This window comes from Cupriavidus sp. 96C5-1, assembly GCF_057798855.1.
In genome coordinates this window covers 3,174-59,360 of record NZ_JBYOJU010000047.1, presented here as the reverse complement: position 1 = coordinate 59,360, position 56,187 = coordinate 3,174, and the positions used below count along the sequence as shown (strand labels likewise).

The following is a 56,187-nucleotide window of genomic DNA, read 5'->3' as shown; positions in this document are numbered from 1 at the left end:
CCCACGCCGGATATCAACGATTGCTGCGGCAATGGCTGCGATCCCTGCATTTTCGACCTGCATGCGGAGGCGATGGCGCGTTATCGCGCCGAACTGAAGGCCTGGCAGGCGCTCGCCGGCGAGACGGCGGATGCTGGCACGGGCAATCCCAGCTTCTGAGCCGCCCTGGCGGTCCCCCCCGGCCACGACGTTATCCGCATCGCACAAGGAGCCCCCAGTGCCCGTCACCGACCAGCCGATCCTGGCCGATCTGCACGCCTTCGTGCAACGCTGTCCCAGCCTGCTGGTGCTGACCGGCGCCGGCATCAGCACCGATTCCGGCATCCCCGGCTACCGCGACGCTCACGGCAACTGGCAGCGCACGCCGCCGGTGCAGGCCCAGGATTTCTTCCGTTCCCACGCGGTGCGCCAGCGCTACTGGGCGCGCAGCATGCTGGGCTGGCCCGTGCTGGCGAATGCCACGCCCAATGCCGCGCATTTCGCGCTGGCGCAGCTGCAGGCGGCCGGCTATGTGCGCCGGCTCGTCACGCAGAACGTGGACGGCCTGCACCAGCGCGCCGGCAGCACCGGCGTGATCGAGTTGCATGGGCATGTCGGCAGCGTGATCTGCCTGCAATGCGGCACGCGCCGCCCGCGCGCCTCGCTGCAGGCGCAGCTCGAGACGGACAATCCGGAACTTGCCGAACTGCGCGCCTTGCCGGCCTCCGATGGCGACGCGCATCTGGAACTGGCCAGTTTCGAAGCGGTGCGCATTCCTGCCTGTGGCCACTGTGGCGGTGTGCTGAAACCCGATGTGGTGTTCTTCGGTGAATCGGTGCCGCGAGAGCGGGTCGATGCTGCCATGCAGGCGCTGGAGTCGTCCGATGCGCTGCTGGTGATCGGGTCGTCGCTGACGGTGTTTTCCGGTTATCGCTTCTGCCTCGCGGCGGGCAAGCTGGGCAAGCCGGTTGCTGCGATCAATCTTGGGCAGACGCGGGCGGATGGGTTGCTGGCGTTGAAGGTGGATGTGTCTTGCGCGGCGGCGCTGGTGGATCTGGCCGGGCGGTTGGGGGTGGGGTGAGCGTCTTGCGTTGTTGATGTCAAAGGCAAAGGCTTTAAAGTCAAAAGCCGTTTCACCTCCCCTTCGGGAGGTGGCCTATTTTCTTGTCTCGCCAACAAAGCAGGCAAAGACGGCGATCCGCATTGCCCCTCAGGCTTGCGTCTCCGTCTTACGCACGATCAGGCGAGGCGCGCTCCTCCCGGCATGGTCGTGATCCTGCCGCATCGGATCCCCCGCCGTGCCGGCAGCCGCCGCGCAGGCGCAGATGCGCGGCGGCCTGCCGGCCGCTATCGCGCCGCCTTCCTTACGGCTTGAGATGCTGCGCGAACCAGTCTTGCGCGGCCTGGCTGGTGGTCTCGAAATGCTCCAGGTAGGGCGTGAAGTGCCCGCCTGGAATCATCAGCAGCTGCTTGGGTTCCAGGGCTTGTGCATAGGCCGCCAGGCACAGGTCGGTGGCGGTCAGCAGGTCGCGGTCGGCCACGATCATCAGCAGCGGCGTGGGGCTGATGCGGGCAATGTGGATGCCTGGCTCGTTCTCGCGCGCGAGTTCGGCGCTGCGCAGCGTTACCTCGTTGCGCCAGTTCGGCGCGAAGGGCGCGGTGTCCGTGAAGAACTTGCAGCTGTCGGCGCCCCCCATGGCGCAGGCGACGGCCGGATCCGCGCTGACGGCCGGCAGCATGGCCGGCGGTTCGCCCCGGAAGCGTGCCAGCCGGTCGGCCTCGAAGCGCGCGAGCGCGGCCGGCACCAGGTCGGCGCGGGTGCGGCGCAGGGCCGAGGCGTACCCGCTGATCTGCGGCACCTGCGACACTACGCAACGCACGCGCCGGTCGAGCGCGGCGACTTCGATCACATGGCCGCCGCTGTAGCTGGTGCCCCAGATGCCGATGCGTTCGTGCGCGATGTCGTCGCGGCTGCACAGGTAGGTGATGGCATCGCGGTAGCCGCGCCTTTGCAGCACCGGGTCCACTTCCTGCCGGGGCGTGCCGTCGCTGTCGCCGAAGTTGCGATGGTCGTAGACCAGCACGGCAAAGCCCGCCGCGGCGAACACCTCCGCGTAGCGGTCCAGGTACTGTTCCTTGACCGCGGAAAAGCCGTGGGCCATCACGATGGCGGGGTGGGGCCCCGCGTGCGTGCCCCGGGGGGCATACAGCCACCCGCGCAGGGCCACGCCTTCGGAGATGAATTCGATGTTGGAACGTGTCATGTCCAGATCCTAGTTGTCGTGTGGTGCCCGCCGCTTGCTGCTGTTCGCCGCTTGCCTGCCGCGAAGGGCCATGCACGCAACGATACGCCCGGCCCGGCGGCGCGTCTGCGCCGGCCAGGCCACTCTTTACGCCGGATCGGACATCCTGAAGTACTGGCTTGGCGTGGTGCCCGTATAGCGGCGGAACATGGCGGCGAAGGCGCCGGGCGTGTCATAGCCCAGCTCCGCCGCGATGGTGGCAACGGGCTCTCCCGCGGCCAGTCGCGGCAGCGCGTACAGCAGGCGTGCCTGCTGGCGCCAGTGCACGAAGGAGACCCCCGTATGCGCCTGGAACAGGCGTGCCAGCGTGCGGCTCGAGGCGCCGGCCTCCAGCGCCCATTCGGCCAGTGTGCGCGGGTCGGCGGGATTGTCGCGCAGGGCGTCGCAGATGCGCGCCAGGCGCCGGTCCTGGCTGGCCGGCAGCGGCAAAGCCTGTTCCGGCGACCATTCGAGCTCGTCCAGCAACACGCGCATCAGCCGGTCCTCGCGGCCGCCCGGTGCGTGGTCCAGCGGCAGCGATGCCGCGCGCAGAACCAGTTCGCGCAGCAACGGCGAAACATTGACCAGGCGGGGCTGCGCGGGCGTGGCGGCGGGGCAGGTTTCGGGCCGGATATAAAGCGTGCGCAGCGACACGGCGCCGCGGGCGCGCATGCCGTGCTCCAGGCCGGGCGGCATCCAGAGCGCGCGCTGCGTCGGCAGCAGCCACAGGGCGTGGCCCGCCGTGACCTCGATCACGCCGGCCACCGCATAGATCAGTTGCGCGCGTTCGTGCCGGTGCGCGGCCACCACGAAGCCGTCGGGGAATTCCTTGGGCATGACCGCCGCGGGGCGGGCGGCGTGCTGGTAGTCGAGCGGGTTGGTGCTCTTGGGCGCCGGCTTGCCGGCAGGCATGCTGCTTCCGGCCGGGATGGCTTGTTTGCGCGCTCGGGGCATGGCGTACGCTGCGGGGAAACGTGAGATGGACTGCCGCGCATTGTACGCAGCGCAGGTGCTGCGCCTGCACCACCCCGGCAAAAAACGCGTCGGCGTCGCCGTCGACGCTGGCGGCGCGGTAAGTCCGGCCGGGCATGCCTGTCCTAGGGAATGCCACTAGAGCACTGGCGTGGAATTTGCATAAAAATCCATCTGAGGATGTTGTGAAATTTCACTGACTGGAAAAATATGCTGATATCGTCACTATTTCAACCTTGCCAGAGGCGGCATTGACGCGGCTGCCGCACCGCAACGGTGCGCTCGAGCGGCAAAACCTGGGGCGCGGGCTGCCGCCCGGTGCGCGGGAGCGCGGTAATGCCGGGAGCCTGGGGCCATGAATACCCGCTTTGTCGAAGCCTTCATGTGGGTGGCCAGGCTCGGCAGCTTTCGCGCCGCGGCCGAGAAGCTGCACATCACCCAGGCCGCGATGTCCAACCGGATCGCTTCGCTGGAGCAGGAGATCGGCGCGCGCGTGTTCGAGCGCGAGGCGCGCGACCTGCGGCTGACGCCGGTGGGCCTGCGGCTGCTTGGCTATGGCGAACGCCTGCTGGAACTGCAGCGGGAAATCATGGTGCTCGGGCGCTCCGGCAACGAATTGCTCGGGCTGGTCCGCATCGGTGCCATCGAGAGCGTGGTGCATACCTGGCTGGTGGATTTCCTGCGCCATCTGCAATCGTCCTATCCCGGCATCGAAGTACAGATCACCTCCGAGACCACCGCGGGCCTGCACAAGACCTTGCGCGCCGGTGGCATCGATATCGCCTTGCAGACCGATTCCGCGGTCGGAGAGGACATTGTCAGCACGCCCTGCCTGCCGATGGCCATCGGCTGGGTCGGCCCGCCGGGGCCAGCGCTGCCGGGCGAAGGGAAGCTGCTGACGCTGCTGCAGCGCCCGACCATCACCATGAGCCCGGGATCGCAGCCGCACGTGGCGCTCAAGGAGTTGTACCGCAAGGCCGGGTTGCCGGTGGGCAAGGTGCATTGCGTCAGTTCGATCGCGGCCATCGTACGGCTGGTGAAAGGCGGCTTCGGCAATGCGCTGATGCCGCTGGCGCCGGTGCGCGAAGAAGTGGAGCGCGGCGAGCTGCGGGTGATTGCCTGCGACATGCCGCTGCCGCATCAGCGGCTTGTGGTCAGCCATCTCGATCATGCCGCATCGGAAGCGATACGCCTGGTGGCGGAGCTTGCCTGCCGCGAATCGGATCGCTTCGTACGTTCGCTGCCTGCACCATTTGCGCCGGAGTGAAGGGCTGCCGCGCGCTACGCTGGTGCGCGCGCAGTGGGGTTGAACAGCGGGATCGAACAGAAAAACTGATCGAAAACACGAAGAAAAACCCGTTTGTCGCGCGCGCCGATCGCGCCGATCATCGAATCACTTCCAGAGATTGGCATGGTAACCGGAGAGTTTGATGAGCGAGCGTATTGCAACCGAGGCAACCGAGAATTTTGCGACCGAGAGCACGGCGAGGATGTCCCCGCACGGCATGCTGTTCGTCGCGTCGAATGTGGATGCGGCCGACGAGGCCGATTTCAATCAATGGTACGACCGCGAACACGTGGAAGAGCGCGCCCGCATCGAAGGCTTTATCTCGGCCGCGCGCTATGAAGCGGTGCAGGGCGGGCCCAAGTATCTCGGGCTCTACCGCACCGGGTCGCTCTCGGCCTTCACGTCCGCGGCATACAAGGCGGCCTTTCGCCGGCAGACGCCCTGGTCCGTCGCCAACCTCGACCGCATGCGCCAGCCGATGCGCCGCGTGAGCGAAGTCACCGCGTCGGTGGGGCAGGGCAGCGGCAGCTGGCTGGCCGTGCTGCCGCTGGCGCAGCCGGAGGATCCGCTGGCGCTGGTCGACCAGATTGCCGAGGTGGGCGGCGAGCTTTCCGCGCAGGCCGGTTTCGTGCAGTCGTACCTGCTGATGCCCGATGCGGAACTGAGCCAGCCCCTGCCCAGGGAAAGCCTGGCGGACCGGCAACTCCTCCCCATCCTGGTGATCGAGAGCAGCGCCGAAACCGCAAGCGCCCTGGCGCTGCGGGAAGCGGCAAAACGCCTCGACGCCCTGCCGCAGCAAGCCGCCCGCTACATCCTCAAATGGAAGCTCTTCGCCAAGGAACTGGTGTGATGAACAGCACGATCTCCCCCGCACAAAGCCCGGCCGGCGCGCTCGATGCCGCCGCCGGCGCCGCCAAGCCGAAGATGGGCCGCCTGGCCGCGGCCAGCACCATCGGCACCACGCTGGAATGGTACGACTTCACCGTCTACAACCTGATGGCCGCGCTGGTCTTCAACGTGGTCTTCTTTCCCTCGTTCGATCCGCTGACCGGCACCATCCTGGCGTTCTCCACCTACGCGGTGGGCTATGTGTCCCGCCCGCTCGGCGGCGTGCTGTTCGGGCATCTCGGCGACAAGCTGGGCCGGCGCTTCGTGCTGGTCGCCACGCTGATCCTGATGGGCGTGGCCACCGGCCTGATGGGGGTATTGCCCACGTACCAGGTGCTGGGCATCTGGAGCCCGGTCCTGCTGGTGGCGCTGCGTTTCCTGCAAGGCGCGGCCATTGGCGGCGAATGGGCCGGGGCGGTGCTGCTGTCGATGGAGCATGGCGCGCAGCACGAGCGCGGGCGCAACGCGTCCTTCACCCAGGTCGGTCCGTCGTGCGGCACGCTGCTGGGCACCGGCTTTATCGCCATCGTGTCGCTGTGGCTCAGCCCCGAGGATTTCCAGTCGTGGGGCTGGCGCATTCCCTTCCTGTCCAGCGTGCTGCTGGTCCTGTTCGGGCTGTGGCTGCGCAAGGGCGTCGAGGAAACGCCGCTGTTCAAGGAGATGGAAGCGCGAAAGAACACGGCCAGGACGCCCATCAAGGACGTGTTCGTGGATCACTGGCGGCGCCTGTTGGTGGCCGGCGGCGTGCGCATCGGCTCGGACGTGCTCTATGCGCTGGTGGTGGTGTTTACACTGACCTACGTGACCAGCGTGCTGCACCTGTCCCGGCCGCTGGCGCTGAGCGCGACCATGATCGGCGCGGCGTGCAATGCCATCGCGGTGCCGCTGTTCGGCAGCCTGTCGGACAAGCTCGGCCGGCGTCCGGTGTATATCGCCGGGGCCTTGCTGGGGGTGGTGTGGGCCTTCGTGTTCTTCCGCCTGATGGACACGGCGCAGCCCTTGCAGATCTGCGCGGCGGTGGTGGTCGGCCTGATCATCCACGCCATGATGTACGGCCCGCAGGCGGCCTTCGTGACCGAGCAGTTTCCCACGCGGGTGCGTTACGCCGGTTCATCGCTGGCCTATACGCTGGCGGGCATCCTGGGCGGCGGCTTCGCGCCGCTGATCATCGCCAGCCTGTACAAGTCGTACGCCTCGACGCTGGCGATTTCGCTCTATGTCAGCGCCGCGCTGGCGGTCACGCTGGGCGCGCTGCTGATCGCCCGCGAAACCGCGAAAAAGCCGCTCGAAAGCTAACTCGCGTCCGCCGCCTCGAAGACCGTTTCGCGGCGGCCCTGCAGCAGGGATTGGCGGAAGGACAGCACGTGCGCCGTGACCGCGCTGGCCGCCGCCGTGGCATCGCCGTCGCGCAGCGCCTGCAGGATGGCGCGGTGCTCGCCGCTGACCTCCGCCAGGTGCCCCTCCGACGACAGTGAAATGGCCCAGAAGCGCTGGGAGCGCGCATGCAGCACCTTGAGGATTTCGATCAGGATCGGATTGCCCGACGCCTGCGCGATCTGCTCATGGAACACGCGGTCCAGGTTGGTGACCTGCTGCAGGTTGCGCGCGGCAACGGCCGTGTCCAGCTCCCGCAGGATGCTTTCGAGCGCCTGCAGGCCAGCGGGGGTGATGTGCTCGGCGGCCAGCCTGGCGCATAGCGTTTCATTGGCCAGCCGGACATCGATCAGGTGCAGCGCGTCGTCGATGGACAGCGGCGACACCACCACGCCCTTGCGCGGCAGGATCTGCACCAGCCCTTCGTTGGCGAGCCGGTGCAGCGCCTGGTTGATGGGGGTACGGCCGATATCGAGATCGTCGACCAGGTTGGAGATATTGAGGTGCTCGCCAGGACGGTAGACCAGCGCGGTCAGCCGGTCCCGCAGGCCGTTATAGGCCAGCTCGTTCTGCGATGGTTCCTCGGTCCTGGTCCGGGCGCGCGATGAGCCGGCGCTACGGCGATCCACTGATGGCAAAGCTCTCTCCCGACTACGCGGCGATGCGTCAAGGGCGTAATCGTACTACCAAAAGCGGATGAGAACCCTGAGCGGAAAGACCAGGCATGGTCTTTCCGGTGCGGCTACGGCGTCCTGCCGAGCGCCGCCGGGTTTGAGGCGCAACGCTGGCGGTGGGCCTGACGGCGTGCCGTCCTTATTCGAGCCTGATGTCGGCCGCGGTGATCACGGTCTTCCACTTGGCGACCTCCGCCGCGGTGTGCTGGGTCAGCGACGCGGACTTGTAGGCGGCGTCCGGCAGCAGCTGGATGCCCTGTTCGGCGAGCTTCTTCGAGAACTCCGGGTCCGCGATGGCCTTCGAGAAGGCCGCATAATTGCGGGCAATCACGTCCCTGGGCGTGCCCTTGGGCGCGTACAGTCCGTACCAGGTGGAGGCCTCGAAGTTCGGCACCACGCTCTCCGCCACCGTGGGCACATTGGCGAACTGCGGCACCCGCTGCCTGGCCGTTTGCGCAATGGCGGCGACCTTGCCGCCCTTGACCTGGGGCAGGGCGGTGTTGGTCTGGTCGAACATGCCGTCCACCTGCCCGCCCATGACATCGGTCAGCGCCGGGCCAGCGCCTTTGTACGAGATGAAGGTCACCTTGATCTTCGCCTGCTGGGCGAACATCGCGGCCACCAGATGGGAAGTGGAGCCCACGCCCGCGTTGCCGAAGTTCAGCTTGCCCGGATTGGCGCTGGCGAAGGCAACCAGTTCCTGCACGGTCTTGAATTTCGAGTTGGCGCCCACCAGCAGGACCAGCGGCGTGTCGGGGAAGCGGAACACGCCATCGAAGTCCTTGACGGGGTCGTAGGGCAGCTTTTTGTACAGCGACGGCGCGGCGGCCATATAGCCCATGTGCCCGACCAGGAAGGTATAGCCATCGGGCGTGGCCTTGGCTGCCTTGCCGGCGCCGATGGTGCCGCCGGCGCCAGCCACGTTCTCGATCAATACCGGCTGGCCGAGGTCGCGCCCGACGCGCTCCGCGATGTTGCGGGCAAGCGCGTCGGTGGGGCCGCCGGCCGCGAACGGCACGATCCACGTAATGGGGCGGGCGGGGTAGCCTTGCGCCAGGGCGCCGGTGGATAGTGCCAGCAGCGCCAGCATGGCGCCCGGTTTCTTGTTCATGATTGTCTCCATCACCAGGGTTGATTCGCTTTTCGGCGGGGCGCGATGCTTCCAGGCTCCCACGCCTGCTCGACAGACTTGTTTCTTCAACGAACCGCAGACTCGGGACGCTGTCTAGCGGCCCGCGAGCACGGTGTCCTTCACCACCGCCAGCGCCATCCGCTCCGCCGCGCCCAGGTAGTTGGCGGGATCGGTCAGGTAGCGGATCTGCGGCTCGCCGAGCCGGGCCACGATGTCCTGGTTCTCGCACAGCACCGCGTACAGGCTGCGCTTGTGCTCGATGGCATGGCGGCAGGCGTCGTACACCACATCGTGGGCCTGCTGGCGGCCGATGGCGGGAGCCAGGCCCATCATCACGGCCTCGGCCACGATCAGCCCGCCGGTGAGGTCGAGGTTGTCGCGCATGCGGGTGACATCCACCGACAAGCCCTTGAGCATGAAGGCCGCCTGGCCCAGCGCGCTCGATGCCAGCAGGAAGCTCTCCGGTACCGCGCTCCATTCCAGGTGCCACGGACCGGTGGCTCGTTCGAAGTCCTGGATCATGGCGTCGAGCATCAGCGCGGCGCGCTCGCGCAGCAGCTTGGCGGCGGCCAGCATCAGTTCGCTGGAGATCGGGTTGCGCTTTTGCGGCATGGTGGAACTGGCGCCGCGGCCTTCCACGAAGGGTTCGGCCACCTCGCCGAACTCCGACGAGGCCATGGTCATCACGTCGAAGGCGATCTTGCCGAGCGAGCCGCCGATGGCGGCCAGCAGGCTGACCAGTTCAGTCAGGCCGTCGCGCGCCACGTGCCAGGTAATGCTCGGGTCGCGCAGGCCAAGCTCGGCAGCCAGGTTGGCGCGCACCGTCAGGCCGATATCGGAACCGCCCAGCGAGGCGAGCGTGCCGGCGGCACCGCCGAACTCGACCAGCAGCGCGCGCTCCCTGGCCTGGGCCAGGCGCTCGGCATGGCGGTTCAGCGACGACAGCCAGACGGCGGCGCGGAAACCGAAGGTGACCGGCAGCGCATGCTGCAGATGCGTGCGCCCGGCCGTGACGGTGCGCGCATGCCTTGCCGCCAGATCCTTCAGTGCGCTGCGCACCTCGTCCAGCTGGGTTTGGATGATGGCCACCGCGGCCTTGCACTGGAGCATGGTCGCCGTATCCATGATGTCCTGCGTGGTGGCGCCCCAGTGCACATAGCGGCCAGCCTCGCCGCACATCTCGCTCAACTGGCGCACCAGCGGCAGGATGGGATAGCCGACGATCTCCGTCTCGGCGCGCATGGCGTCGAGATCGATCCTGTCCAGGCGGGCGCACTCCGTGATGGCGTGGGCCGCCTCGGGCGGAATCAGGCCGGCCTTGGCCTGCGCCCGGGCCAGCGCGGTCTCGGCGTCGATGCAGCGCGCGACATAGGCGCGATCGTCGAAGACGGCGCGCATCTGCGGTGTGCCGAACATGTCGCGGAAAAGGACGGAGTCGAAGACGGTAGTAGCCATGAATGAAATATCCGGAAAAAAAGAGCCTGAAAATCAAGTTGGTTCAGTCGGTTCAGCCGGCGCGGGATGGGCTTCGATGAGCACGGCCATCGCGGTCTCCTGTATATGTCTAGTAATTTAATATGTTTAAACATATTTTAGGAAGACGGAGATAGCCCGTCAAGCCGGACTGGCATCTGGTTTACCCTTTACGCTTGGCTTGTACGCCGCCAGGCGCTAGCATTTGCTGCGCCTTATGCACAAAAGCACATTGACCGATCATTCAGGGAATCCATGGAGCCACGCCACGCCGAGTTGACCAAGGCGCTTATTCACGACATCACGAGCGGGGTTTATCCGGTCGGGTCGAGCTTGCCGGGTGAGCTCGAACTTGCCGAGAAACACGGCGTCAGCCGCGGCACCGTACGGGTGGCGCTGATGCGAATCCAGGAGCTGGGGCTGGTTTCGCGCAAGAAACGCGCCGGCACGCGGGTCGAAGCCGCCACCCCGCGCAGCAGCGAATACACGCCCAAGCTGTCCACCATCGACGAGCTGGTGCAATACGGCGCGGCCACCCAGCGGGTCATCCACGGCGCGCACGAGATCGTGATGGACATCGAGCTGGCGAGCCGCCTGGGTTGCCAGCCCGGCACGCGCTGGCTGCATATCGAGACTTCCCGTACCAACCCCGAGGTGCCGGCCCATCCGCTGTCATGGTCGGATGTCTATGTCACTGCGGCCGACGGCGCGAAGATCCGCAGGCAGCTCAAGACGGATACAAGGCTGATCTCCGATCTGGTTGGCGAATCGACTGGCAGGCTGGTCAAGGAAGTGCGCCAGACGGTACGCGCCGTCGGCGTACCCGCGGCGCTGGCCGAGGTGCTCGGCACTGCGCCGGATGCCCATGCGCTGGAATTCGTGCGGCAGTATTTCGACCAGTCCGATCGTTTGTTCGAGGTGGTGGTGAGCGTTCATCCGGCCGACCGGTTCACGTATTCGACGGTGCTGCAACGGCAGGGCGGAGCGGGCTAGGACGCCGCGCGGCAGGTTTTTGCGTTTGCCCATGGCAGGCTGGCTGTGTCATTATGTATAAACATATTGACCCGCACCGGGACCTGCCTCCGCTCCGCCTTCCGCCGCCATGACCGTGATCTTCCAGGAAGACGTCGTCGATACCATTGCCGACGCGCTCCAGTACATCAGCTACTACCATCCCGCCGATTTCGTCGAGGCGCTCAAGCGCGCATTCGCGGCCGAGCCTGCGGGCGCGGCGCGCGACGCCATCGAGCAACTGCTGGTCAACAGCCGCATGAGCGCCGAGGGTCACCGGCCGATCTGCCAGGACACCGGCGTGGCGCAGGTCTTCATGACGGTGGGCATGAACGTGCAGTTTGCCGCGCGCGACGGCGCCGCCTTGCTGTCCGTGCAGCAGATGGTCGACGCGGCGGTGCGCCAGGGCTACACGCATGGCGCCAACCCCCTGCGCGCCACCATGGTCGGCTCGGCCTTGGGCGAGCGGCGCAACACCGGCGACAACACGCCGGGTTTCCTGCAGCTGGAACTGGTGCCGGGCGATACCGTGAAAATGACCGTGGTGGCGAAGGGTGGTGGCGGCGACGTCAAGGCGAAGTTCGCCACGCTCAACCCCAGTGACTCGCTGCTTGACTGGATCCTTGCCGCCATCCCGCAGATGGGCGCTGGCTGGTGCCCGCCTGGCGTGCTGGGCGTAGGCGTGGGCGGCACGCCCGAGCAGGCCATGCTCGCCGCCAAGCGCGCCTTGTTCAGCCCGATCGATATCCACGAGTTGCGGGCGCGAGGGGCGGGGAATGAAGCCGAGCGCCTTCGGCTGGCATTGTTCGATCGCATCAATGGCCTCGGCATCGGCGCGCAAGGGCTGGGCGGCCTGGCCACGGTGCTCGATGTGAAGGTGGCCGCCTTGCCGTGCCACGCCGCCACCTTGCCGGTGGCGCTGATTCCCAACTGCGCCGCGACGCGCTTTGTCACGGTGACGCTGGACGGCTCGGGCCCCGCGCTATTGAAGCCGCCACCTGCCGATACCTGGGCCGATATTCCGCGCGCGCTCACAGCCAGGCCGGGGCGCGTGGTCGACCTGGATCGTCTTGACGCCGCTGAGGTCGCCCAATGGCAGGTTGGCGAGACGCTGCGGCTGCGTGGCCGGCTGCTGACCGCCCGCGATGCCGCGCACAAACGGCTGGCGGCCATGCTGGACGCCGGCGAGCCGCTGCCGGTGCCGCTGCGCAACCGCGCGATCTACTACGTGGGCCCGGTCGATGCGGTGGGCGACGAGGCGGTCGGGCCGGCCGGGCCCACGACCGCCACGCGCATGGACAAGTTCGTGCCGCAACTGCTGGAACAGACCGGCTTGCTGGTCATGATCGGCAAGGCCGAGCGCGGCCAGCGGGCGATCGAGGCGATTCGCCGCCATGGCGCCGCCTACCTGATCGCGGTGGGCGGGGCGGCCTACCTGATCTCGAAGGCCATCCGCAAGGCGCGCGTGCTGGCTTTCCCGGAGTTGGGCATGGAGGCCATCTATGAGTTCGAAGTGGAGGACATGCCCGCCACGGTGGCGGTGGACGCGCGTGGCCGCACCATTCACAGGATTACGGGAGGATAAGCCGTGCGGCTCGAAGGCACCGGCACCTGGTGGGGGAGCGGGGACGCCAAAGACCGCGCAATCGGCGACGTCCGGCCGCGCGCCGATACCGGTTGCCCGCTAACGCCCGCGCAGCGGGTCCAGCAGTCCGGTCAGGCCGTTGTGGTCAAGCTCGTGCATCAGCGCCAGCAACTGGCCGATCTCGCCGGGCGGAAAGCCTTCGCGCGCGAACCAGTTCAGGTAGTTGCCCGGCAGGTCCGCGATCGGGCGGCCCTTGTATTTGCCGTAGGGCATGGTGCGGGTGAGCAGGCGTTGCAGGTGTTCGGGATTCATGGTGCTGCCTTGGGCGGGGGTCGGAAGTCGCCGGCACGTGGATGGTACCAGCGCGCGGCGAAGCGTTGCCTGCACGAGCGCGTCCTCGTTGCACGCCGCATGGCCCCAGGGCCCCAGGGCCGCCGGGCGGACTCCGGTTTGCCGGCGTCCGCCGCGCCGGGGTAGGATTCTCACATTATCGTTGATGAGGACTGGCCAAATGGCAAAGCATGGCTCAGGCGCCGGCCTGAAGAGCATCGCCCTGTTCGAGGCGGCCAAGGGCGCGGTGGTGATCCTTGCCGGATTGGGACTGATTGCGCTACTGCATCGGGATGCGCAGGCGTTGGCCGAGGCGATTGTCGCCCGCCTGCACCTGAATCCGGCGAGCCACTACCCGACCATTTTCCTTTCGCTGATGGCCCATCCGAGCGACGCGCGGCTGTGGGCCATTGGCGGCTCGGCCATGGCCTATGCGGCCATGCGCTTTACCGAGGCCTATGGCCTCTGGCGCCAGCGAATATGGGCGAACTGGCTCGGCGTCTGGTCGGGGGGGATCTATATCCCCGTGGAATTGTACGAGGCCATTGCCCATCCGAGCGCTATCCACATCGGGCTGGCGATTGCCAATGTGCTGATCGTGGCCTATCTGGTGAACGGCATCAGGCGCAATGCGGCTGGCGGCTAGATGCTAGATACTCGCAAGCCATGCCAGGGTGGCCGGGCGTGGCTCAGCGCTGCAGGAAGCGGCGCGCGAACCGGTGCCATGCCGCCATGGCCACGGCGCCGGCCGTGGCCAGCAGCAGCCAGGGGTCCATGGCTCCGGCGCCGGTGACGGTTTTCTCGTTATTCTCGCTGCCGTTGCCGGTACCACCGAGCTTGCTCCCGCTCCCGTCACTTCCGCCTGCCGCCGTGCCATCGCCCGGCACGGTGGCGTTGTCGCGCATGGCCAGATCGACCACCAGCGGGTCGTGGTCGGATGAGCGATAGGCATCCGGCGCGTAGAAGGACTGCTGCTGGGGCACGCTCTTGTGGGCCAGCGGATAGGCCAGCGAAACCGGTTCGTCGGCATTGATGTGCCAGTGGCGCGCTGCGCGCACGCGGCCGGCCGCGCCGGCATCGGCAAGCGCGTGGTCGATATAGCCCGCTTCGCCGCCAAAGACATAGCTATAGGCATGGGTGCCGGCACCGGCGAAGTGGGCGATCATGTCGGCGTAGCCCCGGTCCGCCAGGGTGCGGATGGGGTCTTCCAGCGCGTAGCTGTTGAGGTCGCCGATCACCAGCCTGCCATCGTCGGGCACGCCGGTGGGCGAGGTGGCCAGCCAGTCGGCAAGGCGGGCGGCCGCGGCCACGCGGGTGGGATTCCAGCAGCCCTGGCCATCGTGCTGGTCCGCATTGTTGCCGCGCGCTTCGTTGCATCGCTTGGACTTGAAGTGGTTCACCACCACGGTGAGCTTGCGGGCGTGGCCGGGCAGGCGGAAGGTGGCAGCCAGGGGCTGGCGGGTCCTCGCGCCCATGGCAAGGGTTGCGGCCGTGCCTACCGGCTCCACTGTGCCGGCCCTGTAGATCAGGGCGACCTGGATCGCATCGCGGCCGAGCTTTTCCGTACCGGGATCGATGAAGCGCCAGTCGGGGCCGAGCTTGCCTGTCAGCCGGCGGATGGCGCTCAGTTCGCCGTAGCCGTTGTTTTCAATCTCCATCAGGCCGATCACGTCGGCATTCAGTGCTTGCAGCGCGCTCAGGATCTTGGCTTCCTGCCGGGCGAACTCGGCTGGCGTACGGGCCCCGCGGCTATCGGCATCGTCGAAACCCGCGCCCTTGCCGTCGCCGTTGAAGTAGTTCTCGACGTTGAAGGCGGCCACGCGAAGATCGGTGCCGGCGGCGCGGGCCGGTGCGCCCGCCCGTGGGTTGGCGGCTGGCTGGAAGACCGGCAGCGGCGCGCCTGGGATCGGCTGGAGGCGCCAGTTGCCGAAGCGTCTCTCCAGCACGCCCTGCACATTGGTGACGGCGTAGCCGCCGCGCAAGGTATTCGATGCGCTCAGCCCCGGCGCAGGATAGATCACGCGCTCTGGGTTCTGGCGGCTCGATCCGTCGTCCAGCGTCACGCGGTTGAGTGCGTTGGCGGCGGCCTGCGCGGCGGCTCCGGCGCCGGGCAGCGCCACGTTGGTGGGCAGCGGCAGGCGGCCGTTGCTCAGCACTACCGCGCCATACCGGCCCAGTTCGAACGTCTCGCTGACCGTCAGGGTCTGGGGCAGCCGGACCAGCATGCCTTCGTAGGCTGCCAGCGAGCCTGTATGCTCGGCCGGCAGCGTGACCACGGACGGCGTGACCACCTGGCCCGACGCGCATACCGTGGCCCGGCCGGACAGCCTCAGCTGCATCTGGCCGAAGCGCTCCTCGATCGTGCCGAGCACGCGGACCCGGTCGCCGGCCCGCATGCCGGCGCGCGGCGCATGGACGAACATGCCTTCCGCTATGCCGGGACGGTTCTGGCGCTGGCCGTCCGCCTGCTGGACGAAGAAGCCGCTGAAGCCGTCGGGGCCCGAGTAGTCCGCCGTGACCACCGCTTCGAGCGCCACCCGCCGCCCGACCGACGGCGTGCCTTCGCTGCCGTCGCGCAGGTCGGCGATCAGTGTGGCCGGCGCGCCGCATTGCGCGGAAATGGCCGCCGACGGCGCGCGGGCCGGTTGGTAGCCCACGTCGGCGCGGACGGGCATGGCGAGGCATAGCAATGCCAGGCAGGGTGGGACGAGGCGTGGCGGGATGACACTTGGCGGAAACAGGCGCATGGCATTGTGGCGGGTCGGATTGCGTGGCATGGCGCCAGACGGTATGGGAACGAGATGGGAACGTCGGCACGCGTGACCGGGGCATGGCTTGCCTTGCGTGCGGGCCCAGGGATGCATGGGTTCATGGGCCCGACAGACCGGTGAGTGCAAGCGTAGGGCGCCAGCCTTGCCAGGGCTTTGAGCGGATTCTCATACTTGCTGCCGGCCAGACTCTGCGAGAATGCAGCCTTGCCGTTTTCACCTTTTACCGAGATAGCCAACCAGCTAACGAGCCAAGCAGATACCGTGACCGTCAATGCCGTAGTGTTCGATTTTGGAGGTGTGCTGTTCGACTGGAGCCCGGAATACCTCTACCGCGAGCTGATTCCGGACCCGCTGGAACGCGCCCGCTTCCTGTCGGAGGTTTGCTCCCCGGCCTGGAATATCCGCCAGGATGCGGGCAGGCCGCTGCTTGAGGCCACCGAGCTGCTGGTGGCCGAGCATCCGTCGCACGCGGAACTCATCCGTGCCTTTTATGGCCGTTGGCCGCAGATGCTGCGCGGTCCGCTGCCCGGCGGCGTGGACCTGCTGCGGCGCCTGTATGCCGCCGAAGTGCCGCTGTTCGGCCTGACCAACTGGTCGAGCGAAACCTATCCGCATGCCGAGCGCAGCGCCGATTTCCTGCACATGTTCCGCGATATCCTGGTATCCGGCGAAGTCGGTATCGCCAAGCCCGACCCGGCCATCTACCAGCTGATGCACGCGCGCATCGGTGCCCGGCTGCCTGGCATCGCGCCACAGGAACTGCTGTTCATCGATGACAATGCCGCCAATGTGGCGGCGGCAACGGCGCTTGGATGGCAGGCCGTGCATCATGCCAGCGCCGGCGCAACCGAGGCCGCATTGCGCGCCGCCGGGTTGCGGTTTTAAGCGTGGCTCTTGCGTTCCCTGCCGGTGTTTCGGCGGGGTTCGCTGGTTGCCGGCGCTGCGCGTCCGTGCCGCGCCAGATGAATCAGGAGTTCGCCGATATGGCATCCGCACCAGAACGTCCCAAGCATTTCTCGATGGTCCGCGAGCTGCATCTCGCCGACCTGTTCACCCTCGGCAATGCCGCCTGTGGCATGGCCTCGGTGTTTTTCGCCATGTTCTACGTGGCCACGCAGTCGCTCGACCATTTCCTGGCGGCGGCGGCGCTGGCGCCCGCGGCCTTTGTCTTCGACGTGCTCGACGGCCGCATCGCGCGCTGGCGGCACCAGCATTCCGCGCTGGGGCGCGAGCTGGATTCGCTGGCGGACATCATTTCCTTCGGGGTTGGCCCGGCGGTGCTGGCCTTTGCCGCGGGCATGCGCGGCGGCTGGGACATGGCCGCGCTGGTGTATTTCGTGTGCTGCGGCGTGAGCCGGCTGGCGCGCTTCAACGTGACCGCGGAAACCCTGTCCGAAGGCGGCGACAAAGTGGCGTACTTCGAAGGCACGCCGATTCCCACCAGTGTGCTGCTGACCGGCGTGCTGGCATTCTGTGCATGGCAGGGCCGCCTTGGCGATGCGCTCTATGGCGGCGTGTGGGCGCTCGGACCGGCGGATCTGCATCCGCTCGCCTTGCTGTTCGTGCTGTCCGGCTCGCTGATGATCAGCAAGACCCTGCGCATTCCGAAGCTCTAGGCACTGTCCAGCTCTGGCGCGCCTGGCCTCGGGCCGCCACTGTTGCCCTGCCGGTCCGGCAATCCCTGCTCAGGCGCCGGTTTGCGCCGGCTAGTCCGCGGCGTGGCTGCTGGCGCCGCGCGGAATGTCCTGCCGCCATCCGGCGTCACGCAGCAGGGCGGTCATGGCGGTGTGGAGCTGCTGCGCCACCACCGGCTTGTGCAGCAGGGCGGCGCCACCCGCGTGCACGCTGCGCAGGCGGTCCGGCGCGGTGTCGCCGGTAATGATGACGGTGGGAATGGCGCGCCCCAGGCGGGCACGGATGGCCTCCATGGCTTCCTGGCCGGTGCGCTCGCCGCGCAGGCGGTAGTCGGCCAGCAGCAGGTCGGGCCTGAAGCCGGCCAGCGCGGCCAGGGCGTCCTCTTCGGATTCCACCGGCAGGCAAACGGCTTGCCAGCCCTCCAGCAGTTCCGCCATGGCGATGCGGATTTCCTGGTCGTCGTCGATGACCAGCACGCGTAGCCCGCGCAGGCTGGGCTTGTGCGGCATGGCGGTAGCGGGCGTTTCGGTGGCTTCCTCGGTCAGTGGTAGGGCAAAGCGGAAGACCGAGCCGCGGCCGGGCCTGGAGTTAAGCTGGATCCGGGTCGAAATGGTACGCGCCAGGCCTTCCACGATGGCCAGCCCCAGTCCCAGGCCCTTGCGCTGGTCCCGCTCCGGATTGCCCAACTGGTGGAACTCCTTGAAGATGGCGCGGCGCTGCGTCAGCGGAATGCCCATGCCGGTGTCCCACACCTCGATCACGGCTTGCCCGCGCCGGCAGCGGCATGTCACCAGTACGCCGCCCTGGCTGGTATAGCGGATGGCGTTGGCAATCAGGTTGCGCAGGATCAGTTCCACCAGGGTGGGATCGGCGAACACGGTGGCCGTGGTATCGCGGGTCCGGTAGAACAGGCCACGTGTATCGGCCTGCGGCGCGAACTCGTTCTCCAGCTTGTACAGCATGCCCTGCAGGCGGAAGGCGCGCGGCCTTGGGGTGATCACGCCGGCGTCCACCTTGGAGAAATCGAGCAGCGTGTTGAGCATCTCGCGCGCGGCGCCGGAGGCCGCCTCGATATGCGTGAGCAACTGGCGCTGCTTGTCGCTGAGTTCGGAGCGGCCCAGGGTGACCACGAACAAGCCCAGCGCATGCAGCGGCTGGCGCAAGTCGTGGCTGGCGGAGGCCAGGAACACCGATTTGGCGCGATTGGCCTCCTCGGCCTCGCGCTTGGCGTCTTCCGCCCGTGCTGTCTGCTCCCGCAGCTGCGAGATCAGCTCCACGTTCGCGAAGCGCAGCGCAATCGCATGGCGTGCCACTCGCGCATAGTTGCGGGCGAAGATCATCAGCACCACCAGGTAGAGCGGCGTGCCGAGGAACATCGCCAGGTAGGCGCTGTCGCCAGTGGCGACAAAGACAGCCCAGACCGGCACGATGGCCGGCACGAAGAAGCCCACCGCAACCGGCAGGCATGCCGAAAACACCGCCAGCGCAGCCGCGCTCATGCCGGCGATCAGCGACAGGATGCAGATGACCGTCGCGGGCGAGCCGACATCCATGTAGAGCCACGCCGCCAGTCCCCACAGCGCGCCGATCAGCGTCAGCAGGGCTGTCATGCAGCGGGCGTAGAGGCCGGCATGGGCTTCGCTCAGGCGCTCGGGCAGCAGGCGTCGCCCGAAGTGCCCCGATGCGCAGGCGGCGGCCATGGCCAGGGCCCACGGGATGGCGCCGGGGTTCTTGCCGCCGAGGCTTAGCCCCAGCGCCAGGATAAAGGCCGCCAGCGCACAGCCCAGCATGGCTATGCCGAAGCTCGCGTCGATCAGCTCCATCTCCGCGGCCAGCAGCCGCGGTTCATCGAAGCGGGGAACAAGGACGGACATGGCTCACCTGCCCGTTTGCACCAGGCCGCGGCGCTGGGCCTCGAGTACCGCTTCGACCCGGCTGACCACGCCCAGGTGATTGAGGATGGCGGCCACGTGGACCCGCACGGTGTTCTCGGAGAGCCCGAGATGATGCGCGATGATCTTGTTCGAGCGGCCCAGGCTGAGTTGCGCCAGTACCTCGAGCTGGCGCGGCGTGAGCGAGCTGGCCTGATAGGCCGCGCCGGGCGCGGCGCCGTCACCGCTGCCGTTCCCGCCGGCATCCGGGATGCCAGCGGTATCCCCGGCCGGGTCGAGGCTGAAATACGTATCGCCACGCAGGCAGCTGGCGATGGCGTCTTCGATCTCGGCGCTGTCGGCTGATTTTGGCAGGAAGCCGGCGATTTCCTTGCGTGCGGAAGGCGGGATGGTCTCAAGCCCCGAGGTTCCTGACACGATCAGGATGCACGCCGTCGGAAAGTGACGGCGCAGCACTCTGATGCCTTCGATGCCATTGAGGCCGGGCATCTGGATGTCGAGCAGGATGATGTCCACTTCGGCGCCGCGGTGGTCTTGCACGGCACCCATGACCGAGCCCGACTCGATGATGCCCGCCACACTGGGGCTGTCGGCCAGCACGAGGCGCAGGCCCGTGCGGAACAGGGTGTGGTCGTCGATCAGCAGCAGGCGGGCGTTAAGCATGAATTGGGGTTTGGGCGCCGCCGCTGCACCCGGCCGCGGCGGTTGAAATCGGGGAAGACGAAAAGTGAGGCAATGGGGGCGCCGCCATTTGTCCGGCGCGATCGCCAATGGCGAATTGGACTAGATTCTCGCAGTCTTGTCCATTTACCCCTCTTTAGAGGGGATTCGCAGTGCGATCGGCGCCCCCGTATTGCCGGCATGCCGCGCCAGACGTGCGATTGCGGGGAATAGCCGGGTGCCCGCCGGCCGCTGGGGATGGCATTGCTCTAGTCCGGAAGGATTATTTCCGTTGCTGTCGCGCGATGCCACCATTAGTGGGTGGGCGATTTCCGCGACTTGCCCGCACCACTTTTGTTACCCACTACCACCCGGCAGTGGGTTTTTTTTGCGCTGTCGCAGTCCGCTCAGTCTCCGCTCAGTCGATCAGTTTGCCCGAAGCATCGAAGAAGGGGTGGTCGGCGCCGAATTCGCCAATGACCGCCGCATGGGTCACCAGCCCGTGCGCAGGGTGCCACCAGTGCAGCAGATAGCCGGGCGGTTCCATGCGAAAGCGTGAGGCGGCCTGCGGATCCAGGTCGAGCGTGACCTGGTGCGCCGGTCCCGGCGCCGTCATGGCCAGCGTGCCGCCGAAGCGGCGCACGATGTGCCGGTGCAGGTGGCCGCACAATACGCGCTCTATCTGCGGATGGCGGCGCACCACGGCTTCCAGCAGGGCGGCATCGGCCAGGCCCTGCTGGTCCATATGGCCGATGCCGGTACAGAAGGGCGGATGATGCAGCATCAGCAGCGTCGGCCGCTCCGGCTCGGCGGATAGCGCGGCCTCCAGCCAGGGCAGCGCGGCGGGATCGACCCGGCCGCCAGGCATTCCCGGCACCGTACAGTCGAACGCCACCAGGCGCAGCGGGCCGGCTTCCACGCTGTAATGGATGGGCGCGTCGCCGTCGCCCGCCGCGCACAGGTAGCCGTGATCGGCGAAGACGCGGCGCAGCGTGGCACGATGGTCGTGGTTGCCCGGCAGCAGCCGCACCGGCATTGGCAGGCGCTGCAGGATGCCACGCAGGAAGCGGTACTCCTCCTCGGCGCCAAAGTCGACCAGATCGCCGGTGACGATCACCGCATCGGGCCGCTGCGGCGCGGCGAGCAGGGTATCGACGCAGCGCTGCAGGGCGCCGGCAGTGTCCACCATGCGGTAGGACAGCTTGCCGCCTGCCTTGATATGCAGGTCGGTGATCTGGGCCAGCAGGTAGCTGCCGTCCGGCGCAGCCGGGCCGGCCCCGTCAGGGAAAGGGGTGTTCATGCCGCGAGCGCTTCGGAAAGCGTGATCAGGTGTCCGGTATCGAGGCGCAGGCCGACGCGGTCGCCCGCCTGCCAGCCGTCGCGCCGGGTGGTGTCGACGACGAGCGGCGAGGGGGCGCCTACGTCGACCAGCAAACGCGTGTAGTTGCCCAGGAACAGCGCGGTGACCACCGCGCCGCCCAGGTGCGCTTCCCCGGCTTGCGCCAGGGCGACGTCCTCGGGGCGGAACAGGAGTTCGGCGCTCGCCACACCCGCGTCGCTGGCGTGGCGCGGCACTACCCCGCCCGGCACGCGCCAGGCGCCGGATTCCAGCACCGCCGGCAGCCGGTTCATGGTGCCGATGAAATCCGCCACGAAGGCGTTGGCCGGCGCCCGGTAGATCTGCTGCGGCGTGCCGGACTGGGCGATGCGTCCCTTGTCCATCACGATGATGCGATCTCCCAGCGCCATCGCCTCGGCCTGGTCGTGGGTGACGTAGACGGCGGTGATGCGCAGGCTGCGCAGCAACTGGTTGATGTCGGCGCGCAGCGCATCGCGCAGCTTGGCATCCAGCGCGGTCAGCGGCTCGTCGAGCAGCAGCACGCGCGGCTGCACCGCGATGGCGCGGGCCAGCGCCACGCGCTGGCGCTGGCCGCCGGAGAGCTGGTCGATACGCCGCTCGGCAAAGGGGCCGAGCTGCATCATGGCCAGCATCTCGTCCACCCGGCGGCGGCGCGCGGCGGCGTCGACGCGGCGCACGCGCAGGCCATAGGCGATGTTCTCTGCCACCGTCATATTGGGGAACAGCGCATAGCTCTGGAACACCATGCCCACGCCGCGCTGCTCGATCGGCAGGGCCGTAACGTCGCTGTCGCCAAACCTGACCACGCCGCCCGCGTCGGGGAACTCCAGCCCGGCGATGATGCGCAGCGTGGTGGTCTTGCCGCAGCCGGAGGGGCCTAGCAGGACCACGGTTTCGCCGGCGCCGATGTCGAGGTCGAGCGGTTGCAGCGCCAGCGTGCCGTCGGCGAAGGTCTTGCCGCAATGGCGCAGTGTGATGGGGGTCGGTTCATGCATGGCGAGCCTCGGAGGTGGAAAGCGGATCGGCGCCGGCGCTGCGTTGCGCGCCGGCGTCATCCGCGAGCGGCTGGTGCTTGCGGGCGCGCGCGCCGAGCGCGGACAGCCCCTGCATCAGCACCAGCAGCGGAATGATCATGAAGAAGAACACGATGGTGTAGGCCGAGCCGATCTCCAGCCGCATCGAAGCGTAGCTGTCGGCCAGCCCCACCGGCAGGGTTTGCGTGGTGGGTGTATGCAGCATCCAGGTCAGGTTGAATTCTCCCACCGACAGCGTCACCACCATCAGGGCCCCGGCCAGGATGCCCTGGCGGCAGTTCGGCAGCACCACGGTGAAGAAGCGCTGCAGGCGGCTCGCGCCCAGGCTGGCGGCGGCATCTTCCAGCGTGCGGATATCGATGGCCGACATGATGGCCAGCACCGAGCGCACCATGAACGGCAGCGTGAACAGCACGTGGCCTACCAGGATGAATACCCAGCTCGTGCGGAACGCCTGCCAGCCACCGTAGAGCAGGATCAGGCCAAGCGCGGTGGCCAGTCCCGGCACGGCGACCGGCAGCATCAGCAGCTCTTCGATCAGGCGCGTGACGCGCCCGCGCCGCAGCGCCATGTAATAGGCCGCGGGCACGCCCAGCGCCAGGGTGCAGGCCAGGCAGGCCAGCGCGATGCCCAGCGACAGGAAGATGGTGTTGCGGTAGAGCGACCATACCTCCGCCAGCCAGCGCGTGGTCAGGCCGCTGGCCACGCCGACGAAGATATTGTTGGTCAGGCCGGCCAGCACCGACAGCACCACCGGCACCACCATGAACAGGCAGACCGTGAGCGTCAGGGCAAGCTGCAGCCAGTAGGCGCTGCCGCGGCGGGATGAAGTCATGATGGCGTTCCTCAGGCGGTGGCGGCGACGGCGTCGCCAGAGAACCAGCGCGCCAGCGCCAGCAGGGCCCAGGTGACCATGCCGAGCAGCACGGACAGGGCCGCGGCCATGCCGAAGTTGGCGTAATTGGTGAATTCGTTGTAGATGGTGAGCGGCAGCACATCGAGCTGCGTCGCCAGCGTGAAGGCGGTGCCGAAGGCGCCCATGCTGGTGGCGAAGCAGATGGCGCCGCTGGAGATCATGGCGGGCATCAGCGCCGGCAGCATCACGTCGCGCACCACGCGCCAGCGGCCCGCGCCGAGCGATCTTGCGGCTTCTTCCAGCGAGGCGTCGAGCTTGGCGACTGCCGCCATCACGGTCAGAATCACGCGCGGGATGGAGAAGTACAGGTAGCCGACAAACAGGCCGGCCAGGCCATAGGCGAAGGTCCAGCGGTCGCCGGCGAGCCAGTCGCTCACCATCGCCAGCAGGCCGTTGCGGCCGCCGAGCATGATGACCATGAAGCCGATCACCACGCCGGGGAACGCCAGCGGGAAGGTCAGCATTGCCACCAGCAGCGCCTTGCCGGGAACGGCGTTGCGCTCCAGGAAGGTGCCGGTGATGCCCGCGATGATCAAGGTTGCCAGGGTGACCGTTGCGGAGAGCAATACCGTCACCATCAGGCTGTGGAGGTAGCGTTGGCTGGAGATGACGGTCCAGTAGACGCTTGCGCCTTTTTCGCCGGAGACGCTTACCGCGAGCAGTTTTGCCATCGGGAGGCAGAAGAAGGCGAGGAAGATGATCAGGGCCGGGAGGGCGAAGAGGATCAGGGGAGGGCTTCGTTTTGGCATGATGGGGGATGCTCCCGGGGTTTGAAAATCAACTTCAACTTCAAAGGCTTAAAGTCAACGGCGGTTTCACCTCCCCTGCGGGGAGTCGAACCTCCACGGCTCGCTTCGCATCGCCGTGGGTGTGGCCCGCCTCGCGGGCCACACGGCTACAACGAAAGGTCGGGCTGGCGGCAGCGCCTTATGTTGCGCGTGTTCCGCGTTCGCACTGCCGTTCGTCATGCTCCGGTTTTCTCCTGCGGACAGGGGCAGGGGGGAGGGCGGGCGCTGGCCGAAGCGAGACGTCCCGCGCCTTGCCTCAGCGAACCTCTTTCAAATATTCTTCGCTGAATCCCTTCTGCGCATCGGCCATCTTGCTGAAATCCACCGGCTTGGCTCGCGCGTAATCCGCCGCCGGCAGGAACCGGGCTTGCACTTCCTTCGGGATGGCGGCATTGCGCACCGGCCGCAGGTAGGCATTGGCCCACAGCGCCTGTCCGGCATCCGACAGCACAAAATCCAGCACCTTCTTGCCTTCCGGCTCATGCGGCGCCTTGTTCACCAGGCTCATCACATAGGGCACTACCACCGTGCCTTCCTTGGGGATCACGAAGGCCACATTGGCCTTGTCCTTGTAGCGCGCGCGGTAGGCGTTGAAGTCGTAGTCGAGCAGGATCGGGATCTCGCCGGACAGCACCCGCGCATAAGCGGTCTGCTTGGGCACGATGGGCTGGTTTTTCTGCAGGTCGCGGAAGTACTTGAAGGCGGGACCGAAGTTGTCCATCGAGCCGCCCAAGGCCTGGTTGACGGCGACCGCGCCGACATAGCCGACGAAGGCGCTGGCCGGGTCGAGGTAGCCGATCAGGCCCTTGTACTCGGGCTTGAGCAGGTCCGCCCACGATTGCGGCACGGGCTTGCCGCGCAGGGCATCGACGTTGACCATGAAGCCAAGCGTGCCGGAGTGGATGGCGAACCAGTTGCCTTGCGGGTCTTTCAGGCCGTCGGGGATGTCGTTCCAGTGCGCCGGCTTGTAGGCGGCGGTGACGCCGTCTTTCTTGGCCTGGATGCCGAAGGTCACGCCGTAATACACCACGTCGGCTACCGGGCTGGCCTTCTCGGCCACCAGTTGCGCCAGCGACTGGCCGGAGTTCTTGTTGTCCTGCGGCACGGTGACGCCGGTCTTTTCCTTGATGGCGCGAATCTGCGCGGCCCAGTCGGCCCATTCGGGCGGGCAGTTGTAGCAGATCGCGGTTTGCGCTGCCACGCCCTGGCTGAAGGCGGCGGCGCCGAGCGCGATGGCGATCCAGCGTAGCGGTTTGGGCCAGGAACGGCTTGCTTGCATGGTGAACTCCTTGGGTTGCGGACAGGGGCTGGGGGAAGCGGGTTGGAGCAATGTCATGCCGGCGCGGCGACCGTGCCGCCCAGGCGCAGGGTGTGCGGCAACAGGGTGATGCGTCCGGGCGCTGCGTCATCCGGCGGCTTGGCGCGGGATGGCGCGAAGCGCGCGAGCAGGCGCGCGACGGCGCGCTCGCCGATTTCGGTGTTGGGCTGCACCACCGAGGCCAGCGCGGGCTCCACCAGCGCGCCGAGTGCGATGCCGTCGTAGCCCAGCACGGAGATATCGCGCGGCACGCGCAGGCCGAGCCGTTTCAGGTCGGAAATCACGCCGATCGCCAGCAGGTCGTTGGTGCAGAAGAAGGCCGTGGGCGCGTCCGGCGCGGCGGCCAGTGCGCCGATCAGTCCGGCATGGCTCGCGGTATGGGTGGGCAGGCACAGTGGCTCGGCCGGTGCCAGGCCGTGCGCGCGCATGGCGTCGCGGTAGCCGTCGAAACGCTGGCGGGCACGGTCGGATGCCATGAAGGCGCCGGAGACCACGCGGATGCGGCGGTGCCCGGCGGCAATCAGCGCTTCCACACCTTCGCGCGCGCTGCCGCGGTTGTCGACCGATACCGAATGGCGCCGGCTGGCCGTGGCGGCCTGGTTGTAGGCGAGCACATAAGGCACGCCTTCCTGGTCAAGCTGATCGAGCACGGCGCTATGGGCGGCGTCGGCCACGGTGAGCACCATGCCATCCACGCGGTGGCGCAGCAGGTACTCGATGCGTTCGCGTTCGCGTGCCGGGTCGTAGGCGCTGGTCACCAGCATCAACGAGTACCCGGCGGCCAATGCGGCGTCTTCCATGCCGCGCCAGCATTCGGCGAACACGGCGTTCTCCAGGGTCGGCAGCATCACGCCGATCATGCGGCTCTGCTGGGCGCGCAGTTTGCTGCCAAGCAGGTTGGGGCGGAAACTCAGGTGTCGCGCCGCTTCCAGTACGCGCTGTACGGTGCTCTCCCGCACCAGCGCAGGGCTGTTGAAGGCGCGCGAGGCGGTGGCGAGCGAGACGCCGGCGGCCTGCGCTACGTCCACCAGGGTGGCGGCGCCGGCGGCGTCAGGCATGCTGGGCGAACGGTCCTGGTTGCGCTTCACGTGTGTCGTTCCAGTCTCTGGTTACAGGATGGCGAATGCGCGCCACGCCATCCACGGTCGCGGCACCCGCAAAATGAAAACGTTTTCATTCAAGCCGCAAAAAAATCGGGTAGCAAGCCTTTTTGCTGCTGCGATGCATTGGGAATTCACTGCTGCGGCAAGGCCTAACCCGGTACAGGGCGAATTCTGGGGATGTTGCATGACAGCACGATGACAGGCCACCGTGCCGTTGCGCCAATGCCTCAGGCATGGCGGCTCATTCCGCCGGATCCAGATGGAGCCTGAGGTCCAGCAAGTCTTGCTCGGCCTGCCTGAGGAAATCGGCGCCGACACGCGCTTCGGAGCCGTCAACCCACCACCAGCGATGGTCCGTGTGGACTGAAATTGCCACAACCTCGTAGAAATACCCATATAAAATGCCACTGAAATATCAGAAGCTTCGGGTGCGCCTCATAGTGAAAGGCGCGCAAGACGCAAACTGTCCGGCGGTCGCGTCATGCTGTGTTCAATGGTTCATCACGTTTCAGCGGAGCAGTTGTCATGGATTGGAATGAATCGATTGCTGTGCAGCCGTTGAGCCAGGAGGCATTCGCGCCGTACGGTTGGGTGCTTGGCAAGCCGTTTCCGACGACGCAGGACAGCGTTGCATTCATCAACGCGGTTACGGATTTCCGCAGCGAACATGTATTCGACTGCGGCTCCGGCGGCCAGCCCGAAATCTTGTGGGTGAGCTATCGCAACGCCGCGGCGACAGTCGCGACGCTGGAGGTCCACCATCTGACGCAGCAGGCGATCGTGCCTCTCAATGGCGATATCGTGCACTTCGTGGCAGCCAGCACGGACGATGGGGTGCCCGACCTGCGCACGTTGTCCGCCTTTCGCGTCATCAACGGCGCCGGCATTTGCATGCGCCCGGGATGCTGGCATGCAACGCGCGTCGCTGGCGGCGAAGTGGCCTGTCTGATGCTGACGCGCCGATCCACAACCGCCGATCTGGTGGATCACCTGCACGGCAAACGCACCGCCGTCGAATCTGCGATGTTCGACATTGCGCCAGTCACGTTCGTCTAGACGGAATGGTTTGACCGTGTCAGGTGCTCTGTTTCCTGTTCATGACCGGTTGAATACCGGCGTGTTTGGGCCAGGCCCGGCGGTTCTTCGACGATTGATCACTGCTACGCCATCGCAGGGTCACTGACACCGTGAGCGCCAATTTCCATGCGGCCCGCAAAGCGGCGCACGAATCCCCTCCGATTGTCGCCGGTCACGGTGAGGTCATACCAATTGCCGCTGTCGGTAAGCGAGTATTGCCACTCTTTTTCCATGCCCGGCGCGACTGACAGCGTCCCAGGCCCGTCATTGCGATACGCATTCGGCCGTATCGTCAGCACGCACGCGGCCTGGCCAGTGTTGGTAGCCTTCAGTCGAATAGCGCGGCTGGCGACGTCATACTCAATGTCGACTTCAGGATTGGCGTCCCCGCTGGCCGCATGCACGTTGCCCTTGAATGCCCTGCAGTAGCCGTTTACGCCGCAGATCCACAGGTCATAGGCGCCCGCGTCGAGTAGGCCTGTATCCCAGTGGTCGATCAGCGTCTTGCCTGTCTCGACCGTATATACGCGCGGCACGCGTTCCGGATGCAGTTTGTCGTAGACGTGAAATACCATTGCCGCCTGTCCCGTGTTGCGGAACGTGAGTGATACCGTACCGTTACCGCCATCGACACGTGCGTGAACATGCGCCTCATACGGCAACGCCCGCGAACGGCGCGTACCTGGCTCCTGGAACAGGCGCTCGGGCGTCGCCGGCGCGGCCGGCGGCGGCCGCTTGCCCTGCGTCTTCACGATGGCCGCAGCCTGGCTGGTATCCGGCAGCGATGGAAGCGGCGCGGTATTGGGGCTCGCAAAATCGAAGGCCGATGTCAGGTCGCCGCATACCGCCCGACGCCAGGCGGTGATGTTGGGTTCGATCACACCAAAGCGCTTTTCGAGAAAACGGATGATCGATGTATGGTCGAACACCTGCGAATTCACCCAGCCGCCTCGGCTCCAGGGCGAGATGACATACATCGGCACGCGTACGCCGAGCCCATAGGGAAGCTTGTCCGCGGCGTGAATATCGTCGGTGGTGTCGACAGTGGACAGGCCGGCGCGTGAGCCGTCGGCGTTGTAGGGCGGCGGCGACGGCGGGGCAACGTGATCAAAGAAGCCATCGTTTTCGTCGAACGTCAGGAACAGCACCGTCTTGCTCCATACGTCGGGATTGGCGGTCAGCGCGTCAAGCACCTGCTGCGTGAAGTTCGCGCCTTCGATCGGGCTGGAGCCATTCGGATGCTCAGACTGCATCATCGTCGGGCAGATCCATGTCACCTGCGGCAAAGTGCCGTTCATGACGTCACGTCGTAGGTCTGCGAGCGTCCACCGTGACATGCCTTTTTGGCGCAGCGGCGAATCGCTGGCCGCCGCGTTGTATTGATCAAACGCGACACATGCGTTCATCAGGCCCCAATAGTTGTCCTTCGGGTCCTGATAGATCTTCCACGTGATGCCGGCCTTCTCGAGGCGTTCTGGGTAGGTCGCGTATGTGTACCTTGGACCTTGTCCGTAGTTCTCCATCCCAGGCGGTGCATCGATGACGATGTCGAGCGAGAGGCCCGATGCGTTGTCGATGACTGGGCCGCCCCCGGTGGCGCGCGGGTCGTTTCCGCCGGCCCACAGAAAGATGCGGTTTGGCGCGGTTTGCCCGTGAATCGAGCAGTGATAGCTGTCGCAAATCGTGAATGCGTCGGCCAGCGCGAATTGGAACGGGATGTCTTCACGCCGGTAATGCCCCATCGTGAGGCTGGTCTTGTGAGGCACCCATTGATCCCATCGGCCGTTGTGAGATGCACCTTGCGCGTCCTGCCACGAGTGGGGCAGATAATGTACTTTCTGTGCGCTGGTAGTACGGGTGTCAAAGTGAAACGGCCGCACCGTCCCACCTTTGCCGTCGGGCTGGTTCCAGATTGGCGTCCCACCGGGCAGTGGGACGACGACGCGATCGCGGAAGCCTCTGACCCCTCTGAGCGTGCCGAAGTAATGATCGAAGGAACGGTTTTCCTGCATCAGGATGACGACGTGCTGCACATCATCGATTGTGCCAGTCGCCGAGACAGCGGGAATGGAAAGAGCTTTCCGGATGCTCGGTGGGAACACGGACAGCGCCGCCGCCATACCCGCTGTCTTCGCTGTCATGCGCAGGAATTTGCGGCGATTCTTAGATTTCATGGGGTCTGTTCCTTAGCGAGCGGCACACGAACCCGATTCCGCAGATGCTGGATTCGCGCCGGTAAAGAAAACCGCACTCACGGCAAGCGGGTTGCCAGGGCAGAAGGCGCATGCCAGAGACCTGCGACGTGGTGCGACGAGCAGCCATGATTTCACCGTGGCTGACTACCCGCATCGTCTGAATGAATGATGCTGGTCAAATTCGTCCGCTGGTCCGCTGCAACGAATTTGACACGAACGTTTACGTCACGGTACCGATAGGCCTTTGTCGATGACCCAGGACCGTCCGCGATGGGACGAAGAGCGGTCACCCTGACGTCCCCGTCGTCTATCCGTACGGCCCGGACGCCTGGGGCCGCGTCAAATACAACATCTTCGGGCCGCGTTCGTCGGGCAAGTACGCGCCCAAGGACGAGATGTAAAACCGCAGCTTGTTCCGCACCGTCACCGGCCTGCCGCTGCGCGACCGCGGCACGGTGACGATCGGTTATCGCGTCTGGGAGGAAGCGAACCCCAGCACCAACCGCGCATCCGCGGTGTCGTCCTCGATGACCACGACCCGCTGGCCGGTAGCGATGGCGCGCAGCACGTCGCCGATCGGTGCTGGATTCATGCCGCCTCCCATTCATCGGCAAAGGCGGCGCGCAAGGCTGCCGCAGCCAGGTCGAGCGCCGCGTCGGCTGTCCCCAGCAAGCCCTGCATGCTCATGAAGCCATGGATCTGGCCGGGCCAGCGATGCACGGCGCTGGCCACGCCGGCGCGCTGCATGGCGGCGCCGTAGGCCTCGCCCTGGTCGCGCAGGGGATCGTATTCGGCGGTGATGATGGTGGCCGGCGCCACGCCCGCCAGTTCGCGCTGGCGCAGCGGGCTGGCGCGCACATCGGCCGCGTGGCGCGGGTTGGGGAGATAGTGGCGGGCATACCAGCGCAGCATGTCCTCGGTCAGGAAGCAGCCTTGCGCGAACGTGCGCCAGCTACCGGATTCGTCCGCGCAGTCCAGGTAGGGATACAGCAGCAACTGGTGGCGCAGCGCCACGCTGCCGCGCAATTGCTGGCACGCGACCGCGGCCAGGTTGCCGCCCGCGCTGTCGCCGGCGACAGCCAGCTTGTCCGGCAGCGCGCCCAGTTCGGCGGCGTGCGTCGCACTCCAGCGCAGCGCCGCGCACGCATCGTCGGCGGCAGCGGGAAAGCGTGCCTCCGGCGCCAGCCGGTATCCGACCGACAGCACCAGGGTGCCCGCGCGGTTCGCCAGCGAGCGGCAGATATTGTGGTGGGTTTCGATCCCGCAGGCGACGAAGCCGCCGCCATGGAAGAACACCGTGAGCGGCCAGGGGCCATTGCCATGCGGCCGGTAGAGGCGGGCGGGCAAGGGGCCGGCGGCACCGGCCACGCTCAGCTCTCGTTCTTCCGCGACCGTATCGCCCGATGCTAACGGCGGTTGCGAGGCCAGTAAGGCCCGATAGGCCTCCGGCGTGATGGTGTTGAAATCGAGTGGCGGGAACTGCGCCATGGCGTCGAGCAGGGCGCGGACTTGCGGATCGAATTCGAATGGCATTGGCTTTTCCTTGTGTAGGCGGGAGGAAGTGCAGGGGAGTGGATGCGGCGCGCTTTAGAAGGCGAATGCGGGCGCCTTGCCGCTGGCGATGCCGTTCGCGCGCGCTTGCGCGGCGGCGGCGGCTTCGGCATGCGGCAGGATCCAGAAGTCCCCGGCGGTCACGCCGTCGAGGATGTGCCGTGCCATGGTTGCCGCCGGCATGCCCTGCGCGATGCTCGCCTGTAGCGCCTGGTTCATGTCAGCGACGCCGTTTAGCGCACCGGCCGGCAGGTCGAGCGCAATGCCGGTGGCCACGGGGCCGGGGCAGGCCACCGACACCTTGAGTGGCAGGCCCGCCGCCTGCAACTCCATCGCCAAGCCCTCGCTCAACGCCACCACGCCCTGCTTGGACACGGTGTAGGGCGCAAGCCATGGACCCACGGCAAGCCCCGCCATGGAAGCGATGTTGACGATATGCCCGCTGCCTTGCGCCGCCATGCGGGGCACGAAGACGCGCAGGCTGTGGATCACACTCCACAGGTTGACGTTCAGCACGCGCTCGAACACGGCGGCATCCAGTTCCCAGCAAGCACCGGTCGCCAGCACGCCGGCATTGTTGATGAGCAGGTCGACCCGGCCCAGCAGTTCGAAGCTGCGCGCGCAGAGCTGCTCGATCTGGCCAGCCTGCGCCACATCGCTTGGCAGTATCGCGATCGTTTGCCGGTGGTGCGTCAGTTCTCCGTGCACGCGCAGCAGCGCATCGGCATCCTTGTCCGCCAGCACCAGCGCCACCCCCTGCGCGGCGAGCGCGTGGGCCAGAGCCCGGCCTATGCCGCCGCCGGCGCCTGTGATCACCGCAGTCTTTCCGGTCTCGTTTGCCGCCATGGCAGGTCTCCTCGCGAAGTGGTTGGAATGGATGGGGCGCAGGATCGCGTCCGCCCATTTCTACCGGCCGGGCCGGGCCTTCGCATCGTCTGTTTGAGTGAGGCGTGCGGCTGGAGCGAGGCTCAGGGATTGCCCGGAGAGGGGAGTTGCTTAGTCCGTTTGCAGTATGTGAGCGTGCGCGGGGAGGGTATGGTCTGGCCTATCCGAAAGCGGCGAAGCCGGTACGACAACAAGCGCCGGCAAGGCCGCTTAGCGCGAGTCTTGCGAGACCACGGCGGCATCACATGGCGCGCGGATAGGTGCAAATCATGAGGCACGATCGTGCCGCCGACACAGTGGCGATCCATATAATCGGAAGCCGCCGGGGGGGCACAGCGCCCCTTTCATGGCGAACGCCGGCCGCAGAGCCAGGCGTGGAAGACAGGAGACAAAGAGGTATGTTGATGGAGGCAACCCACAGCCAGGAAGCGGCGCTTTGCCATGCGCCGGTGTCGCTCTCGCTGGCGGACTTCAGTACGCTGCTTGGCAAGATCTACCAGGGGCCCATGGAGCAGGTGCCATGGAGCAAGGCGCTGGAACTCATCCGCACGCACTTGCACGCGAACTTTGTCACGCTGATCCTGCGCTCGCCGGCCAGCGACCGGCCGGGGCTGATGGTGCACGCCAGCAAAGAGGGCGGCACCACCTTGCCCGGCGAGGCCATGTACAACAGCTACTACTACGCGCTCGATCCCTTCGTCGGCCTGCCCGCCGACCGCGTGGTGACCATAGACGAGCAGCTTGGGGCGGGTGCATGGTGCAACAGCACCCTGTACAAGGAGTTTCTGCAGCCGCTCGGCATCCGCTATCTGCTGGGCGCGGACATCCGCACCGACGACGGCGTGGAATGCCGATTCCGTGTCTGCCGCAACGCCGACGCGCCGGACTTCTCGGAGGCGGACAGGGCCATTTGCGCGGTGCTGCTGCCGCACCTGCGGCGCGCGGTCGACCTGCACTCGCGCATGGACGTGGTGGAGTCGGAGCGCGCCCTGTACGCCGGCGCCATCGACCGCATGCTGGTCGGCATGGCGATACTCGACGAGACCGGGGCCATCATGCGGACCAATTCGGCCGCGGACGAGATCCTCGCCGGCAAGGACGGCATCCGTATCACCAAGGGTTCGCTGGATGTCGAGTACGCCCAGGAAAACCGTCAGTTCCAGCGCCTGCTGCGCCAGGCCATCATGGGACATTTCGGCACCGCGCCGGCGGTGATGGAAGCGATGTCGATCACGCGGCCTTCGGGCAACGCGAAGCTGGGCGTGCTGATCCGGACGATTCCACTGAGCGAGTGGTCGGAAGACAACAAGCGCCGGCCTTCGTGCGTGATTTTCATCCGCGATCCGGAGCGCAAGTCGCAGGCCTCGCACGAGGTGGTGCGCAAGCTGTTCGATTTCACGCCGGCGGAGACCCAGCTTGCGCTGCAACTGGCCAACGGCCTCGCGCTGGAAGAAGCGGCCGAGGAACTGGGCATCAGCAAGAATACGGCGCGCGCCCACCTGCGCGCCATCTTCTCCAAGACCGGCGTGACCCGGCAGGCCACGCTGGTGCGCATGCTGCTCAGCAGCGTGGTGGCGCTCGGCTGAACGCGCTAGCCCGCCGTCATGGCGGGCTTGGCGGGCTTGGCGCTGACCACCAGCGGGAATCCCTGTGGCGTGGTCAGCACCGCGCGCAGCTCATGCGGGCCGCTGGCGAGCGGCTGCGCGATCTGCGCGCCGCCCGCCAGCAGTCGCTCGATCGCCGCGGCGATATCCGCGCCGGCTTCCAGCCGGAATGCCAGCGCGGGCTGGGACACAAGCCGCTCCTCGCCGGCCACCAGCGCCACCGTGATGGCGCCGGCATCCAGCGCGCAATAGCGCCCGCCATCGCGAAACTTCACCGCCAGGCCCAGACCCTGCTCGAAGAACGGCAGCGCGGCATCGATATCGTCCACCGGGTAAAGCAAGAGGTTCGATTGCATGCTGGCGCTCCTCGTCAACGGGCCGCCGCCTGGCGGCACACGGTGCCGCTGGCGCCTTCACAGGCCGCCACGAATCCGGACAACCGCTGGTAGACCGCCTCGCCCTGCGCGGCGGGTGCGTCGAGGCGGGCGCCGATCACGCTGATGGTGATGTTGCCGCGCTCCACCTCGCGTCCCTCGGAGTGCGCGGTGCCGCCATCGTACTGGGTCTTCGCATCGCCGAGCACCACCCCCGGGCGCGCCGGCAGCGTCATGCCCGGCAGCGCGTGCGGCGCCATATCGTCGACGAAGATCATGTGGTAGGGCGAGTAGTCGCCATTGACGGTTTGCATGACGCCCCGGATGGCGTCGGTGCGCGGCAGGTTCACGTTCAGCCCCACGCCCGGCGGCAACAGCGCCTCGGCCGGGCTCTTGCGGCTCGCCTGCAATTGCGTCACCAGCGCGGACACGATGCCGGCCACCTTGGCCGGCGCGTCCTCGCTGTGGTCGGCGCTCACCGCCATGGCCGGCACGCCGCGCCGCAGCGCCATTTCCAGCACGCCGATGGTCCCGGACAGGTTGACGAGATAGCCCGCGTTCCAGCCGATGTTCGGCCCGGCGATGACGAGGTCGGGCGCCTTGTCCCGGTACACCCGGTCCAGGCCATACATGGCCGCCACTGCCGGCGTGCTGTCGACGACATGCACGTTGGGATCCTGCGGGTCGCGATGCACGTCGACCGCGGTGAAGTACTCGAATGAAGCCGAAGCGCCGCTGAAGTTGCGCTTCGGCGCCGACATCACCACGCGGTGTCCTTCCTGCTTCAGCCTGGCGTACAGGGCGCGGATATTGGGCGATTGATAGCCGTCGTCGTTGGACAGCAGGATGTCGAGCGCATGGGCGGGCGCGGCGGTGCCGGTCAGCAGGGCGGCCAGCAACAGCGTCTGGCGAAGCGGAGGAATCTTCATGAGGGGCGTATCCATTTCCATGGGGTGAGTGGTCCAGGACATGATAGGGACACGGTGCCGCTGCGCATAATCCAATCAGACGATGCCGCGCTTTCCCCGGCCGCACACACTGCGGTCACGCAGGCCAGCAATGACGGTGCCGGCGATGGCGCCGCCCGCCACGACAAGGCGGCGGCGCTCCCGGCCGATGGCCTGAAAACCTGGCCTGAAAACCAAATGCAAAGGATGGGGACTGCAATGCGATTCTCGCTGATCTACGAAGCGCAGACTGTCGACGCGTCGCGCGCCGGCGACCACAAGGTGTTCGACGAAATCATGGAGCAGGTGGAGCTCGCCGAGGACATGGGTTTCGATGTCGTCTGGGCGGTGGAGCACACGGCGTTGACCAACTACGCGCACATGAGCGCGCCGGAGACGTTCCTTGCCTTCGTGGCCGGGCGCACGCGCCGCATCGGCATCGGCCACGGCGTGGTCTGCCTGCCGCCGGCGATGAACCATCCGGTCAAGGTGGCCGAGCGCGTGGCCACGCTCGACATTCTCTCCGGCGGGCGCGTGCACCTCGGCGTGGGCAAAGGCGGCACGCAGCAGGAAGCGGGCACCTTCGGCTACGACCTCAATACGCTGCACCCGATGATCGACGAGTCGATGTACCTGATTCCGAAGATCCTCACCCAGGACGAGATCGAGCACGACGGCGAGTACATCAAGATCCCGCGCCGCCCGATCCATCCCAAGCCGCGCCAGGACCCGCATCCGCTGATGTACCTGGCATGCACCAACGCCGACACGCTGCAGCGCGCGGGCGCGCGCGGCATGGGCGCGCTGGTGCTTGGCTTCGGCGGCCCGGAGGACGTGGCCAAGAAGAACGCCATCTACCGCGAGGCGTGGGAGACGCGTCAGGCGAAGGACCAGGTCGGCTTTCGTCCGCACCAGCATCTGGCCGCGCTGTGCCCGACCATCGTGCTGGAAGACGGCGTGGCCGCGCGCAAGATCGGCATCAAGGGGCAGCGCTATTTCATGGAGTCGCTGGCGTACTGGTACTCCGGCGGCGAGCGTCCCAACCCCGAGGCATGGGACGCGGAGAACGTCACCGGGGAGGACGCGCAGGGCAAGGCCGTGATCAAGACCAGCTTCGCCTCGGAGAAGGTCACGGTGGACTTCAGCGATCCGTCGATGATGATGCTCAACCCCAACCATGCCTACGGCACGGTGGAGGACTGCATCGGCTATGTGCAGCGCCTGATCGACGCCGGCGCGGACGAGATCCTCTTCATCTGCCAGATGGGCACGGTGCCGCAATGGGCCCAGCTTGAAACCATCCGCAATATCGGCGAGCACGTGATCCCGCACTTCCGCGCCCAGGGCCGCAAGCTGCGCGCGCTCGCCTGAGCGAGCCATCGGACCATCGCTGCTGCGCGACTAGTCTCCTCGGACGATGGCGCGGGGCAGCGGCGATGCCAGCATGAAGGCACGACAAGGCCGGCCCGGTGGCCGGCAAGAGGAGATAGCGGTGCATCGAGACAACTACCCCGAAGGACTGGCCGCCGAGATGATCGGCCGCGCGCACGAGATGATCCCGGTGCTGGCGCGGCGCGCCGGCCAGGCCGAGGCGCAAGCGCGCATCCCGGCCGAAACCGTGGCCGACATGCAGGCTGCGGGCTTCTTCAAGGTCCTGCAGCCGCGCCGCTACGGCGGCCATGAGCTGGACCCGCAGACCTTCTTCGACATCCAGATGGCCCTGGCCAAGGGCTGCATGTCCACCGCCTGGGTCTACGGCGTGGTGGGCGTGCACAACTGGCAGCTTGCCTTGTTCGACGGGCAGGCCCAGCAGGACGTCTGGGGTACGGATACTTCCACCCTGATCGCCTCGACCTATATGCCGGTGGGCAAGGTGGTGCCAGTGGAAGGCGGCTTCCGCTTCTCGGGGCACTGGAAGTTCTCCAGCGGCAGCGAGCTGTGCGACTGGATCTTCCTCGGCGGCATGGTGCCGCCGCGGCAGGCCGGCGCGGCGCCCGAGTACCGCACCTTCCTGCTGCCGCGCAGCGACTACACCATCGTGCGCAACTGGGATGTGCTGGGCCTGCGCGCCACCGGCAGCCACGACATCGTGGTGGACGACGTGTTCGTGCCGGCATACCGCACCCACCGCGCCATCGATGGCGCCATGGGTACCAGCCCGGGCTTGTCCCTCAACAACGCGCCGCTGTACCGGCTGCCGTTCGCCCAGATCTTCGTGCGTGCCGTCTGCACCGCCTGCATCGGCGCGCTGGAAGGCGGGCTGGACGATTTCGTCGCCTATGCCGATGGCCGGGTGAGCGCCAACAGCGGCGGCAGGACGGCCGAGGACGGCGGCGCCCAGCTTGCCTGTGCCAACGCGGCGGCCGGCATCGACGAGATGCGCACTATCCTGCATCGCAATTTCGACGAGCTGATGGCAACGGCGCACCGCGGCGAGCAGCTCGATACCGCGCGCCGCCTGCATTTCCGCTACCAGTCGTCGCAGGTGGCCGAGCGGTGCGCGCAGCTTGCCAACAGCCTGTTGCGCTATGCCGGCGGCAATGGCATCTACGTCACCAATCCGCTTGTGCGGCGCTTCCTCGACCTGCACGCGGCACGTGCCCACTACGCCAACTACCTGGATCGCTTCGGCCAGAACCTGGGCGGCGTGATGATGGGCCGCACCAATACCGATTTCTTTATCTGAGGCCGACGTGGAGCGGATCATAAGCCAGGGCACAGGGCAGGAAGGCGGCACCGGGGCGTTTGATGTGGTGGTGGTCGGCTCCGGAGCGGGCGGCATGCTGGCCGCCTGCCGCGCGGCGGATCGCGGCCTGTCCGTGGTGGTGCTGGAGAAGAGCGGCCAGTACGGCGGCACCTCGGCGGTATCCGGCGGCGGGATCTGGATCCCGCTCAACCACCATATCGAAGAAGCCGGCGGCAGCGACAGCTACGACGCCGCGCTCACCTATCTCGAAGCGTGCACGGAAGGCCGCTCCACGCCCGCCAAGTTGCGCGCCTACCTTGAACACGGCCCGCGCATGCTCGACTACCTGGAGCAGCGCACCGGGGTGCGCTACTACTCGCTGCCGCGTTATGCGGATTACTTCCAGCGCTTGCCGGGCGCGTTGCCGGGGTATCGCTCGCTGGATCCGATGCCGTTCGACGGCACGCTGCTGGGCGAGGAGTTCGCGCGGTTGCGGCCGCCTTCGCCGGGGACGCTGGTCGCGGGCCGAGTGGCGGTGACGTCCGCCGAAGCCCACGCCATGTTCAGCAAGAGCCGTGGCTGGCTCAGCGTGGCAGCCCGGCAGTTCGGGCGCTACTGGCTGGATCTGGGCTGGCGGCGCCGCACCGCGCGTGACCGCCGGCTCACGCTCGGCAACAGCCTGGTGGGCGGCTTGCGCCACGCCATGATGACGCGCGGCATTCCGCTGTGGCTCGATACCGCGCTGGAAGACCTTCTGGTAGCGCAGCAAGACGGCGCGGCGCGCGTCACCGGCGTGCTGGCGCGGCGCAATGGCGCACCCGTGCGCATCGAAGCCCGGCGCGGCGTGATCCTGGCCGCGGGCGGCTTCGAGCGGAACCAGGCCATGCGCGAGCAATACCTGCCGCACCCCAGCCGGGCCGAGTGGAGCGCCACGCCGCCGCACAACACCGGCGACGGCATCCGGGCCGCGCAGCGCGCGGGCGCGGCGCTGGAGCTGATGGCCCATGTATGGGGCGCGCCAACGGTGAAGGTCAGCGGCGAGGAAAAGCAGCGAGCCATCTTTGTCGAGCGCGCCTTGCCGGGCTGCATCGTCGTCAACGGGCAGGGCAGGCGCTTCGTCAACGAGGCCGCGCCGTATTCCGAGTTTGTGCCTGCGATGTACCGCGACCACGAGCAGACCGGCTGCAGTGTGCCGGCGTGGCTGGTGTTCGACGCCACCTTCCGCCGCAAGTATCCCTGCGGGCCGATCCTGCCCGGCTCGATCATGCCGGACCGCCGCATCCCCGCTCCCTTCGCGGACATCCTGCTGCGCGCCGACTCGCTCGACGCGCTTGCCCGCCTCGCCGGCATCGACCCCGCCGGCCTGGCGCAAGCCGTCGCGCGTATGAACGGCTTCGCGGCGAGCGGGGTGGACGAGGACTTCGGCAAGGGCGACAACGTCTTCGATACCTACTACGGCGACTCCCAGGTCCGCCCCAATCCCTGCCTGGCGCCGATCGGCCGCGCGCCGTTCTACGCGGTGCGCATCGACGCGGGCGATATCGGCACCAAGGGCGGCCTGGCGACCGACGCCAGCGCCCGCGTGCTGCGCGAGGACGGCTCGCCCATCGACGGGCTATTCGCCATCGGCAATACCAGCGCCTCGATGATGGGCGCCAGCTATCCGGGCGCGGGTTCCACCATCGGGCCAGCCATGACTTTCGGCCTGATCGCAGCCGATGTACTGGCGGGCGGGGCAGCCGGCCAGGGCAAGGCGGATTAACACCATGACGCAGCGCGATGCGGCTACCGCACCGCGCATTACACAGCAGGAGGCATGATGAACCAGAATATTTCCCCGTCGCTGCGCGACGATATGCTGATGGCAATGCGCCGCATGGCGCGCTCGGTCGCGGTGGTCAGTTGCCGCGAGGGCGAGCGCCGCTACTCGATGTCGGTCACCGCGGTCGATTCGCTGTCCGCCGATCCGCCTTCGCTGCTGATCTGCATCCACCGCAATGCCTCGATCTACCCGGCCCTCAACGCCGGCGTGGACTTCTGCGTCAACCTGCTGGCCGCCGATCACCGCGACATCGCCGTTGACTGCAGCGGCCGGCTCAAGGGCGAGGAGCGCTTCACCACGGGCCAGTGGGAGGCCGACCTGCTGCGCGTGCCCTACCTGCGGGATGCCCAGGCGAACCTGATCTGCGAGCAGGACGGCCGCTTCGACTACGGCACCCACGCCGTCTTTATCGGCCGCCTGCGCGAAGTCCGCCTGGCGGGCGAGGTGGCGCCGCTGGTCTATGTGGATGGCGCCTACTCCACCTCGGCGCCGCTGGCCAGCCTGCGGGCGGCGTGACGTGAGCCAAGCGCTGGAGCCTACGCCATGACCGCCAAAGCCCTGGTTCCCGAGCCCGCTTCCGGCGGGGTCAACGCGGTGTCGCCGCCGCTGGTCGTCGCCGACCCGGGCGCCTACGGCTGGAATGCCCATTGCGACGTGATGGTGGTCGGCTTCGGCGCGGCCGGCGCTTGCGCGGCGCTCGAAGCGGCGCGCGGCGGGCTCGACGTGATCGTGGCCGACCGCTTCGAAGGTGGTGGCGCCAGCGCGAGGAGCGGCGGCGTCGTGTATGCGGGCGGTGGCACGCCATACCAGCAGGCCGCCGGCTACCGCGACACGCCCGAGGCCATGGCGGCCTACCTGCGCCAGGAGGTTGGCGACGTCGTCTCCAATGCCACCCTGCGGGCCTTCTGTGAGCGCAGGACCGGCATGATTGCCTGGCTGGAGCAACTTGGCGCGTGCTTTGCCGCCACCGTGCCGCCACGCAAGACCTCGTATCCCGCGCAGGACTATTACCTGTACTACTCGGGCAACGAGGCGGTGGCGGATTACGCGCGGCATGCCGAGCCGGCGCCGCGCGGCCATCGCTGCAAGGGCAGCGGCATGTCCGGCCACGTGCTGTACGGCGTGCTGCGGCGCGCGGTGCAGGCGCAGGCGAGCGTGGACGTGATACGCCATGCCGCAGCGCGCCGCTTGATTGTCGATGGCAAGGGCGCGGTCATTGGCGTGGAACTCCGGCGCATGCCACCTGGCCCCCTGCAACGCCGGCATGCCCGCCTGGCGCGCTGGGCCGAGCGCCTGCACAACCTTTCCCCGGCCCTGGCCGATGCGCTGCGCCGGCGGGTGACGCAACTGGAAGAGAACCTCGCGCAGCCCTATGCGGTGCGCGTCGGCGCCGTGGTGCTGGCCACCGGCGGCTTCATCTTCAACCCGGCCATGGTGGCCGCGCACGCCCCCAAATACCGCCGCAACTGGCGCCTGGGCACCACCGGCTGCGATGGCAGCGGGATCCGGCTCGGCCTGTCCGTGGGGGCGGCGGCGCGCCACCTGGAGCGCGTTTCGGCATGGCGCTTCATCAATCCGCCATTCGACTGGGCGCGCGGCTGCGTGGTCGACGCGCAGGGCGCGCGCATCGGCAATGAAGAGGTCTACGGCGCGCGGCTGGGCCACGCCATCTGCGAGGAGCATGGCGGCCACGCTTGGCTGATCCTGAACGCCGGACTCGCGCGCGCAGCCCTGCGAGATTGCGTCACCGGACGCCTGTGGGCCTTCCAGCGCGTGCCCGCCATCATGCTGATGCTGTTCGGCGCCACGCGTGCACCGAGCATCGAACGGCTGGCCGGCAAGCTGGGCATGCCGCGTGCGGCATTGCAGGCGACGCTGGCCGCGTACAACGCGGCGGCGCGCGGCGAGCGGCCCGACCTCACGGGGAAACCTGCGGCGATGTGCGCATCGCTCGAGCGCGGGCCTTATCTGGCCATCGATATCTCCGCGCACAGCCGCACCTTTCCCTGTCCCGCCATCACCCTCGGCGGCCTGCGCGTGGACGAGGCGTGCGGCCAGGTGCTGGCGGACGGGGGCAGCGGGCAGGGGGACGTGATCCCGGGACTGTACGCGGTCGGCCGCACCGCGATCGGCATCGCATCGAATCACTACGTAAGCGGCCTTTCGCTCGCCGACTGCATCTGGTCGGGGCGCAATGCCGGGCGCCATCTCGCCGCCATGGCGAGCCAGGCCCGGGCGGACGAGCCGGGCCGCATTGAAGACATCCACGAACACACCAAGGAGACAAGCCATGAGCAACCGGGTTGAAGGAAAGATCGCCATCGTCACCGGCGCCGCCAGCGGCGTCGGCAAGGAAGACGCCTTGCTGCTGGCGCGCGAGGGCGCGCGCGTGGTGCTGACCGACCTGAACGAGGAGGCCGGCCACGCCGTGGCGCGCGAGATCGGCGACGCGGCCATCTTCGTGCCCCACGATATCGCCAGCGAGGCCGGCTGGCAGCAGGTGATGAAGCGCACCCGGGAGCGCTTCGGCACGCCGGGCGTGCTGGTCAACAACGCCGCGGTGCTGGCGCTGGGCTCGGTGGAGGACACCACGCTGGAACAATGGCAGCGCGTGATGCGCATCAATGCCGACGGCTATTTCCTGGGCTGCAAGTACGGCGTGGGCGCGATGAAGGAGAGCGGCGGCGTGATCGTCAATATGTCTTCGGTGGCGGCGCTGGGCGGCATGGGCGTTTTCTGCGCCTACAGCGCCAGCAAGGGCGCGGTCGCCGCGCTCACCCGCAGCGTGGCGGCCTACTGCAAACAGCGTGGCTACAAGATCCGCTGCAACTCCGTCCACCCGGACGGCATCCTGACGCCGATGACGGCCGCGCTGATGCAGGGCGCGGCCGACGCGCCGGCCACACACGAGCAGGCGGGCGGCGATCCGATGCAGCGCATGTGCCTGCCCGGCGACGTGGCAAACCTGGTGCTGTTCCTGGCCTCGGATGAGTCGCGCTTCGTCAACGGCGCCGAGCTGCGCATCGACAACGCGCAGACCATCATGGGCGTAGCCTGATCGCGGACATCATGGTGCAAGCGCAATTCCACCCTCTGCGCATCGCCCAGGTGGTGGCCGAAACCGACGAGGCAAGCTCGCTGGTGTTCGAGCTGCCCGACGGACTGCGCGATACCTTCGCCTACCGGCCGGGCCAGTTCCTGACGCTCAAGGTGCCGCTGGAGGGCGCCGCGCAGCAGCGCTGCTACTCGCTGTCCAGCAGCCCGCAGGTCGACAGCGCGCTGCGGGTGACCATCAAGCGCGTGCGCGGCGGTCGCGTATCCAACTGGATCTGCGACCGGCTCGGTGCCGGCGACACGGTCGACGTCATGCCGCCTGCGGGCGTGTTTACGCCGCGCAGCCTGGATGGCGACCTACTGCTGCTGGCGGGCGGCAGCGGCATCACGCCGGTGCTTTCGATCGCCAAGGCCGTGCTGCGCCAGGGCGGCGGCAGCGTCACGCTGCTCTATGCCAACCGCGACGAGCGCAGCGTGATCTTCCGCGATGCGCTGCGCGAGCTGGCGGCGCGGCATGCGGACAGGCTGTGCGTGATCCACTGGCTGGACAGCGTGCAAGGGCCGCCCTCGCAGGCCCAGCTCGAAGCGCTGGCTTCGCCCTGGCGCCATGCCGAATGCTTTATCTGCGGGCCGGGACCGTTCATGGACGGTGCCCAGGCTGCCTTGCAGGCCCTTGGCGTGGCGCGCGAGCGGATTCACGTGGAGCGCTTCGGCGCGCCCCCGCCCGCCGCAGGGCCGGCCGAAGAAGAGACGAACGGCGAGCAAACACCAAGTTCCGCGCCCGCCGCACTGGAAGTGGAGCTGGATGGCGTACGCCACCGGCTCCACGCGCACGCCGGGGAGACCGTGCTCGACGCCATGCTGCGCGCCGGCATTGCGGCCCCGAACTCCTGCCGTTCCGGCCTGTGCGGCGCCTGCATGTGCCAGGTGACGCGCGGCCAGGCGACGCTGGGCGAGAACCACGTGCTTGACGAAGCCGACCGTGAGGCCGGCTGGACCCTGGCCTGCCAGACCCGCGCGGCCGGCAGCGAACTGCACCTGAAATTTCCCGACTGACATGATGACAACTGACACCATTGAAACCGCCCCGGCGCTGGCCGGCGCCGCCGGGGCGGGACAAGCCGTTCCCGCCACAATCCCGGAGCTGGTACGCACAGCCGCCGCGCGCCACGGCGCGCGCATCGCCATCCAGGAAGACGGGCTGCGGCTCAGCTTCACCGCGCTGGAAGCGCTGCGCGCGCAGGCGGGGCGGGCACTGCTCGCGCTTGGCGTGACACCCGGCGACCGGGTTGCCGTGTGGGCGCCCAACCTGTCGGAATGGATCGCCGCCGCCCTGGCCACGCACAGCATCGGCGCGGCACTGGTGCCCATCAATACCCGCATGAAGGGCATGGAGGCCGGCGCGATCCTGGCCGACAGCGGCGCGCGGGTGCTGTTCTGCATCGACGACTTCCTCGGCGAGAGCTATCCGCAAATGCTGGCGCCGCACCGGCCCGCCACGCTGGAGCGCGTGGTAGTGCTGCGCGGCCGGGCGGGGCGGCAGATGGCGCCGGACGAGCTGGTGTGGGCGGATTTCCTGGCCCTGGCGACGCGCGCCGGCGACGCCGAATTCCGCGCCTGCGAACGCGCGGTCACCGGCGACACCCTGATGGACATCATGTTCACCTCAGGCACCACCGGGCGCCCGAAAGGCGTGATGACCGCGCATGCGCAGAACCTGCAGGCCATCCACGGCTGGGCCTCGATCACAGGCGTGGAAGCCGGCGACCGCTACCTGATCGTCAATCCCTTCTTCCACGCCTTTGGCTACAAGGCCGGATGGCTGGCCGCCCTGATCAGCGGCGCCACCATCCTGCCGCATCTGGTGTTCGATGCCGAAGCAGTGATGACCCGTATCGAGAACGAGCGCATCACGGTGCTGCCCGGCCCGCCGACGCTCTACCAGACGCTGCTGAACAATCCGCGCCTGCGCGAGTTCGACCTATCCTCGCTGCGTGTCGCGGTAACTGGCGCGTCGGCGATTCCGCCCGTGCTGATCCAGCGCATGCGGCGCGAGCTGGGCTTTCGCAACGTCTTCACCGGCTATGGCCTGACCGAGTCATGCGGCTTCGCCACGCTGACCCGCGCCGGGGACGATACCGACATCGTGGCGCTGACCTCGGGCCGCGCCATGCCGGGGATCGAGCTGCGCTGCGTGGATGGTGCCGGCCAGCCGGTGCCTGCGGGCGAACCGGGGGAGGTGACGGTGCGCGGCTACAACGTGATGCGAGGCTACTTCCAGCTACCGGAAGCCAGCGCCGAAGCGATCGATGCGGGCGGCTGGCTGCGCACCGGCGATATCGGCACGCTGGACCTGCGCGGCAACCTGCGCATCACCGATCGCATCAAGGACATGTTTATCGTCGGCGGCTTCAACTGCTATCCGGCCGAGATCGAGAAGCTGCTGGTATCGCATCCGGCGATCGCGCAGGTGGCGGTGGTGGGCGTGCCGCACGACCGCCTCGGCGAGGCGGGCAAGGCCTTCGTGGTGCTGAGGCACGGCAGCAAGCTTGGCGCGGACGAGCTGATCGATTGGGCGCGCCGGCATATGGCCAATTACAAGGTGCCGCGCGAGGTTGTCTTCGTGCAGACGCTGCCGACCAGTGCGGCGGGCAAGATACTCAAGTACCGGTTGCGGGAAGGGTGAGAGGCCGTGGACGCGTTGACGCAATTGCAGTGGCGCCTTGCGCATCTTGAGGCGGGGGAAGCCATCCGGGCGCTCAAGCATCGTTATCTGCGGGCCTGCGATGACAAGGATCCGGTGGCCATGCGGGCGTGTTTTGTCCCGGAGGGGGCACATATCCACTACGACCGCATCGGCAGCTTCAATAGTGGCGAAGCGCTGGCGCAATGCTTCGCCGAGCTGGGCTGCCGGCCGAGCTTGCTGGAGATGCACTTTGCCGGGCATGCGGATATTGTGGTGGAGGACGCTGGTCTTGCACGTGGAACGTGGGATCTGGCTTATCTCGGGTTGGATCAACTGGCTGGGATCAGCACGTCTCTGACTGGGCGCTATGCCGATGAGTACGCATTGGTCGACGGAGTCTGGCTGATTCGTTCGACGGTGTTTACCACAAGAGTGTTGACTCAGGGCTCTGTGCCAGTGGGGTCCCGGGGAGGTAGTTTGGGTGCTTCTAGCGGGGCGGTGACGGAGCGGGTCATGTCGTCGCGCGGCGCGAGCCGCGGGTAGCGCAGACCGCTATGTTGGGTAGTGCGAGCGGGCGTCGGCGCCCGGTGTGCGGCTAGTTGGCTCAGCCGGGAGAGTCGGGGCGCGAGTGGCGTCCACCATAGTAGGGTGCATCCACAGTTTGGCAACTGAATGTGTTGCTTGGCTGCGATTGGCACTCTGTCGCGATATGGTGCAGTAGCGCCTCGCGGTGTTCTGTCAGGTAAAAGTGATCACCAGGAAAACTCCGCGAGCTGTACCTTGCACTGGTATGTATAGCCCATTCGCGCATCTCGCTTGCACACACTTCGGGGTCGGCATCACCCCAGCAAGCCAGTATCGGGCAAGTCAAGATTGGACCTGCCTGGAGGCGATAGCCTTCGATCAGTCGATAGTCAAGGCGCATGGTCGACAACACCAGATGTAGCAGTTCCGGTTGATCGAATACACCGTTTCGGGTTCCGTTCAAGCGTTCCAATTCTGCGCGCAGTTCCGGATCTGGGCGAGTGTGCAACTCGCCCTGCCGTGCATACTGCGGTGCTTCGTGCGCGGAGACGATCAGCCCCGTTGGCGACGGAGCGCGTTGTCGCGCCAGGGCGCGCGCCACCTCGAATGCGATGCAGGCGCCCATGCTGTGACCAAGCAGGATGTATGGCCTGTCAAGCTGCGCTTGCATGGCCCGTGCGATATTAGCGGCGACCTGCGTCAATTGGTCGGGCATGGATTCTGCCAGCCGATCTTCACGTCCGGGGTATTGCACTGCCCAGATTTCCAGCGCGGGATGCCGCCATTGACGAAAAAAACTGGCTGCGCCCGCTGCATGGGGAAAACAGAACAATCGATAGCGGGCATCTTGCCGCCGATGAAAACAACGTGTCCAGAGCATGCGTGTCCTAGGTCTGGGTTGCGGCGGGATGGATTTGCGCCAGCGGGCGCTGCAGCCGACGGAAGATCCACGGGCTGACCAGCATGCCCGCCGCACCGGCGATCAGGAAGGTGGGAGCAAAGCCAATCGACTGCGCCAGCAAGCCGCTTAGCGTCATGGCGAGCAGATTGGCCAGGGCTTCGATGGAGTAACACAGCGTGTAGTCGGTGCCCGCACTGTTTGCGGACGCCAACGACATGAACAGGGCGTACATGGGCACAGTCGCCATCACGATGGCGGCATACGCGAAGCCGTTCATCGCGATGGTAACCGGGATGCTGCCTTTCCCTGCAAGCATGGACAAGCCCAACGCCGCCCAACTGCTGCCGGTCAGGGCCACCAAGGCGCCAATGGTTCGGGGCACGCCGTATGTCGCGCAGGTGCGTGGAGCGGCATGCGCGACGACGGTGGCTATGATCGCCACCAGAGTGGCCGACGTGACAGAAATCAGCCAGAACGGGGCACCTTGCTTAACCAAGAGCGGATTGATGAGGCTGTGCCCGAGCATGGCCGGCAGCTTGTAGGCAAGTACCAGCACGATCAGTGCAGGGGTATAGGGCTGGCGCAGGAAGGTCAAGATGGATGCACCGCCGGCGCTGGCGCTCGTCTGCGCAAAATGCCGCCACACGGTCGCCAATGGAAGGAGTGCGCATAGTGGCAACAGCGCCAGGGCGAGCGTCGTGGCGCGAAAGCCGAGGCCATCAACCAGCACTAGCGCCGTGCTGCCGCCAATCAGCATGCCCAAGCTGAAGCCGGAAGTCTGCACTGCATTGGCACCCAGCCAGCCATGGTCTCGCAGGGTGTTGACAGCGAGAGCGTCGACGGCGATGTCCTGCGTCGCGAACAGCGTGTTGACGACGATCAGCGAGCTCAGCAGCATGGGATACTGGCCGATAGGGTCGAGCCATGCGATCGCGGCGAAGGCGGGTATGCTGACGGCCTGGCAGCAGAAAATCCAGCCGACGCGTCGCCCGCAGCGGGCAAAAAGCGGAGGATTGCGATTGTCAAGCCAAGGTGCCCATAGTCCTTTCAGGACCCAGGGCAGCAGCGTGATGCCGAGCAAGCCCAAGGATGCCAACCCCATGCCCCGGGTGGTAAGTATGGCGGGCAATGCGATCATCGCATAGCCGCCCGGTACGCCTTGCGCCAGGTACAGCGCGCCCAGGGTGATGAGCAAGCGGCGGTGCGACGGGGGGGAGTGCGTCATGGCGTCTGCTCCGCAGACTCGTCCAGCAGGACGGCTTCGGCCGCGGTAGCATCGGCGCGGTCCAGCGAGGTCAGCGACGAGTAGGCCGGCGGGCCGAGACGGTCGGTGAGGGCTTCCCACGCCAGGCAGAGATCCAGGCTGCGCTGCCCGGCGTGCAGGGGGTCGCGTTGCGCGCGCTGGTCCGCTTCGATCTGGCGCAATTGGCGGGCGATCGCGGCGGGCCAAAGGTCGGTGAGGATGGCATGCAAGGATGCACCATGGCTGGGACCGATCGCGCGCACCATCGGGATGGCCGCGACGGCGCCTGCATCCAGTTGCACCTCCAGGCGCGCCGCGCCGATGTCCACTCGCGGCACATGAAAGCGGCGGGCCCAGAGCACCGGGCCATGAGTGTCGTGCAGGCACAGGTTGCCGGAGGGGAAGCCAACTGTGATGCGGTGCATCAGATGAAAATAGTTGTCCGGGTCGCGCAGGTCCATTTCGTATTGCAGTCGCAGATGCAGCGGCACGCCGTGCAGGGTGCCGTCGATGCTGCGATAAGGCAGTGCTTGGCCGGGCGGCGGTACGGCGGGCGTGCCGAAGGCGAAGGGGCGCAGGCCGCCCAGGGCGTGTCCCAGAATATCGAGTAGCGCGCAGCCGATCTGCACGCCGGCCACGGCGTCGATGAACAGGGGCGGTTCCAAGCGAGCCAGACGCCGTACCTGGGCAAGGTAGCGGCGCATCGGGGCCGTTTCCGGGTAGAGCGTATTGAGCCGGTACTGTGCGCCATGGCTGCGCGCCGAGCGCAGGCATGGCGCGAGTTCGCCGCTATGCACCGGATGCTCTTGTATCACCGATATCTTGCGGGCCAACAGCGCCTGCGCCATTTCAGTGCCCGCGCCGCCGACCATGCCCGAACGGATGACGACGCAGCCGAGCGCGATGTCATCAGGCAGGGCGGCGATGCTCGGGTAGAGCGGAACGCCTGCGTCCTCGGCCAATTGCCGCGAGCGCGGGCTGCCGCGTGCGACGATGCCGGCCAGTTGGTAAGGCTGATCGTCGCGTTGCAGGGCCGCCAGATAGATGCGGCCGAAGGTGGTGCCGCAGACGATGGCTTTGGGCTTCATAGCTGTCCTTCCCGATCGTCATGACAGGCGTTGTCGAGCTGCCAGGCAGTGCAGACTCCCGATGCCGCCAGCGCGAGCCAGCCGGCGGCCGGATTGGCCCATTGGTCGAATAGAAACACGCCCGGCTCGGGCGCGCGCTGCTGGGCCAAGCGGGTAGCGGCGTAGGCAGCCACCGCGCCGGTCAAGGCGTAGCCGCTGGCCGCGTCGAGGCGGCAGCTCCAGCGGCGTTTTGGACCCAGTAGTTCGCAGTGCAGCCGCTGCCAGGCCGTCCCCACGCACAGGTCTGCCGAGCTGGCAGCCACGATTTGATCCGCCAGCACGGCAACCTCGGCTGCGGGTGGTTGATTCAGCAGGTCAAGCAGTCGCTCGCCTGCGACCAGATGGTAATAGCGCAAGGCGCGCAAGGGCGTTTCCATGGCGATGCGTTCCAGTTCGCGCGGCAGGTATGGCAGCGCCCATGCCGGCCCTTGCGGCCCGGTTACCCGATGCGGCGCCGCCTCGTGCAGATGGCGCGCGCCGTCACGCCAATTGGCGCCCGCAGTGCCATAGCCGCTATCAAGACTGATGGCGAATTCGAGGGCCGAGGTGAAAGTGAAAGCTTCGCGGCCGCCGCAATAGCAGATTAGCGTGGCATCGGCGGCGTTCGTGCCGGCAAGTTGCGCCAACAGACGCGGGATCAGCCCGGTCAGGCCGGGCGCCTGGCCTGCCGCCAGCACCACCGTAGCCGGCACCGCGCGGTGGCTGCGGCGCAAGCGCTCCAGCAAGGCTTCGTCGCCGCCGACGTCGACGCAGTGAACGCCAGCCGCCAGCGCCGCCCGACTGACGGCTTCCGCCCAATGCGCCGCAGGGCCGGAGCAGTTCACGATCACTGCGCAGCCGCGGCAGAATTCGGCCAAGGCGGCGGCATCCTCCAGCGCAAAGACGGCATGCTCGACCTTTGCCAGCGACGCGCGGCATTGCGCGAGGCGCTTGGCGTCGCGGCCCGCCAAGTGCAGCGGGAAGCGGCCGTTCAATTGCTGCACCACGGCGCTGCCGACCTTGCCGCCAGCGCCGAGAATACCGATGACGGGGGGCTTGGCGGCGGGCCTCATGCGCTGGTCTCCTCGCACAGCAGAGCGGCCAAGTGCTGCGCCAAGACGGGGTCGTTCAGACACTCAAAGTGATCGCCACTCAGATCGCGTACGTCGACCTCACCGAGGCAGGTCTCGCGCCAGAAGCGCGTCATATCGTCGCGCAGCCCTGGCAGGAAGTGGGTGTCTCCGGTTTGGCGGAAGAACACCACGTCGCCGGCATAGGCTTCGGGGCGGTAGCGCATCACGGCTTCGAGACTATGGTGGAATAGTTGGAATAGCTTGGCAAAGGCGTCTTGATCGGGCAGGGAGAAACGGTTGCCTGCTGCAGAATAGGCATGCCAAAGCCGGGCGAGCCGCGCTTCTTGATCAAGCTCAAGATAGCGTTCGAAGGTCGCGGCAATCTGGGCGAGGGGGCCATTGCGCGGCATCGCAGCAATGGACAGAGCGGTGGGCCGCGCCTTGAGCGCGGCTTGTAGCGCCGCGCCGGCCGCCTGTTCGTCGGCGGGCAGGCTGCAGTCCTGCGGCGCAATGCCCAGTGCTCTTGCAAAAGCGTATTCCGCGAGGCAGGCGTCTTCCAGGCGGTAAGGCACCTGATAGGCGCTGATGGCCGCCACCATGGTCAACTCGCGTCCGCGGCCGCGCAGCACGCGGGCGACCTCCAGCGTGATGAGCCCGCCCATGCAGTAACCGGCCAGGCGCAACGGCCCGTCGGGTTGCTCGGCGGCGATTGCCTCGGCATAGCGTTCGGCGAGTGTGGAGATCAGGCCATCCGCCGGCAGATCGAGAAAGGCATCGACCGCCGTAACGGCGAAGCCGCGCACCGCCATGCCGGCAGGTAGCTGCCGTAGCAAGGGCTGGTAAGGCAGCAGGTTGCCGATGCCGTCGTGGAACAGGAACAGGGGCGGCGCGCCGCCTTCCCGCAGCAGAACGGAGCCTGGCAATGCCGGCGTCGCCGCTTGTGCGGCCTGGCTTTCCAGATGGGCGGCGAGTTCGGCAATGGTGGCGTGACCGGCAAAATGGCGCAGTGTGGTGTCCCATTGCACGCGTTCATGACCAAGGGCGTCGCGCAGGCGGCCAATCATCTGCGCGATCAGCAGCGAGTCGCCGCCGAGCTGGAAAAAGTTCTGGTGCCGCCCGACCGATGCGAGTCCGAGCACTTCGCACCAGACTTGCGCCAACTTGATCTCCAGTGGGCTGCTTGCGGCTTCACCTGCGGTGCCATGTTCAGGATGAGGCTGGGGTGTCGGCAACGCGCGGCGCTCCACCTTGCCGTTGTCTGACAGGGGCAGATGCTCCAGCAGATGAAACTGATTGGGAATCATGATCTCAGGCAATCGGGCGCGCAAAGCCGCTTCGACCACCTGTAGGTCGGGCAGGACGCGGCTCCGGTCGACCCGAAAGGCAAGAAAACTCTGCCCAACCGGCGCCAACGGATGATCGGCACCGGGCAAGGCCAGCACACTACTTGCGCCGATTGCCGTGAATTTGTGTTGCCATTGTTCGACAGACAGAAAAGGTTCATTGCTGACGCCGCGTTCGTCGTCGAAGTGACGCATGCCCTCCAGGAACTCCAGAGAGCACAGCAGCGGGTAGTTGGGCCGCGTAAGGTCCACCATCAACAGCCACCCGCCCGCGCTCAGCAAGTCGCTGCAGCGCCGGCAGGCGTGGTCCAGGTTGCGCACGCTGTGCAGCATATTGGCTGCGATGACGACATCGAAGCTGTGCGGCGGGATGTCCTGCAGGTGGCTGTCGAGGTCGAGGTCAAATAGCGCATAGCGAACAAACGGATGCGCGCGGTAGCGCTCGCGCGCGGCGTGGAGAAAGAATACGGAGGTATCGGTGAACCAGTATTCGACCTCTGCCCCTGCGTCGGCCAGCGCGGCAATCAGCGTGTCGGTAGTACCGCCGACGCCGGCGCCGATCTCGAGGATGCGCAACGGCCGGCCAGCCGCGCGCTGCAAGGCCAGCAGCGCGGCGCTGACGAAGCCGTTCAACGTGCGGCTGGCCAGGTTGTCGCGGTAAGCCGCCATGGCGACATCGAGTCGGCCTTCCGGATACAGCAGTGCAAGCGGATCCGCCTCGCCGCGCAGCAATTGCGGGAGTGCCGTCTGGCTCGTTTGCAGCAATTGCAGCAGCTCGGCGCTGTAATCCAGTTGCGTCTGCAGGCGCTCGATCTCGCGTTCGTCGTCGGCGGTGGCAGGAACCATCGCATCGCCTGGCAGCAGGTACTGGTTCGCGCCGTGCCGTTGCAGCCGGCCGGTGCCTGCCAGCGCATTCAACCAGCGCTGTATCAACGGGGCCAGATCCGGGGCGATGCGGCCACGGCGGATCAGCGCGTCAAGATCTTGCGGCGCGTCGCCTGGACGCAACGCATCTACTTCCACCAAGGCCTGCTGCATGCGCGCCAACGACACCCGGTCGGCGGCGGCAAGCAGGGCTTGTACCGCTGCGCCGTCAATGTGGCCGGCCGCGCGCGTCGCCTGCTCGCAGGCGCTGACCACCGCGGCCTGCGCAAGAGCGGCCTGCCCTGGATCGGCGACGCTTGCCTTGGGCAGCAGGTGGGCGATCAGGCGGCCGGCGTCAATCCGTGTGACGGCGGTTTCGATGTCGGCCTGTTCCTGCAAGGCGGCGTCAATCTCGGCCAGTTCGATGCGATGGCCGCGCAACTTGACCTGATGGTCGAGGCGGCCCAGGAATTCGAGATTGCCGTCCGGGCGGTAGCGTCCCAGGTCGCCGGTGCGATATAGACGCTCGTTGGTTCCTGGCCGGTGGATAAAGCGTTCGCCGGTCCTGGCGGGATCGTTCCAGTAGCCTTCGGCAAGCCCGCTGCCGCCGATGTACAGTTCGCCAGGGACCCAGTCGGGCGCGTCTTCAAAGCGGGCGTTAAGCACATGGAAGCGCTGGTTGGACAAAGGTCTGCCGTAGGGAATGCTGGGGCAGTCCACCACCGTTTGCTCGGTGTCGAAGTGGTTGGACCAGATCGCAGCCTCGGTGGCGCCGCCCAGAGCGCTGATCTTCGCAGCGGGAAACAAGGTGCGCACCTGCTCGGGCAGGCGCGGCGGAATCCAGTCGCCAGACAGCAGGACGCGGCGCAGGGCGGCGCCGGGCCTGTGCGGCGCCGAGGCGAGGTAGGCGACTAGCATCTGCATTTGCGCTGGCACCGAATTCCATACCGTGACCTGGTGGCGTTCGAGCAGGCGTGCCCAGTGCGCCGGGTTGGCGCGTTCGGCCGCCGCCGGCAAGATCAGCGTGCCGCCGGCGCCCAGCAGGCCGAACAGGTCGTAGACGGACAGATCGAAGCTCAGGCTGGCCAAGGCGAGCACGCGATCCTCGCGTCCGATGGCGTAGCGCCGGTTGATGTCGAGCACGGTGTTCACGGCGGCGCGGTGGCTGATCATCACGCCTTTCGGCTGCCCGGTAGAACCTGAGGTATAGATTACATAGGCCAGGTCGGCCGTGCTCGCCGTTGGCGGCAACGGCGCAGGCATGATCCCAGGCGCCGCAGCGTACACCGTCAGTATGGCGATGCCCGAGGGCGGTGCGATCTCCGGCTGCCAGCCGACTTGGGTAATGGCGCAGCGAACGCCGGCATCTTGCAGCATCAGGTTACGCCGCGCCGCAGGCAGGGCGGCATCGATCGGCACATAGGCGGCGCCGGCATGCAGGATGCCCAGCACAGCGACGATCTGTTCCCAGCCCTTTTGCATGAGCACGGCGACCAGTTCACCCGGCTGGACGCCGTGCGCGCGGAGCCGATGCGCAAGCGCGCGTGCCCGCGCCTGCAGTTCGCCGTAGCTTAGGTGCCGGTCACCGTCGATCAGGGCCACCGCAGCGCTTGCTTGCTCCGCCTCGCGCTCGAAGGCTGCGTGCAGCAAAGTATCCGGCAGCGGCGCCGTGCAGGCGTTGGCCTGTGCCCGGCGCTCGGCCTGCTCCGGTGGCAGCGCGGTGAGGCTGGCCGCGGACCAGACCTCGGGGCCGGCGGCCAGGCGCTCCACCAGGCCGCGAAAGCTGTCGAACATCGCCTCGATCATGCCGGCCGGGAACACATCGGCGCGCACGTCCCAGCTCAGGGACAGGCTGCCCCGGCGTTCCAGGGCCTGGCAATCGATCCATACCTGCGGCGTCTGGCTGATGCCAAAGGCCAATTCGCCGGCGGACAGCAGCGCGGCGTTGGTTTCGGCGCCGGCTATGCCGAGGGTGCTGGTGAAGACTACCGGCATCAGCGCCGCCGTACCGCGCCGGCCAAGTTCGCGCAGGACTTCCACGCCGGTGCAATGCGCATGCTCCATATCCTCCCAGAGCTGGCGTTGCAGCGAGAGCGCACGTTGATGGAAGGTAGGCGCAGCGTCGCTGTCGACGGCCAGCAGCGTGACCTGGGTGAAGTCTCCTACCAGGCTGGCTACGTCCGCATGCACCGGCCGGCGCGTCATCAGCGTCAGGTTCAGGGTGAAGCGCGGCTGCGCGCTGTAGCGGGCCAGCACCTCGGCGTAGGCGCTTAGCAGCGCGGCGGAAGTTGTCAGTTCGTGGTTGGCGGAATGCTGCTGCAAACGGCGCCAGGCGGCGGCCGGCACGGTGTGCGACCAGCGTTCGAAACGCGGCCGGCTGCGTTCGCCGTCGGTGGCCACCGGCAGCGCGGGGGCGGGCGGCAGGGCGTCGATGCGCGCCAGCCAGTACTCGCGGTCACGCTGGCGCTGTGCTTCGCTGCTGGCGGCGAGTTGGAGATAGCCGGGAAAGCTCAGACCGAGTGCGGGCAGCGTCGTATCGGGGCGCTCGTAGAGTTCGGCGAATTCGTGTAGCAGTAACTGGATGCTGGCGAAGTCGGCGATCAGCAGGTCGACGCTGACGTGCAGGCGGCTGGACTGCGGCGCCTGACTGAGTTCGACGCTAAACAGCGGCCACTGGTCCGGGACGTAATGACGGTGGCTCAACCGCTCGCGCAGGGCGGCGAGCGCCTGCATCTGCTTCGCCGGATCGCGTTCGCGCCAGTCATGTTCGTCGACGGCGTAGGTGGCCACTTCGGCCTGGATGCGCTGCTCGCCGCGCGGGTCGATAACGGCGCGCAGCATGCCGTGTCGAGCGATCAGCTGGTTCCAGGCGCGTTCGACGCCTGCCCGGTCCAGGTCGGGGAAGTCGATCTCGAAGTAGCCGTGACAACCGGTGCCGCCATAGCCGTAGCTGCTATGGCGTCCGGCCAGGTAGGCGGATTGAACCGCCGTGAGGGCGAAGGGCTGGTCATCGTCCGGCGCGGGCGAGGCCGCTGTCTCGCTGGCTAACAGGGCCAGGATTTCTGCTTTGGCCAGTTTGAGTCGCTCGCGGTGCTCGGTGGTGAGGACGCCAGGCGGCGCGCGAAAGTGCAGCTTGCCTTGTTCGGCCCATAACTCGACTTTCTGTGCGCGCAGTTCGGCGATGAGTGCGATGGTAGTCAAATCTCTCCCCTTTCAAATTCGGTACGGCGTTGATCGACCAGTGCGCCCAGGCGCGCGATCGTGGGATGGGTGAGGAAGTCGCGCAGCGACAGCTCGATGTCGAAACGCTGGCGCAGGCTGTCCACCAGCCGTACCGCCAGCAGCGAGTTGCCGCCCAGGGCGATGAAGCTCTGCTCGCGGTCGCGTATCGGCATCTCCAACAGCGCGCACCAAAGCTCGGCCAAGGCTCGCTCGGTTTGTCCCTGCGGCGGTGTGCCCGCACTCTCGGCGTGCGCGTCGGCCGCGCTCGCAAGGGAGGCGAGTGCGGCGCGATCCACCTTGCCGTTGGCGGTGAGCGGTAGAGTCTCGAGTGCGAGGAATTTGCCAGGCAGGGCATAATCCGGCAGAAGTTGTCGCAAGCCGGCGCGTAGCGCGGTGTCGCTCAAGGGCGTCGCGGCAACGTAGCAGGCGACCAGGCGTTGTGCTTGCCGGGAGCCGACGACGACGGTGACGGCGTCACGCACCGCTGGCTGGCGCTTGAGCGCGGCGTCGATCTCACCCAACTCGATGCGGTGGCCGCCGATCTTGACCTGCAGGTCGTCGCGA

The 56,187-nt window shown here is 67.2% G+C and carries 48 protein-coding genes (1 of these 48 cut by a window edge); 21 read left to right on the top strand and 27 right to left on the bottom strand.

Features of this window, described 5'->3' with window-relative positions; translation table 11 throughout:
* Positions 1-159: the 3' portion of an oxidoreductase-like domain-containing protein gene (locus tag AC3FOF_RS36005; protein ID WP_017230253.1), read on the top strand. 105 nt of this gene lie to the left of the window's left edge; 159 of the gene's 264 nt are visible here — the last part of the coding sequence; the start codon falls outside the window, past its left edge; it ends in the stop codon at positions 157-159.
* Positions 131-1,060, top strand: coding sequence for an NAD-dependent protein deacetylase (locus AC3FOF_RS36000; RefSeq protein WP_488729328.1), 930 nt, complete (start codon positions 131-133; stop codon positions 1,058-1,060). The genes AC3FOF_RS36005 and AC3FOF_RS36000 overlap by 29 nt, the downstream gene beginning before the upstream one ends.
* Positions 1,061-1,343: 283 nt before the next feature.
* Here AC3FOF_RS36000 and AC3FOF_RS35995 read toward each other — a convergent pair whose 3' ends face one another.
* Together AC3FOF_RS35995 and AC3FOF_RS35990 are read right to left on the bottom strand one after the other, a co-directional pair.
* Positions 1,344-2,243, bottom strand: coding sequence for an alpha/beta hydrolase (locus AC3FOF_RS35995; RefSeq protein WP_488729327.1), 900 nt, complete (start codon positions 2,241-2,243; stop codon positions 1,344-1,346).
* 126 nt (positions 2,244-2,369) lie between these two features.
* A complete protein-coding gene (locus tag AC3FOF_RS35990; protein WP_488729326.1) occupies positions 2,370-3,173 on the bottom strand; it encodes an AraC family transcriptional regulator in 804 nt (267 codons plus the stop codon).
* Positions 3,174-3,588: 415 nt separating this feature from the next.
* Between AC3FOF_RS35990 and AC3FOF_RS35985 the strand changes: the two genes are divergently transcribed.
* The 3 genes from AC3FOF_RS35985 to AC3FOF_RS35975 all read left to right on the top strand — a co-directional run bounded on the left by AC3FOF_RS35985 (position 3,589) and on the right by AC3FOF_RS35975 (position 6,705).
* A complete protein-coding gene (locus AC3FOF_RS35985; RefSeq protein ID WP_276263262.1) occupies positions 3,589-4,500 on the top strand; it encodes a LysR family transcriptional regulator in 912 nt (303 codons plus the stop codon).
* Between the two features lie 163 nt (positions 4,501-4,663).
* Positions 4,664-5,371: a DUF4286 family protein gene (locus tag AC3FOF_RS35980; RefSeq protein ID WP_017228106.1), complete on the top strand. Its 708-nt coding sequence runs from the start codon at positions 4,664-4,666 to the stop codon at positions 5,369-5,371.
* Positions 5,372-5,445: 74 nt separating this feature from the next.
* The gene (locus tag AC3FOF_RS35975; RefSeq protein ID WP_276263267.1) at positions 5,446-6,705 is read left to right on the top strand and encodes an MFS transporter; all 1,260 of its coding nucleotides are present in this window, start codon (positions 5,446-5,448) and stop codon (positions 6,703-6,705) included.
* Here the strand turns inward: AC3FOF_RS35975 and AC3FOF_RS35970 are convergent.
* The 3 genes from AC3FOF_RS35970 to AC3FOF_RS35960 form a co-directional block, all read right to left on the bottom strand.
* On the bottom strand, positions 6,702-7,412 hold the full coding sequence (locus AC3FOF_RS35970) for a GntR family transcriptional regulator (protein WP_017228104.1): 711 nt from the start codon (positions 7,410-7,412) through the stop codon (positions 6,702-6,704). The two genes, AC3FOF_RS35975 and AC3FOF_RS35970, sit on opposite strands and share 4 nt — an antisense overlap.
* Positions 7,413-7,596: 184 nt before the next feature.
* A complete protein-coding gene (locus tag AC3FOF_RS35965) occupies positions 7,597-8,568 on the bottom strand; it encodes a tripartite tricarboxylate transporter substrate-binding protein (protein WP_017228103.1) in 972 nt (323 codons plus the stop codon).
* Between the two features lie 114 nt (positions 8,569-8,682).
* Complete coding sequence (locus AC3FOF_RS35960) at positions 8,683-10,044, bottom strand: class-II fumarase/aspartase family protein (RefSeq protein ID WP_488729325.1); 1,362 nt, start codon at positions 10,042-10,044, stop codon at positions 8,683-8,685.
* A 273-nt stretch (positions 10,045-10,317) separates the two neighbouring features.
* Here AC3FOF_RS35960 and AC3FOF_RS35955 point away from each other — a divergent pair, with 273 nt between their 5' ends.
* Positions 10,318-11,055, top strand: a complete 738-nt coding sequence (locus tag AC3FOF_RS35955; protein WP_488729324.1) for a GntR family transcriptional regulator — start codon at positions 10,318-10,320, stop codon at positions 11,053-11,055.
* Between the two features lie 109 nt (positions 11,056-11,164).
* The gene (locus AC3FOF_RS35950) at positions 11,165-12,658 is read left to right on the top strand and encodes a fumarate hydratase (RefSeq protein ID WP_488729323.1); all 1,494 of its coding nucleotides are present in this window, start codon (positions 11,165-11,167) and stop codon (positions 12,656-12,658) included.
* Positions 12,659-12,757: 99 nt separating this feature from the next.
* On the opposite strand, the gene AC3FOF_RS35945 is transcribed toward AC3FOF_RS35950, so the two are convergent.
* Complete coding sequence (locus tag AC3FOF_RS35945) at positions 12,758-12,970, bottom strand: DUF3820 family protein (RefSeq protein WP_017228099.1); 213 nt, start codon at positions 12,968-12,970, stop codon at positions 12,758-12,760.
* A 199-nt stretch (positions 12,971-13,169) separates the two neighbouring features.
* On the opposite strand from AC3FOF_RS35945, the gene AC3FOF_RS35940 reads away from it, so the two are divergent.
* Positions 13,170-13,634, top strand: coding sequence for a DUF2127 domain-containing protein (locus tag AC3FOF_RS35940; RefSeq protein ID WP_017228098.1), 465 nt, complete (start codon positions 13,170-13,172; stop codon positions 13,632-13,634).
* Positions 13,635-13,677: 43 nt separating this feature from the next.
* On the opposite strand, the gene AC3FOF_RS35935 is transcribed toward AC3FOF_RS35940, so the two are convergent.
* Complete coding sequence (locus tag AC3FOF_RS35935; protein ID WP_488729346.1) at positions 13,678-15,735, bottom strand: ExeM/NucH family extracellular endonuclease; 2,058 nt, start codon at positions 15,733-15,735, stop codon at positions 13,678-13,680.
* Between the two features lie 285 nt (positions 15,736-16,020).
* Between AC3FOF_RS35935 and AC3FOF_RS35930 the strand changes: the two genes are divergently transcribed.
* Both AC3FOF_RS35930 and AC3FOF_RS35925 read left to right on the top strand, forming a co-directional pair.
* Positions 16,021-16,644 (top strand): HAD family hydrolase, encoded by a 624-nt coding sequence (locus AC3FOF_RS35930; protein WP_488729322.1) that lies wholly within the window; start codon positions 16,021-16,023, stop codon positions 16,642-16,644.
* A gap of 98 nt (positions 16,645-16,742) precedes the next feature.
* Positions 16,743-17,375, top strand: coding sequence for a CDP-alcohol phosphatidyltransferase family protein (locus AC3FOF_RS35925; RefSeq protein WP_035813298.1), 633 nt, complete (start codon positions 16,743-16,745; stop codon positions 17,373-17,375).
* Between the two features lie 90 nt (positions 17,376-17,465).
* Here the strand turns inward: AC3FOF_RS35925 and AC3FOF_RS35920 are convergent, their stop codons facing one another.
* The 8 genes from AC3FOF_RS35920 to AC3FOF_RS35885 all read right to left on the bottom strand — a co-directional run bounded on the left by AC3FOF_RS35920 (position 17,466) and on the right by AC3FOF_RS35885 (position 26,420).
* A complete protein-coding gene (locus tag AC3FOF_RS35920; RefSeq protein ID WP_488729321.1) occupies positions 17,466-19,268 on the bottom strand; it encodes an ATP-binding response regulator in 1,803 nt (600 codons plus the stop codon).
* A 3-nt stretch (positions 19,269-19,271) separates the two neighbouring features.
* A complete protein-coding gene (locus AC3FOF_RS35915) occupies positions 19,272-19,949 on the bottom strand; it encodes a response regulator transcription factor (RefSeq protein ID WP_017229796.1) in 678 nt (225 codons plus the stop codon).
* Positions 19,950-20,364: 415 nt separating this feature from the next.
* On the bottom strand, positions 20,365-21,246 hold the full coding sequence (locus AC3FOF_RS35910; RefSeq protein WP_488729320.1) for a phosphodiesterase: 882 nt from the start codon (positions 21,244-21,246) through the stop codon (positions 20,365-20,367).
* Positions 21,243-22,301: an ABC transporter ATP-binding protein gene (locus AC3FOF_RS35905; RefSeq protein ID WP_488729319.1), complete on the bottom strand. Its 1,059-nt coding sequence runs from the start codon at positions 22,299-22,301 to the stop codon at positions 21,243-21,245. Before AC3FOF_RS35905 ends, AC3FOF_RS35910 begins: the two co-directional genes overlap by 4 nt.
* A complete protein-coding gene (locus AC3FOF_RS35900; RefSeq protein ID WP_488729318.1) occupies positions 22,294-23,175 on the bottom strand; it encodes an ABC transporter permease in 882 nt (293 codons plus the stop codon). The genes AC3FOF_RS35905 and AC3FOF_RS35900 overlap by 8 nt, the downstream gene beginning before the upstream one ends.
* 11 nt (positions 23,176-23,186) lie before the next feature.
* Positions 23,187-24,005 (bottom strand): ABC transporter permease, encoded by an 819-nt coding sequence (locus AC3FOF_RS35895; RefSeq protein WP_017224461.1) that lies wholly within the window; start codon positions 24,003-24,005, stop codon positions 23,187-23,189.
* A 295-nt stretch (positions 24,006-24,300) separates the two neighbouring features.
* The gene (locus tag AC3FOF_RS35890) at positions 24,301-25,323 is read right to left on the bottom strand and encodes an ABC transporter substrate-binding protein (RefSeq protein WP_017224462.1); all 1,023 of its coding nucleotides are present in this window, start codon (positions 25,321-25,323) and stop codon (positions 24,301-24,303) included.
* 53 nt (positions 25,324-25,376) lie between these two features.
* A complete protein-coding gene (locus AC3FOF_RS35885; protein ID WP_488729345.1) occupies positions 25,377-26,420 on the bottom strand; it encodes a substrate-binding domain-containing protein in 1,044 nt (347 codons plus the stop codon).
* Between the two features lie 570 nt (positions 26,421-26,990).
* Between AC3FOF_RS35885 and AC3FOF_RS35880 the strand changes: the two genes are divergently transcribed.
* Positions 26,991-27,521 carry an ureidoglycolate lyase gene (locus AC3FOF_RS35880; protein ID WP_276268944.1) on the top strand — a complete coding sequence of 177 codons (531 nt, stop codon included), beginning with the start codon at positions 26,991-26,993 and terminating at the stop codon, positions 27,519-27,521.
* A gap of 104 nt (positions 27,522-27,625) precedes the next feature.
* On the opposite strand, the gene AC3FOF_RS35875 is transcribed toward AC3FOF_RS35880, so the two are convergent.
* The 4 genes from AC3FOF_RS35875 to AC3FOF_RS35860 all read right to left on the bottom strand — a co-directional run bounded on the left by AC3FOF_RS35875 (position 27,626) and on the right by AC3FOF_RS35860 (position 32,134).
* The gene (locus AC3FOF_RS35875) at positions 27,626-29,716 is read right to left on the bottom strand and encodes a phosphocholine-specific phospholipase C (protein WP_488729317.1); all 2,091 of its coding nucleotides are present in this window, start codon (positions 29,714-29,716) and stop codon (positions 27,626-27,628) included.
* A gap of 487 nt (positions 29,717-30,203) precedes the next feature.
* Positions 30,204-30,329 (bottom strand): hypothetical protein, encoded by a 126-nt coding sequence (locus AC3FOF_RS35870; RefSeq protein WP_488729316.1) that lies wholly within the window; start codon positions 30,327-30,329, stop codon positions 30,204-30,206.
* Positions 30,326-31,270, bottom strand: coding sequence for an alpha/beta hydrolase (locus AC3FOF_RS35865; RefSeq protein ID WP_488729315.1), 945 nt, complete (start codon positions 31,268-31,270; stop codon positions 30,326-30,328). Before AC3FOF_RS35865 ends, AC3FOF_RS35870 begins: the two co-directional genes overlap by 4 nt.
* Before the next feature lie 54 nt (positions 31,271-31,324).
* Complete coding sequence (locus AC3FOF_RS35860) at positions 31,325-32,134, bottom strand: SDR family NAD(P)-dependent oxidoreductase (RefSeq protein ID WP_488729314.1); 810 nt, start codon at positions 32,132-32,134, stop codon at positions 31,325-31,327.
* Between the two features lie 437 nt (positions 32,135-32,571).
* On the opposite strand from AC3FOF_RS35860, the gene AC3FOF_RS35855 reads away from it, so the two are divergent.
* Positions 32,572-33,759 carry a helix-turn-helix transcriptional regulator gene (locus AC3FOF_RS35855; RefSeq protein ID WP_488729313.1) on the top strand — a complete coding sequence of 396 codons (1,188 nt, stop codon included), beginning with the start codon at positions 32,572-32,574 and terminating at the stop codon, positions 33,757-33,759.
* Positions 33,760-33,764: 5 nt separating this feature from the next.
* Here the strand turns inward: AC3FOF_RS35855 and AC3FOF_RS35850 are convergent, their stop codons facing one another.
* The gene (locus tag AC3FOF_RS35850) at positions 33,765-34,133 is read right to left on the bottom strand and encodes a VOC family protein (RefSeq protein WP_488729312.1); all 369 of its coding nucleotides are present in this window, start codon (positions 34,131-34,133) and stop codon (positions 33,765-33,767) included.
* Between the two features lie 14 nt (positions 34,134-34,147).
* Entirely contained in the window at positions 34,148-35,080 is a 933-nt protein-coding gene (locus AC3FOF_RS35845; protein WP_488729311.1) for a 5'/3'-nucleotidase SurE, read from the bottom strand.
* A gap of 237 nt (positions 35,081-35,317) precedes the next feature.
* Here AC3FOF_RS35845 and AC3FOF_RS35840 point away from each other — a divergent pair, with 237 nt between their 5' ends.
* From AC3FOF_RS35840 to AC3FOF_RS35800, 9 genes are all read left to right on the top strand, one after another.
* Entirely contained in the window at positions 35,318-36,469 is a 1,152-nt protein-coding gene (locus AC3FOF_RS35840) for an LLM class flavin-dependent oxidoreductase (protein ID WP_276268952.1), read from the top strand.
* Between the two features lie 121 nt (positions 36,470-36,590).
* Positions 36,591-37,784, top strand: coding sequence for an acyl-CoA dehydrogenase family protein (locus tag AC3FOF_RS35835; RefSeq protein WP_488729310.1), 1,194 nt, complete (start codon positions 36,591-36,593; stop codon positions 37,782-37,784).
* A gap of 7 nt (positions 37,785-37,791) precedes the next feature.
* Positions 37,792-39,546, top strand: coding sequence for an FAD-dependent oxidoreductase (locus AC3FOF_RS35830; protein ID WP_488729309.1), 1,755 nt, complete (start codon positions 37,792-37,794; stop codon positions 39,544-39,546).
* 57 nt (positions 39,547-39,603) lie between these two features.
* The gene (locus AC3FOF_RS35825) at positions 39,604-40,122 is read left to right on the top strand and encodes a flavin reductase family protein (protein ID WP_488729344.1); all 519 of its coding nucleotides are present in this window, start codon (positions 39,604-39,606) and stop codon (positions 40,120-40,122) included.
* 27 nt (positions 40,123-40,149) lie between these two features.
* Positions 40,150-41,913, top strand: coding sequence for an FAD-binding protein (locus AC3FOF_RS35820; RefSeq protein WP_488729308.1), 1,764 nt, complete (start codon positions 40,150-40,152; stop codon positions 41,911-41,913).
* A complete protein-coding gene (locus AC3FOF_RS35815) occupies positions 41,897-42,664 on the top strand; it encodes an SDR family oxidoreductase (RefSeq protein ID WP_488729307.1) in 768 nt (255 codons plus the stop codon). The genes AC3FOF_RS35820 and AC3FOF_RS35815 overlap by 17 nt, the downstream gene beginning before the upstream one ends.
* 11 nt (positions 42,665-42,675) lie before the next feature.
* Positions 42,676-43,716, top strand: coding sequence for a 2Fe-2S iron-sulfur cluster-binding protein (locus AC3FOF_RS35810; protein ID WP_488729306.1), 1,041 nt, complete (start codon positions 42,676-42,678; stop codon positions 43,714-43,716).
* A 1-nt stretch (position 43,717) separates the two neighbouring features.
* Positions 43,718-45,346, top strand: a complete 1,629-nt coding sequence (locus AC3FOF_RS35805; protein ID WP_488729305.1) for a FadD3 family acyl-CoA ligase — start codon at positions 43,718-43,720, stop codon at positions 45,344-45,346.
* 6 nt (positions 45,347-45,352) lie between these two features.
* Positions 45,353-45,889 carry a nuclear transport factor 2 family protein gene (locus tag AC3FOF_RS35800; protein ID WP_488729304.1) on the top strand — a complete coding sequence of 179 codons (537 nt, stop codon included), beginning with the start codon at positions 45,353-45,355 and terminating at the stop codon, positions 45,887-45,889.
* A 61-nt stretch (positions 45,890-45,950) separates the two neighbouring features.
* Here AC3FOF_RS35800 and AC3FOF_RS35795 read toward each other — a convergent pair whose 3' ends face one another.
* From AC3FOF_RS35795 to AC3FOF_RS35770, 6 genes are all read right to left on the bottom strand, one after another.
* Entirely contained in the window at positions 45,951-46,751 is an 801-nt protein-coding gene (locus tag AC3FOF_RS35795) for a thioesterase II family protein (protein WP_488729303.1), read from the bottom strand.
* A gap of 7 nt (positions 46,752-46,758) precedes the next feature.
* The gene (locus AC3FOF_RS35790) at positions 46,759-47,997 is read right to left on the bottom strand and encodes an MFS transporter (RefSeq protein WP_488729302.1); all 1,239 of its coding nucleotides are present in this window, start codon (positions 47,995-47,997) and stop codon (positions 46,759-46,761) included.
* On the bottom strand, positions 47,994-49,103 hold the full coding sequence (locus AC3FOF_RS35785; protein ID WP_488729301.1) for a Gfo/Idh/MocA family oxidoreductase: 1,110 nt from the start codon (positions 49,101-49,103) through the stop codon (positions 47,994-47,996). Before AC3FOF_RS35785 ends, AC3FOF_RS35790 begins: the two co-directional genes overlap by 4 nt.
* Positions 49,100-50,194, bottom strand: a complete 1,095-nt coding sequence (locus AC3FOF_RS35780) for a saccharopine dehydrogenase NADP-binding domain-containing protein (RefSeq protein ID WP_488729300.1) — start codon at positions 50,192-50,194, stop codon at positions 49,100-49,102. The genes AC3FOF_RS35785 and AC3FOF_RS35780 overlap by 4 nt, the downstream gene beginning before the upstream one ends.
* On the bottom strand, positions 50,191-55,602 hold the full coding sequence (locus AC3FOF_RS35775) for a non-ribosomal peptide synthetase (protein ID WP_488729299.1): 5,412 nt from the start codon (positions 55,600-55,602) through the stop codon (positions 50,191-50,193). The genes AC3FOF_RS35780 and AC3FOF_RS35775 overlap by 4 nt, the downstream gene beginning before the upstream one ends.
* Positions 55,599-56,187, bottom strand: a 589-nt coding sequence (locus AC3FOF_RS35770; RefSeq protein WP_488729298.1) for a phosphopantetheine-binding protein, incomplete at its 5' end; no start/stop codon positions are given. The genes AC3FOF_RS35770 and AC3FOF_RS35775, both read right to left, overlap by 4 nt.

What these genes read in the sequence shown, in the direction of transcription:
- AC3FOF_RS36000 (WP_488729328.1), top strand. Translation starts at nt 131, where the DNA reads ATGCTGGCACGGGCAATCCCAGCTTCTGAGCCGCCCTGGCGGTCCCCC.
- AC3FOF_RS35995 (WP_488729327.1), bottom strand. Translation starts at nt 2,243, where the DNA reads ATGACACGTTCCAACATCGAATTCATCTCCGAAGGCGTGGCCCTGCGC.
- AC3FOF_RS35990 (WP_488729326.1), bottom strand. Translation starts at nt 3,173, where the DNA reads ATGCCTGCCGGCAAGCCGGCGCCCAAGAGCACCAACCCGCTCGACTAC.
- AC3FOF_RS35985 (WP_276263262.1), top strand. Translation starts at nt 3,589, where the DNA reads ATGAATACCCGCTTTGTCGAAGCCTTCATGTGGGTGGCCAGGCTCGGC.
- AC3FOF_RS35980 (WP_017228106.1), top strand. Translation starts at nt 4,664, where the DNA reads ATGAGCGAGCGTATTGCAACCGAGGCAACCGAGAATTTTGCGACCGAG.
- AC3FOF_RS35975 (WP_276263267.1), top strand. Translation starts at nt 5,446, where the DNA reads ATGGGCCGCCTGGCCGCGGCCAGCACCATCGGCACCACGCTGGAATGG.
- AC3FOF_RS35965 (WP_017228103.1), bottom strand. Translation starts at nt 8,568, where the DNA reads ATGAACAAGAAACCGGGCGCCATGCTGGCGCTGCTGGCACTATCCACC.
- AC3FOF_RS35960 (WP_488729325.1), bottom strand. Translation starts at nt 10,044, where the DNA reads ATGGCTACTACCGTCTTCGACTCCGTCCTTTTCCGCGACATGTTCGGC.
- AC3FOF_RS35955 (WP_488729324.1), top strand. Translation starts at nt 10,318, where the DNA reads ATGGAGCCACGCCACGCCGAGTTGACCAAGGCGCTTATTCACGACATC.
- AC3FOF_RS35950 (WP_488729323.1), top strand. Translation starts at nt 11,165, where the DNA reads ATGACCGTGATCTTCCAGGAAGACGTCGTCGATACCATTGCCGACGCG.
- AC3FOF_RS35945 (WP_017228099.1), bottom strand. Translation starts at nt 12,970, where the DNA reads ATGAATCCCGAACACCTGCAACGCCTGCTCACCCGCACCATGCCCTAC.
- AC3FOF_RS35940 (WP_017228098.1), top strand. Translation starts at nt 13,170, where the DNA reads ATGGCAAAGCATGGCTCAGGCGCCGGCCTGAAGAGCATCGCCCTGTTC.
- AC3FOF_RS35935 (WP_488729346.1), bottom strand. Translation starts at nt 15,735, where the DNA reads ATGCGCCTGTTTCCGCCAAGTGTCATCCCGCCACGCCTCGTCCCACCC.
- AC3FOF_RS35925 (WP_035813298.1), top strand. Translation starts at nt 16,743, where the DNA reads ATGGCATCCGCACCAGAACGTCCCAAGCATTTCTCGATGGTCCGCGAG.
- AC3FOF_RS35920 (WP_488729321.1), bottom strand. Translation starts at nt 19,268, where the DNA reads ATGTCCGTCCTTGTTCCCCGCTTCGATGAACCGCGGCTGCTGGCCGCG.
- AC3FOF_RS35915 (WP_017229796.1), bottom strand. Translation starts at nt 19,949, where the DNA reads ATGCTTAACGCCCGCCTGCTGCTGATCGACGACCACACCCTGTTCCGC.
- AC3FOF_RS35910 (WP_488729320.1), bottom strand. Translation starts at nt 21,246, where the DNA reads ATGAACACCCCTTTCCCTGACGGGGCCGGCCCGGCTGCGCCGGACGGC.
- AC3FOF_RS35905 (WP_488729319.1), bottom strand. Translation starts at nt 22,301, where the DNA reads ATGCATGAACCGACCCCCATCACACTGCGCCATTGCGGCAAGACCTTC.
- AC3FOF_RS35900 (WP_488729318.1), bottom strand. Translation starts at nt 23,175, where the DNA reads ATGACTTCATCCCGCCGCGGCAGCGCCTACTGGCTGCAGCTTGCCCTG.
- AC3FOF_RS35895 (WP_017224461.1), bottom strand. Translation starts at nt 24,005, where the DNA reads ATGCCAAAACGAAGCCCTCCCCTGATCCTCTTCGCCCTCCCGGCCCTG.
- AC3FOF_RS35890 (WP_017224462.1), bottom strand. Translation starts at nt 25,323, where the DNA reads ATGCAAGCAAGCCGTTCCTGGCCCAAACCGCTACGCTGGATCGCCATC.
- AC3FOF_RS35885 (WP_488729345.1), bottom strand. Translation starts at nt 26,420, where the DNA reads ATGCCTGACGCCGCCGGCGCCGCCACCCTGGTGGACGTAGCGCAGGCC.
- AC3FOF_RS35880 (WP_276268944.1), top strand. Translation starts at nt 26,991, where the DNA reads ATGGATTGGAATGAATCGATTGCTGTGCAGCCGTTGAGCCAGGAGGCA.
- AC3FOF_RS35875 (WP_488729317.1), bottom strand. Translation starts at nt 29,716, where the DNA reads ATGAAATCTAAGAATCGCCGCAAATTCCTGCGCATGACAGCGAAGACA.
- AC3FOF_RS35870 (WP_488729316.1), bottom strand. Translation starts at nt 30,329, where the DNA reads ATGAATCCAGCACCGATCGGCGACGTGCTGCGCGCCATCGCTACCGGC.
- AC3FOF_RS35865 (WP_488729315.1), bottom strand. Translation starts at nt 31,270, where the DNA reads ATGCCATTCGAATTCGATCCGCAAGTCCGCGCCCTGCTCGACGCCATG.
- AC3FOF_RS35860 (WP_488729314.1), bottom strand. Translation starts at nt 32,134, where the DNA reads ATGGCGGCAAACGAGACCGGAAAGACTGCGGTGATCACAGGCGCCGGC.
- AC3FOF_RS35855 (WP_488729313.1), top strand. Translation starts at nt 32,572, where the DNA reads ATGTTGATGGAGGCAACCCACAGCCAGGAAGCGGCGCTTTGCCATGCG.
- AC3FOF_RS35850 (WP_488729312.1), bottom strand. Translation starts at nt 34,133, where the DNA reads ATGCAATCGAACCTCTTGCTTTACCCGGTGGACGATATCGATGCCGCG.
- AC3FOF_RS35845 (WP_488729311.1), bottom strand. Translation starts at nt 35,080, where the DNA reads ATGAAGATTCCTCCGCTTCGCCAGACGCTGTTGCTGGCCGCCCTGCTG.
- AC3FOF_RS35840 (WP_276268952.1), top strand. Translation starts at nt 35,318, where the DNA reads ATGCGATTCTCGCTGATCTACGAAGCGCAGACTGTCGACGCGTCGCGC.
- AC3FOF_RS35825 (WP_488729344.1), top strand. Translation starts at nt 39,604, where the DNA reads ATGAACCAGAATATTTCCCCGTCGCTGCGCGACGATATGCTGATGGCA.
- AC3FOF_RS35820 (WP_488729308.1), top strand. Translation starts at nt 40,150, where the DNA reads ATGACCGCCAAAGCCCTGGTTCCCGAGCCCGCTTCCGGCGGGGTCAAC.
- AC3FOF_RS35815 (WP_488729307.1), top strand. Translation starts at nt 41,897, where the DNA reads ATGAGCAACCGGGTTGAAGGAAAGATCGCCATCGTCACCGGCGCCGCC.
- AC3FOF_RS35810 (WP_488729306.1), top strand. Translation starts at nt 42,676, where the DNA reads ATGGTGCAAGCGCAATTCCACCCTCTGCGCATCGCCCAGGTGGTGGCC.
- AC3FOF_RS35805 (WP_488729305.1), top strand. Translation starts at nt 43,718, where the DNA reads ATGATGACAACTGACACCATTGAAACCGCCCCGGCGCTGGCCGGCGCC.
- AC3FOF_RS35795 (WP_488729303.1), bottom strand. Translation starts at nt 46,751, where the DNA reads ATGCTCTGGACACGTTGTTTTCATCGGCGGCAAGATGCCCGCTATCGA.
- AC3FOF_RS35790 (WP_488729302.1), bottom strand. Translation starts at nt 47,997, where the DNA reads ATGACGCACTCCCCCCCGTCGCACCGCCGCTTGCTCATCACCCTGGGC.
- AC3FOF_RS35785 (WP_488729301.1), bottom strand. Translation starts at nt 49,103, where the DNA reads ATGAAGCCCAAAGCCATCGTCTGCGGCACCACCTTCGGCCGCATCTAT.
- AC3FOF_RS35780 (WP_488729300.1), bottom strand. Translation starts at nt 50,194, where the DNA reads ATGAGGCCCGCCGCCAAGCCCCCCGTCATCGGTATTCTCGGCGCTGGC.